General features: G+C 64.0%; 48 protein-coding genes and 1 pseudogene (1 of these 49 running past the window's edge). 23 read left to right on the top strand and 26 right to left on the bottom strand.

The features are described 5' to 3' along the window. The first annotated feature begins 56 nt into the window (after positions 1–56). Genes ISG32_RS13100 through ISG32_RS13085 form a run of 4 tightly spaced genes read left to right on the top strand, consistent with a single transcriptional unit; the run spans position 57 to position 6,971 of the window. Positions 57–1,796 carry a hypothetical protein gene (locus ISG32_RS13100; RefSeq protein WP_194771435.1) on the top strand — a complete coding sequence of 580 codons (1,740 nt, stop codon included), beginning with the start codon at positions 57–59 and terminating at the stop codon, positions 1,794–1,796. A gap of 32 nt (positions 1,797–1,828) precedes the next feature. After that, on the top strand, positions 1,829–3,556 hold the full coding sequence (locus tag ISG32_RS13095; RefSeq protein WP_194771434.1) for a hypothetical protein: 1,728 nt from the start codon (positions 1,829–1,831) through the stop codon (positions 3,554–3,556). A gap of 32 nt (positions 3,557–3,588) precedes the next feature. After that, positions 3,589–5,298, top strand: a complete 1,710-nt coding sequence (locus ISG32_RS13090; RefSeq protein ID WP_194771433.1) for a hypothetical protein — start codon at positions 3,589–3,591, stop codon at positions 5,296–5,298. Between the two features lie 32 nt (positions 5,299–5,330). Beyond that, on the top strand, positions 5,331–6,971 hold the full coding sequence (locus ISG32_RS13085) for a hypothetical protein (protein WP_194771432.1): 1,641 nt from the start codon (positions 5,331–5,333) through the stop codon (positions 6,969–6,971). 78 nt (positions 6,972–7,049) lie between these two features. Here the strand turns inward: ISG32_RS13085 and ISG32_RS13080 are convergent, their stop codons facing one another. From ISG32_RS13080 to ISG32_RS13070, 3 genes are all read right to left on the bottom strand, one after another. Next, the gene (locus ISG32_RS13080; protein ID WP_194771431.1) at positions 7,050–7,796 is read right to left on the bottom strand and encodes an SDR family NAD(P)-dependent oxidoreductase; all 747 of its coding nucleotides are present in this window, start codon (positions 7,794–7,796) and stop codon (positions 7,050–7,052) included. Positions 7,797–8,205: 409 nt separating this feature from the next. After that, entirely contained in the window at positions 8,206–8,730 is a 525-nt protein-coding gene (locus ISG32_RS13075; protein WP_228529781.1) for an acyloxyacyl hydrolase, read from the bottom strand. 254 nt (positions 8,731–8,984) lie between these two features. Continuing rightward, positions 8,985–9,653, bottom strand: a complete 669-nt coding sequence (locus tag ISG32_RS13070; RefSeq protein ID WP_194771429.1) for a Spy/CpxP family protein refolding chaperone — start codon at positions 9,651–9,653, stop codon at positions 8,985–8,987. Positions 9,654–9,999: 346 nt separating this feature from the next. Here ISG32_RS13070 and ISG32_RS13065 point away from each other — a divergent pair, with 346 nt between their 5' ends. After that, on the top strand, positions 10,000–11,016 hold the full coding sequence (locus ISG32_RS13065) for a recombination-associated protein RdgC (RefSeq protein WP_194771428.1): 1,017 nt from the start codon (positions 10,000–10,002) through the stop codon (positions 11,014–11,016). 23 nt (positions 11,017–11,039) lie between these two features. On the opposite strand, the gene ISG32_RS13060 is transcribed toward ISG32_RS13065, so the two are convergent. Then, positions 11,040–12,236, bottom strand: a complete 1,197-nt coding sequence (locus ISG32_RS13060) for a hypothetical protein (protein ID WP_194771427.1) — start codon at positions 12,234–12,236, stop codon at positions 11,040–11,042. Between the two features lie 150 nt (positions 12,237–12,386). Then, on the bottom strand, positions 12,387–13,712 hold the full coding sequence (locus ISG32_RS13055) for a dicarboxylate/amino acid:cation symporter (protein WP_194771426.1): 1,326 nt from the start codon (positions 13,710–13,712) through the stop codon (positions 12,387–12,389). 271 nt (positions 13,713–13,983) lie between these two features. Between ISG32_RS13055 and ISG32_RS13050 the strand changes: the two are divergent. After that, a pseudogene (locus ISG32_RS13050) lies at positions 13,984–16,641 on the top strand (hybrid sensor histidine kinase/response regulator). A 56-nt stretch (positions 16,642–16,697) separates the two neighbouring features. Then, on the top strand, positions 16,698–17,354 hold the full coding sequence (locus ISG32_RS13045) for a suppressor of fused domain protein (protein WP_194771425.1): 657 nt from the start codon (positions 16,698–16,700) through the stop codon (positions 17,352–17,354). A gap of 19 nt (positions 17,355–17,373) precedes the next feature. Here ISG32_RS13045 and ISG32_RS13040 read toward each other — a convergent pair whose 3' ends face one another. Then, positions 17,374–17,772, bottom strand: a complete 399-nt coding sequence (locus ISG32_RS13040) for a tautomerase family protein (RefSeq protein ID WP_194771424.1) — start codon at positions 17,770–17,772, stop codon at positions 17,374–17,376. A gap of 227 nt (positions 17,773–17,999) precedes the next feature. Here ISG32_RS13040 and ISG32_RS13035 point away from each other — a divergent pair, with 227 nt between their 5' ends. Then, a complete protein-coding gene (locus tag ISG32_RS13035; RefSeq protein WP_194771423.1) occupies positions 18,000–18,857 on the top strand; it encodes a LysR family transcriptional regulator in 858 nt (285 codons plus the stop codon). A gap of 30 nt (positions 18,858–18,887) precedes the next feature. On the opposite strand, the gene ISG32_RS13030 is transcribed toward ISG32_RS13035, so the two are convergent. Then, entirely contained in the window at positions 18,888–19,526 is a 639-nt protein-coding gene (locus tag ISG32_RS13030; RefSeq protein ID WP_194771422.1) for a response regulator, read from the bottom strand. 66 nt (positions 19,527–19,592) lie between these two features. Here ISG32_RS13030 and ISG32_RS13025 point away from each other — a divergent pair, with 66 nt between their 5' ends. The 3 genes from ISG32_RS13025 (at position 19,593) to ISG32_RS13015 (ending at position 21,824) form a co-directional block, all read left to right on the top strand. After that, complete coding sequence (locus tag ISG32_RS13025) at positions 19,593–20,846, top strand: nucleoside recognition domain-containing protein (RefSeq protein WP_194771421.1); 1,254 nt, start codon at positions 19,593–19,595, stop codon at positions 20,844–20,846. Positions 20,847–20,891: 45 nt separating this feature from the next. Next, complete coding sequence (locus tag ISG32_RS13020) at positions 20,892–21,149, top strand: hypothetical protein (protein ID WP_194771420.1); 258 nt, start codon at positions 20,892–20,894, stop codon at positions 21,147–21,149. 417 nt (positions 21,150–21,566) lie between these two features. Then, positions 21,567–21,824: a DUF3297 family protein gene (locus tag ISG32_RS13015; RefSeq protein ID WP_194771419.1), complete on the top strand. Its 258-nt coding sequence runs from the start codon at positions 21,567–21,569 to the stop codon at positions 21,822–21,824. A 146-nt stretch (positions 21,825–21,970) separates the two neighbouring features. On the opposite strand, the gene ISG32_RS13010 is transcribed toward ISG32_RS13015, so the two are convergent. Beyond that, the gene (locus tag ISG32_RS13010) at positions 21,971–22,930 is read right to left on the bottom strand and encodes a 2-hydroxyacid dehydrogenase (RefSeq protein WP_323745933.1); all 960 of its coding nucleotides are present in this window, start codon (positions 22,928–22,930) and stop codon (positions 21,971–21,973) included. Positions 22,931–22,952: 22 nt separating this feature from the next. Beyond that, the gene (locus ISG32_RS13005; RefSeq protein WP_323745932.1) at positions 22,953–23,939 is read right to left on the bottom strand and encodes a Bug family tripartite tricarboxylate transporter substrate binding protein; all 987 of its coding nucleotides are present in this window, start codon (positions 23,937–23,939) and stop codon (positions 22,953–22,955) included. 109 nt (positions 23,940–24,048) lie between these two features. Here ISG32_RS13005 and ISG32_RS13000 point away from each other — a divergent pair, with 109 nt between their 5' ends. Then, entirely contained in the window at positions 24,049–24,993 is a 945-nt protein-coding gene (locus tag ISG32_RS13000) for a LysR family transcriptional regulator (protein ID WP_194771418.1), read from the top strand. 39 nt (positions 24,994–25,032) lie between these two features. Here ISG32_RS13000 and cueR read toward each other — a convergent pair whose 3' ends face one another. Both cueR and ISG32_RS12990 read right to left on the bottom strand, forming a co-directional pair. Beyond that, positions 25,033–25,485 carry a Cu(I)-responsive transcriptional regulator gene (gene cueR / locus ISG32_RS12995; RefSeq protein ID WP_194771417.1) on the bottom strand — a complete coding sequence of 151 codons (453 nt, stop codon included), beginning with the start codon at positions 25,483–25,485 and terminating at the stop codon, positions 25,033–25,035. After that, complete coding sequence (locus tag ISG32_RS12990; protein ID WP_194771416.1) at positions 25,482–25,679, bottom strand: heavy-metal-associated domain-containing protein; 198 nt, start codon at positions 25,677–25,679, stop codon at positions 25,482–25,484. Before ISG32_RS12990 ends, cueR begins: the two co-directional genes overlap by 4 nt. Before the next feature lie 203 nt (positions 25,680–25,882). Here ISG32_RS12990 and ISG32_RS12985 point away from each other — a divergent pair, with 203 nt between their 5' ends. The 4 genes from ISG32_RS12985 to ISG32_RS12970 all read left to right on the top strand — a co-directional run bounded on the left by ISG32_RS12985 (position 25,883) and on the right by ISG32_RS12970 (position 28,486). Then, positions 25,883–26,683 carry a quinoprotein dehydrogenase-associated SoxYZ-like carrier gene (locus ISG32_RS12985; RefSeq protein WP_228529780.1) on the top strand — a complete coding sequence of 267 codons (801 nt, stop codon included), beginning with the start codon at positions 25,883–25,885 and terminating at the stop codon, positions 26,681–26,683. After that, positions 26,680–27,672 (top strand): quinoprotein relay system zinc metallohydrolase 1, encoded by a 993-nt coding sequence (locus ISG32_RS12980; protein WP_194771415.1) that lies wholly within the window; start codon positions 26,680–26,682, stop codon positions 27,670–27,672. Before ISG32_RS12985 ends, ISG32_RS12980 begins: the two co-directional genes overlap by 4 nt. 164 nt (positions 27,673–27,836) lie before the next feature. Further along, positions 27,837–28,166 carry a c-type cytochrome gene (locus ISG32_RS12975; RefSeq protein WP_228529779.1) on the top strand — a complete coding sequence of 110 codons (330 nt, stop codon included), beginning with the start codon at positions 27,837–27,839 and terminating at the stop codon, positions 28,164–28,166. Between the two features lie 5 nt (positions 28,167–28,171). Next, positions 28,172–28,486 (top strand): SEL1-like repeat protein, encoded by a 315-nt coding sequence (locus ISG32_RS12970; protein WP_194771414.1) that lies wholly within the window; start codon positions 28,172–28,174, stop codon positions 28,484–28,486. A gap of 7 nt (positions 28,487–28,493) precedes the next feature. Here ISG32_RS12970 and ISG32_RS12965 read toward each other — a convergent pair whose 3' ends face one another. The 8 genes from ISG32_RS12965 to ISG32_RS12930 all read right to left on the bottom strand — a co-directional run bounded on the left by ISG32_RS12965 (position 28,494) and on the right by ISG32_RS12930 (position 36,568). Further along, positions 28,494–29,762 carry an NAD(P)/FAD-dependent oxidoreductase gene (locus ISG32_RS12965; RefSeq protein ID WP_194771413.1) on the bottom strand — a complete coding sequence of 423 codons (1,269 nt, stop codon included), beginning with the start codon at positions 29,760–29,762 and terminating at the stop codon, positions 28,494–28,496. Further along, positions 29,762–30,133 carry a c-type cytochrome gene (locus ISG32_RS12960; protein WP_228529778.1) on the bottom strand — a complete coding sequence of 124 codons (372 nt, stop codon included), beginning with the start codon at positions 30,131–30,133 and terminating at the stop codon, positions 29,762–29,764. Before ISG32_RS12960 ends, ISG32_RS12965 begins: the two co-directional genes overlap by 1 nt. 151 nt (positions 30,134–30,284) lie before the next feature. Continuing rightward, positions 30,285–30,542: a pyrroloquinoline quinone biosynthesis peptide chaperone PqqD gene (gene pqqD / locus ISG32_RS12955; protein ID WP_194771412.1), complete on the bottom strand. Its 258-nt coding sequence runs from the start codon at positions 30,540–30,542 to the stop codon at positions 30,285–30,287. A gap of 70 nt (positions 30,543–30,612) precedes the next feature. After that, positions 30,613–31,116 (bottom strand): c-type cytochrome, encoded by a 504-nt coding sequence (locus ISG32_RS12950; RefSeq protein WP_228529777.1) that lies wholly within the window; start codon positions 31,114–31,116, stop codon positions 30,613–30,615. Beyond that, positions 31,116–31,742 (bottom strand): pentapeptide repeat-containing protein, encoded by a 627-nt coding sequence (locus ISG32_RS12945; RefSeq protein ID WP_194771411.1) that lies wholly within the window; start codon positions 31,740–31,742, stop codon positions 31,116–31,118. The genes ISG32_RS12950 and ISG32_RS12945 overlap by 1 nt, the downstream gene beginning before the upstream one ends. Positions 31,743–31,747: 5 nt before the next feature. After that, complete coding sequence (locus ISG32_RS12940) at positions 31,748–33,631, bottom strand: methanol/ethanol family PQQ-dependent dehydrogenase (RefSeq protein WP_194771410.1); 1,884 nt, start codon at positions 33,629–33,631, stop codon at positions 31,748–31,750. 195 nt (positions 33,632–33,826) lie between these two features. Then, entirely contained in the window at positions 33,827–34,381 is a 555-nt protein-coding gene (locus ISG32_RS12935) for a cytochrome b (RefSeq protein ID WP_194771409.1), read from the bottom strand. Positions 34,382–34,522: 141 nt separating this feature from the next. Then, the gene (locus tag ISG32_RS12930) at positions 34,523–36,568 is read right to left on the bottom strand and encodes a sigma-54-dependent Fis family transcriptional regulator (RefSeq protein WP_194771408.1); all 2,046 of its coding nucleotides are present in this window, start codon (positions 36,566–36,568) and stop codon (positions 34,523–34,525) included. Between the two features lie 374 nt (positions 36,569–36,942). On the opposite strand from ISG32_RS12930, the gene pedF reads away from it, so the two are divergent. Beyond that, positions 36,943–37,461 carry a cytochrome c-550 PedF gene (gene pedF / locus ISG32_RS12925; RefSeq protein WP_194771407.1) on the top strand — a complete coding sequence of 173 codons (519 nt, stop codon included), beginning with the start codon at positions 36,943–36,945 and terminating at the stop codon, positions 37,459–37,461. A 649-nt stretch (positions 37,462–38,110) separates the two neighbouring features. On the opposite strand, the gene ISG32_RS12920 is transcribed toward pedF, so the two are convergent. Further along, positions 38,111–40,240 carry a TonB-dependent receptor family protein gene (locus ISG32_RS12920; RefSeq protein ID WP_194771406.1) on the bottom strand — a complete coding sequence of 710 codons (2,130 nt, stop codon included), beginning with the start codon at positions 40,238–40,240 and terminating at the stop codon, positions 38,111–38,113. Positions 40,241–40,476: 236 nt separating this feature from the next. Here ISG32_RS12920 and ISG32_RS12915 point away from each other — a divergent pair, with 236 nt between their 5' ends. The 6 genes from ISG32_RS12915 (at position 40,477) to ISG32_RS12890 (ending at position 53,048) form a co-directional block, all read left to right on the top strand. Further along, on the top strand, positions 40,477–42,738 hold the full coding sequence (locus ISG32_RS12915) for a heavy metal translocating P-type ATPase (protein WP_194771405.1): 2,262 nt from the start codon (positions 40,477–40,479) through the stop codon (positions 42,736–42,738). Positions 42,739–42,882: 144 nt separating this feature from the next. Further along, positions 42,883–43,527 carry a YjfI family protein gene (locus ISG32_RS12910; RefSeq protein WP_194771404.1) on the top strand — a complete coding sequence of 215 codons (645 nt, stop codon included), beginning with the start codon at positions 42,883–42,885 and terminating at the stop codon, positions 43,525–43,527. A 48-nt stretch (positions 43,528–43,575) separates the two neighbouring features. Beyond that, positions 43,576–44,286 carry a PspA/IM30 family protein gene (locus tag ISG32_RS12905; protein WP_194771403.1) on the top strand — a complete coding sequence of 237 codons (711 nt, stop codon included), beginning with the start codon at positions 43,576–43,578 and terminating at the stop codon, positions 44,284–44,286. Positions 44,287–44,448: 162 nt separating this feature from the next. Beyond that, positions 44,449–45,123 carry a ubiquinone biosynthesis protein UbiH gene (locus ISG32_RS12900; RefSeq protein WP_194771402.1) on the top strand — a complete coding sequence of 225 codons (675 nt, stop codon included), beginning with the start codon at positions 44,449–44,451 and terminating at the stop codon, positions 45,121–45,123. A gap of 59 nt (positions 45,124–45,182) precedes the next feature. Further along, positions 45,183–47,255: a flotillin family protein gene (locus ISG32_RS12895; protein WP_228529776.1), complete on the top strand. Its 2,073-nt coding sequence runs from the start codon at positions 45,183–45,185 to the stop codon at positions 47,253–47,255. Positions 47,256–47,540: 285 nt separating this feature from the next. Further along, positions 47,541–53,048: a DNA repair ATPase gene (locus ISG32_RS12890; RefSeq protein WP_194771401.1), complete on the top strand. Its 5,508-nt coding sequence runs from the start codon at positions 47,541–47,543 to the stop codon at positions 53,046–53,048. Positions 53,049–53,147: 99 nt separating this feature from the next. Here ISG32_RS12890 and ISG32_RS12885 read toward each other — a convergent pair whose 3' ends face one another. From ISG32_RS12885 to fahA, 6 genes are all read right to left on the bottom strand, one after another. Continuing rightward, on the bottom strand, positions 53,148–54,263 hold the full coding sequence (locus tag ISG32_RS12885; RefSeq protein WP_194771400.1) for an alkene reductase: 1,116 nt from the start codon (positions 54,261–54,263) through the stop codon (positions 53,148–53,150). A gap of 157 nt (positions 54,264–54,420) precedes the next feature. After that, positions 54,421–54,987 (bottom strand): NADPH-dependent FMN reductase, encoded by a 567-nt coding sequence (locus tag ISG32_RS12880; RefSeq protein ID WP_194771399.1) that lies wholly within the window; start codon positions 54,985–54,987, stop codon positions 54,421–54,423. Between the two features lie 165 nt (positions 54,988–55,152). Continuing rightward, positions 55,153–56,145, bottom strand: a complete 993-nt coding sequence (locus tag ISG32_RS12875; protein WP_194771398.1) for a tripartite tricarboxylate transporter substrate binding protein — start codon at positions 56,143–56,145, stop codon at positions 55,153–55,155. A 39-nt stretch (positions 56,146–56,184) separates the two neighbouring features. Next, positions 56,185–56,754, bottom strand: coding sequence for a VOC family protein (locus tag ISG32_RS12870; protein WP_194771397.1), 570 nt, complete (start codon positions 56,752–56,754; stop codon positions 56,185–56,187). A 24-nt stretch (positions 56,755–56,778) separates the two neighbouring features. After that, the gene (locus ISG32_RS12865; RefSeq protein ID WP_194771396.1) at positions 56,779–57,111 is read right to left on the bottom strand and encodes an NIPSNAP family protein; all 333 of its coding nucleotides are present in this window, start codon (positions 57,109–57,111) and stop codon (positions 56,779–56,781) included. Further along, a protein-coding gene (fahA, locus tag ISG32_RS12860) for a fumarylacetoacetase (RefSeq protein WP_323745931.1) crosses the window boundary here: on the bottom strand, positions 57,108–57,671 show its final stretch. The gene runs 786 nt beyond the window's last position; only the last 564 of its 1,350 coding nucleotides appear in the window; its start codon lies off the right edge, out of view — the gene reads right to left on this strand; it ends in the stop codon at positions 57,108–57,110. Before fahA ends, ISG32_RS12865 begins: the two co-directional genes overlap by 4 nt.

The following is a 57,671-nucleotide window of genomic DNA, read 5'->3' as shown; positions in this document are numbered from 1 at the left end:
CTCCGGTACACACAGGCTCAGGCACAACCCAAGTTGAAATGTCTGGAGTTCCGGAGATGCGTTTTCTGAAGCAATGTCTCTTGCCCGCCCTCATGGTGGCAGCCTTTTCCACGCCTGCACTCGCCGCACGCGAGTTCACGCCGCAGTCCGGCCTGTGGATGATTCCCTCTGAAAACAACGGCCAGCCGGGACGTGGTTTCTCACTCGACGTGCAGGGGAATACCGCGTTTTTGCAGGTGTTCAACTACGAGAAAAGCGGTGCGGCGACCTTCCACACCGCAGTCGGTCAGCTTGATGCAGCTGCGTCGATGACGGTGCCGTTGCTGCGATTCAAGGACGGGCGCTATCTGGGAGGGCCAACACAAGACGCGGTGGAGGATGGATCGGCGGGCGACGTAACCGTGACGTTCTCCGATGGGTTGAACGGGACGATTCAGTTTCCGGGGGAGGCGGTGCAGCCGATTGCGCGGTTTCTGGTGCCGGAGAAACAGCCATTCTGGTGGACACAAGTTTCTGAGTCTCCGCCCTCCAGCAGAAATGGCACTCGCGAAATGGTCCTTACAGCAACCAGTGCCAACGGAGCACGATATGCGTGGCAGGCATCTCTTCATTTGCATGACACACAGGACAAATTCCAACTGTCCTTCTACCCCACCCAGCCGTACCTGAATACGAGTTCAAGCGAGCCACCCGCCACACTCGAATGTCAAATCGAACAGAGCACGCAAACAGTGGATTGCGTACCAGCCAGGACCAATGTTTCCGGCGAGACATCGGTGGACGCGTTGGCGATTCAACGCATGCGTTTTCAGTTCGTCGGACGGGACGTTGTCGGTTTCATTCAACCTGCCGCAGACCGAACATCAAGACTTGTTGTCAACGGAATGACATTCTCCAGTCGCAGCTCATTGCAAATCAAAGGACTATTGGAATTCACTTCCAAGACGTACGGGGTGTTTGACTTGATGGCTGACGCCTGCATCCTCAGCTGCTTGACCATGGGCGATTCGCACATCACCATTCTGCCCACCAGCGGTGCGTGGATCATCGAGGCCGAAAGCCAAGGAACGCCCGGACGCGGCGTGTTTCTCGATGTGCAGGACGAGACCGTGATTGTGCAGACATCGGACTACCTCCCCAGTGGTGATGCCACCTTCCACATGGGGGCAGGCAAGCTGAAAAGTTCTGCTACGTGGGCTGGCGACACCACTGCGACCATGCCACTGTTTCGTTATGGCGGTGGACGCTACTTTGGCGGACCTCCCCTGACCGGGCGAGAAGAAGCCCGCGCAGGAGACCTGACGCTCGCGTTTTCGCCTCAATACGGAACAGAGTTCACGGACTTTGGAACTGGCGATGTCGGCCTGCCGGGTGAAAGCGTGCAACGCATCCGGCGACTGCAGTTCGAGCCCCACTCCGTTAGCATGGAAAACATGCTTGGTGAATATCTCACCATCTGGGACAAGTGGGAGGGAACTCTTCAGCGTGAGGAACGCTGGGTCAGGCTGACACGAGTGGATGGTGATGTCGCCAAGAATGACGACGGCACCGTCCAATGCAAACGCAACGACTCTGGTCAGAGCGGCAACTACAAGATGCTCTGTCTTTGGAACGAAAGCGCCGATGCGAAGTACGACCCCATGAAATGGTGGCGCCGTGCTGAAATGGAAATTCACCCATTCCTTCGCGAGGTAGCCCATAGCAAACCGGTCCTGCGTACCCGCGACCGCCATGGCAACTGGCTGGGCCTCGGCGCAGTGAGTCTGCCGGGTCTCGCCATTCCTCAAGACCAATAACCCCCACGACCAAAACGAGACAGGAAACCCACATGAAACGCACGCTGATGCATCTCATCCCTGCACTGCTGGCTGTGTTCTGCGCAGTGCCCGCTTTTGCGGCACGCGAGTTCACGCCGCAGTCCGGTCTGTGGATGATTCCTTCTGAAAACAACGGCCAGCCGGGACGTGGTTTCTCGCTCGACGTGCAGGGGAATACTGCGTTTTTGCAGGTGTTCAACTACGAGAAAAGCGGGGCAGCCACCTTCCATACGGCGGTGGGGCAACTTGACGAGTCCGCGTCAATGACCGTGCCCTTGCTGCAATTCAAGGACGGGCGCTATCTGGGAGGGCCAGCACGAGACGCGGTGGAGGATGGATCGGCGGGCGACGTAACCGTGACGTTCTCCGATGGGTTGAACGGGACGATCCGGTTTCCCGGTGAGGAGGCGCAGCCGATCTCCCGTTTTGTCGTACCGGAAAAGTGGCCCCACTGGTGGGCTCAGATCACGCCATCGCCTTCGCTTCAAAACAAGGAGGGGTGGCGCCACATGCAGTGGACGGCAACCAGCCCCGACGGGGTGCGTCATGTCTGGGAAGCATTCCTTTTCAAGGGCGAGAACGACCGGCTCTGGTTGGGATTGGCGCCGCAGATTGACGGAGATACGAGCGGAGGTGCGTTCGAGTGCCGCTTTCTGACCGACACGCAGGTCTTCGACTGCACCACCACACGCCGCATAGAAAGCGGTTTCTACTTTAGTTTTGAATCGAAGGAGCCCCCCGAACTTCAGCGACTGCGTTTTCGCGTCTTCGGCCCCGATGTGGTGGGAGTGATCCAACCCACATCGAACCCGACCCAGCGCATGACTCTCAATGGCTCGCAGTACGGCAGCTTCCACTGCAATGGCGCGCATTGCACCGGTCCAAACGAACGCAGCGCGAGAGTCTATGTGGACTCGGAATTCCTCTACGGAACGTGCATCACGGGCTACTGCGGCGGCTACGACAACGTCACGCTCATTCCAAGCAGTGGCGCATGGATCATTCGGGATGAAAACACGGGCCGCCCCGGAAGAGGTGTGTTTCTGGACGCCCAGGACGACACCATCATCGTGCAGACGTCGGACTATCTCGCCGCCGGGCATCCGACATTCCACATGGGGGCAGGCAACTTGGTTGGCTCCAGAACATTCGGCGAAGACACCACGACATCTCTTCCGTTGGTGCGATACAAGGATGGACGCTATTTCGGAGGTCCGGCACGGTCAGGCACCGAGGCGGCAAACGACGGAGACATGCGGCTCAGCTTCTCACCGCGAAAGGAAGGTAGGGGATCGCTGGACTTCGGAACCGGTGACATCACACTGCCGGGAGAAGGCACAACACGCCTGCACCGCCTGATGCTGGAGCCGACCATGGCGGGCAGCATGGCCCATATGCTGGGCGAGTATCTGCTGATCTGGAATACGGCACAGGGCAAACGTCGGCAATGGGTGCGACTGACCCGTATGGAAGATGTTTTCGCGATGAATGACGATGGCACGGTGCAGTGCTATCAGGGCTTCGTGAACGTTATTCAATATTCGATGACCTGTGCCTTGCTACCCACACCAAACATCAAGCAGGACTGGATCGGCAGCGCATCCGTCACGAACGTGATGCCTTTCCATCGGAACGTACCAAGTCGTGATTTCCTGATGCGCACCCGCGACCGCCATGGCAACTGGCTGGGCCTCGGCGCAGTGAATCTGCCGGGTCTCGCCATTCCTCAAGACCAATGACCCCCACGACCAAAACGAGACAGGAAACCCACATGAAACGCACGCTGACGCATCTCATCCCTGCACTGCTGGCAGTGTTCTGCGCAGTGCCCGCTTTGGCGGCACGCGAGTTCACGCCGCAGTCCGGACTGTGGATGATTCCCTCTGAAAACAACGGCCAGCCGGGACGTGGTTTCTCACTCGACGTGCAGGGGAATACCGCGTTTCTGCAGGTGTTCAACTACGAGAAAAGCGGTGCGGCGACCTTCCACACCGCCGTCGGTCAGCTTGATGATGCGGGATCGATGACGGTGCCTTTGCTGCGATTCAAGAACGGGCGCTATCTGGGCGGGCCGCCTCAGGTTGCGTCCGAAGACGGCACACCAGGCAATGTCAGTGTGCGGTTCACGGATGGGCTCAACGGAACAATTCAGTTTCCTGGCGAATCGCAGCAACCCATCGCTCGCTTTGTGGTTCCCGAGGCCCTTCCCTACTGGTGGAGCAAACCTGCCGCTGCGCCGGAAATAAAGGCAGGAGGCATCCGGGACATGAGCTGGATATCAAGGACCAGCAGTGGCACACAAATTCTGTGGCGCAGCAGTTTGTCCAACCTCGCCGATGGGAGCCTGTCACTGCAGCTATCGCGTGTGAATGAACGGGATTTGTATCCAACGCCGCATACTTTCGATTGCCGACTGGAGGAGGAAACCCAGGTAGTGGACTGCCTTGCGCAGACATCGACGAACGAAGCGACAACTGGCGTGATTGTCGATCGGGTGCGTTTTCGAACGTTGGGACGCGACATCGTTGGTTTCATGCGACCCACTTCGAATCACGGCGAGCGTTGGCTGCTCAATGGCTTCAACGAAGGCAGCACAAGATATACCTGTACCACCGAGCCCTGCAGCTATCTGAACAACATCACAACGTGGGCATACTCGTCAAGCGCATTTCCGGGAGGCGCTTGCATCCCCGAAATGTGCAACTTCACCTATTCCCTGATGGTGCTGCCAAGCAATGGGGCGTGGATCATTGATGACGAAAGCAATGGCCAACCGGGACGTGGCGTGTTTCTCGACGTTCAGGAAAACACGGCCATCATCCAGACCTCCGACTATCTGCAAAGCGGAGAACCCACTTTCCACATGGGAGCCGGCAGTCTGCGGGCTTCTCCAAATGGTATCTCGGAGACCACTGCCGAAATGCCCTTGATCCGATACCAAGGGGGGCGTCATTTTGGTGGACCCGCGCAATCTGGATCAGAAGCTGCGAATGCGGGAACGCTTCAACTCATGATCTCGCCGTTGAAAGACAGTGATTCCACGGACTTCGCGACTGGCAGCATCCGCCTGTCGACTGAAAGCGCCAAACCCATGCATCGTCTGCGCTTTGAAGCCTCCTCAAATCTGCTTGCCGACAAGTTGGGAGAGTACTTCATTCGATGGAAGACTGCCGGAGGCTACATACAACGATGGGAGCGCCTGACACGCCTTGAGGATATCTTCGCGACAAACGACGACGGTACCGTCAAATGCTATGTTTCCACACCCAGCGAACCTGACGGGTTACGCTGCGCTTGGCTGCCTTCGCCCAACATCAGTCAAGCTTGGCTTGGAAGCGCAAGCCTGACCATCAGTCCTTTCCAGCGCAAAACAAATCCCAATGCCCCGGATATGTTGTACCGGACACGTGACCAGCATGGCAACTGGCTTGGCCTCGGAGCGGTAGATCTGCCGGGTCTGGCGATTCCACAAGACCAATGACCCCCACGACCAAAGCGAGACAGGAAGCCCACATGAAACGCACGCTGACGCATCTCGTCCCTGCACTGCTGGCAGTGTTCTGCGCAGTGCCCGCTTTGGCGGCACGCGAGTTCACGCCGCAGTCCGGACTGTGGATGATTCCCTCTGAAAACAACGGCCAGCCGGGGCGTGGTTTCTCACTCGACGTGCAGGGAAACACCGCGTTTTTGCAGGTATTCAATTACGAGAAGAGCGGTGCGGCGACCTTCCACACCGCCGTCGGTCAGCTCGACGCGGCAGCATCGATGACCGTTCCGCTGCTGCGCTTCAAGGGTGGTCGCTATCTGGGCGGGCCTGCGCGGGATGCGGTGGAAGATGGATCAGTGGGCAAAGTCACGGTGACGTTCACAGATGGTCTCAATGGCACGATTCAGTTTCCGGGCGAGTCCGTGCAGCCGATCTCACGGTTTCTCGTTGGCGATCGGTTGCCCTACTGGTGGAGCATGCCGACTGGCAATCCCGAGGGGACGGTCAACAGCGGCGTTTCGATGCAATGGACCTCGGTGGATCGCTCAGGACAACCCAGACTCTGGAACGCCTGGCTCTCGGCTACGGAATCCGGTCAGTTCCAGATCCGTTTCAACGGTGGCAAGTGGGTATCTTGCGCATTGAACAGCGACAACCTCGTCATGGAATGCATCGACAACGACGTCTACCCTGCCACAAACCCAATAGGGATGCTGAATGTGCAGCGCGTGCATTTTCGAATCATTGGCACGGACGTCGTCGGCTTCATGCAAGAAAATGGTGACCTGAATGCCCAATCAGTCATCAACGGTAGAGTTACTGGAAAAGGTCGTGTCCTCACAAACGACCCCGAGGATTGCGTAATCACCTGTCCTCCCGCTGCAGTATCTGTGGACATGCGCAGCACATGGCTGCTTTCGAACGGTGCATGGATCATCGATGAGGAGAACACCGGTCGCGCAGGGCGCGGAGTGTTCATCGACCAGCAGGACGAGACCCTGATCGTGCAGACGTCCGACTATCTTGCCGACGGCCAGCCCACCTTCCGTATGGGAACAGGGCGTCTGCCGACCGTGGAGCCGAGGAAAGACGCCGAGTCCCTGCTGCCCTTGGCGCGCTTTGCAGGGGGACGCAACTTCGGTGGATCGGCCCAAACGGGAACGCAAATCGCATTGGATGGCGACGCAAAGCTGACATTCCGCCGTGCCCAAAGCGGCAACGCTGCAGACTACGCCAGTGGCGATATCACGCTGCCGGGCGAATCAGCCCAGCGAATGCACCGCCTCGAACTGGAGCCCGCCACGCTGGACATGGGCAACATGCTGGGGGAGTATCTGGTGCGCTGGAGAGTCGACGCAACGCAGGGCAGCTTCCAAACGCAATGGATGCGCCTCACGCGCGTTCAGGACGGGTTGGCCATGAACGATGACGGCACCGTGCAGTGCTACCGCAACACATCGCTCAGCCCGTATTTCATGCGTTGCGCGCTGCTGCCCAGTCCCAATATCCATCAAAACTGGATTGGAAGCGCATCCATCACCCAGTCACCATTTCGCTGGGGCGCCGCGGAAGATTCGGACGCCATCGCTCGCACCCGTGACCGCCATGGCAACTGGCTGGGACTCGGTGCGGTGAATCTGCCGGGTCTGGCGATTCCTGCTGATTGAACACCCATCTCACCAGAAACAAGGGCTGCTTGTGGATAACTCGCAGCCCTTGTTCTTTTTCCGAACCAATCGTTCAGTTCAGGTCAGATTCAACCCGCCATCCGACAGTACAACCTCGCCCGTGAGGTAGTCCGAGGACACCAGCATCGCGACGACCTGGGCGATGTCCTCGGGTGTGGCGCCTCGGCGCATGGGCGATTTTTCGCTCCAGAGCGTGCGGGCGGCGGTCCAGGTTTCGGTGAGCGGGGTGTCCACCAGCCCCGGAGCGACGGCGTTGACGCGGATGGCGGGGGCCAGGTTGAGGGCGAGCAGGCGCGTCATGTGGTTCAGGGCCGCCTTGCTGGCGGAATAGGGGATCGACGCGCCCTTGGGGCGCACGCCGGCGTGCGAACTCACGTTGACCACGCAGGCCGGTTTTCCGCGCAGCTCAGCGGACGCGCGCAGAGCGTCCTGCGCATGGGCGATCAGCCGAAAAGGCGCGACGACATTGACTTCGTGCATCTCATGCCAGACCTCGGGCGTGGCCGCAAGCAGGTCGCCATGCGGGATGACCTGACTTATTCCAGCGTTATTCACAAGCACGTCGAGGCGACCGCACTCCAGCAGCGTCTCGCGGATCAGCCGCTGGCGGTCTTCTTCATGGGCCAGGTCGGCCTGTAGATAACAGGTGTGCGGCAGTTCATTGGCCATCGCCTTGCCGATGTCGACGCTGCTGCGCGAATGAAGAACGACGGAAAAACCGTCCTGCAGAAGTCGGCGCGCGATGGCCGATCCGATTCCGCTGGTGGAACCGGTCACGAGAGCGACGGGACGCGTGTTGGTCATGTAGGTGAAACGAGGCGTTTTGCTGAAAAAAGAAGCAGCTCAGTATGGTTTTGACTATTTTTTGGGCAATTGACGTGATTTTTTGCCATGTGAAAAGAAAAAACTGGGTGCGTTTTGGAGTGCGGCTCTGATGACGTTGTTCTTTAATAGTGTTATTTATATATGTTGATAGTAGTAGAGCGCACAACAATTTGTGGATAACTTGCTTTTGCCTCGGAGCGACAATGACTTGGGAAAATCCAAACCATGTGCCTGGAGGTACGGTTTGCACGATGTCGAAATGGGCACAACTTAAAAGTTTTCCACTTTTCTGTGGATAACCTGAATTTGTTCTTGAAAATCTGTACAAGTTTATCCACACCCGCACTGGTATTGGCTTTCATCTGTGGACAACCAGTTGGCAAGCCGTTCAGAAGTGGTACGCGTAGCGCAGCTGTGCAAAGTTTTCGCCGGGATTGGGGTGTTTGATGCCCGCGTTGGATATGTGCTCGACGCGCAATTGCAATTCATGGCGCCGTTGCTCGCCGAAGCTGTAGCCCACGCCCAGGTGGCTCGCGAAGTTGAAGGAGGTACTGAACTCCTTGTGGACGGTGATGTAGCGGTCGGTCATGTAGCTCAGGCCGATGCCTGCCTGCACGAACCAGGGCGAGCTCCCGTTGTACGCGCGCCAGCGCAGCGTGGGGGTGAGGCCAAGCATCCAGGAGCGGTCATGGCCGTGGATGCCGTCGAACGACAGGCGAGTGGCGTAGATATCCCAGAATCCGCGCACCTGGCCGCCCCAGAGGTCGTAGGACCAACCGTTCCACGGAAGGGTCATGCCGACGGTGGCGGCGTGGGTGCCCCCATCGGCCCCGCTGCCCTGCAGGTAGATGGATGGGGCCTGGGACAGATCGGCTGACGTCGATGGCTGCGCTGCCGCTGCGGTGACAAGCAATCCAGAAAAAAAAATCAGCGCAGCGTTTCTGCGCCATGTTCTGAAAATGCTTTTGGATTTGTCGTGTGCGAAGTGGATCGACATGTCAGTACTCCCACGGTCAGCAACCTGTTTGTTGCTGACTTTAGTCTGTGGATGACCGACCGTGTCGTAGGTCTTCACCGCATGACGGATGGCATTTGGTGAGCGGTGCTTTCGACAATGAACACAAAAGCCCGCAAGTTGCGGGCTTTTGAGGTCAAACCAAGGACGGATTACTGCGGCTGAGCAGGCGCTGCCGGTGCGGCGTCCGAAGGTGCGGGACGGCCCTTGCCGTCGTGACGCGGATGGTGCTTGCCGTCATGATCGCCACGGCGATGTTCGTGGCCCTTGCGGGCTCCGTCACGCGGGCCATGCTCGCCGCCGGGACCGAAGCGATGCATCATGCGCTTGCTTTCCTGGTCGAACACCTTCTGCTGCTCGGGCTTGAGCGTGGCGTAGAAGGTCTTCACGGCTTCACCGCGACGATCCATCTCGGCCGAGCGCTGTGCGTGCATGGCACGCATGCGGTCGATGCGTTCGGGCGTGGTCAGCTTGTCCATCTCCTTGGGGTCCAGACGCGCATGGTCAGGCTTGTCCTTGGGGCCCATGGACGCTTGGAAGGCGTTCCAGGCGGGTTCCTGGTCGGCGGTGATCTTGAGCTTCTGCTTGAAGGCTTCGGCATGCTTGGCCATGCGTTCCTGGCGCTGCTCGGGCGACATGCGCTGGCCGCGTTCGTGATGACGATGACCGGGCTTGGCGTCTGCGGGAGCCGATGCGGCGGGTGCCGTGGCTTGGGCAGGCGCTGCGGTCTGGGCCAGGGCCGGGGTGGCTGCGGCGGCGAACATGGCCGCGGCCAGTGCGGTGGCAGCAAAAGTGCGGGTGCTGAGAGCGAATCGGGCCATGATGAGATTTCCTTTCGTGAAATGTCTCGTGTCTGTCGTCGAGAGATTGGGGCGCCGGGGGTGTCCGCCTGGGAGGGAGAGAGCAGGTCGAGAGGGGCGGAGCAAGAACCCCGGCGCTTGTGGACAAGTGTCGGACCGCCATGTATCGCCACCGTGTGCTGAATTTCAATCTGTGTAAAGTTCTACGAATTTCCCCGTGGCCGTGAATGGCCCCTTCGGGTGTTTCGTCCTGTTTCCCCGCGCGCGCCGTCGGGTGGGGCGGCTATGCGGGACAATGAAGGCATGCCGTCGGGCAATCGCTCGAAATGGCTCACGTATTACGCACAGTGAAGGACGGATAGTTATCGTGTTCAAAAACATGATCGTGTATCGCATCGCCGAGTCTTGGCAGGCGGAGTTGACGCAGTTGGAAGAAGCGCTCGCCAAGTCGCTGTTCGAGGAATGCGGCGCGACGCAGGAAAAGTCCGTGGGCTGGGTGCCCCCGCGCGGCGAGGAGCATGGCCTGCTCGCCGAATCCGTGGGCGGGCAATGGATCCTGCGCCTGATGAGCGAATCCAAGGTGCTGCCGGGTTCGGTGCTGGCGCGCAAGGTCAAGGAAAAGGCCGCGCGCATCGAGCAGGAAACCGGCCGCAAGCCCGGCAAGAAGGAAAGCAAGGAGCTCAAGGAAGAGGCCAAGCTCGACCTGCTGCCGATGGCGTTCACCAAGCAGGGATCGACCTGGGTGTGGATCGATCCCGAGGCGCATCTGCTGGTGCTCGACACCGGCAGCCAGGGCCGCGCCGACGAAGTGGTGACCATGCTGGTCGACGCGCTGCCGGGCTTTGCCGTGGCGCTGCTCGACACGGCCGAGTCGCCGCAGGCCTGCATGGCGCACTGGCTCAAGGAACAGGAGCCTCCGGTTGGCTTCAGCATCGATCGCGAATGCGAGCTCAAGAGCGCCGACGAGGCCAAGGCCGTGGTGCGCTATTCGCGCCATCCGCTCGACATCGACGAGGTTCGCGAGCACATCGAGCAGGGCAAGCTGCCCACCAAGCTCGCGATGACGTGGGACGACCGCGTGTCGTTCGTGCTCACCGAGAGCCTGCAGATCAAGAAGGTGTCCTTCCTCGACACGGTTTTCGAAGGCCAGAAGCAGGACGACGGCGATTTTGATGCCGACGTGGCGATCGCCACGGGTGAGCTCACCAAGCTGCTGCCCGATCTGATCGAGGCACTGGGCGGCGAGGGCCGCACCGAACTCGGCGGTGGCACGTCGGTGGCCACGCCCCGCCCGGATGCCGACACCAAGTCGGGGGCTGTGGACAACTCCAGGTCCGCGGTGACGGCGGAAGGTGATGACGAGGAAGAAGATCCGCCGTTCTGAGAGCGTGACCACGCTCTGGTGGCTCAACGCCGCGTGAAACTGCTGGCGATGGCGTCGAAATCCTTGCGCCTGTCGGCCCGAATGAAGGGCCGTACGGTGGAAAAGGAGAGGGCGTAGTCGTCGCGGCAGACGACGTAGGGCCGCGCGTCTTCCATGAACCGGAACTGCGCGCCCCGGGCACTCATCCACAGCCCGAATTGTCCCGTTTCGCGCATGCGGTCGATGCATTCCTGCTCGACGTCCTGCGCGCCGCCGATGGACTGGAGCAACCGCTCCAGCAGCTTCGGAAGAAGCGCTTTGCCGTCCGGCCTCGCGGGCTGCATCAGCCAGCGGTTGAAGTCGATGGGCTCGCCGGTGGTCAGATCAAAGGTCTGAAAGCCCTGTCCCTCGTTGGGATGCGCGCCGCCGCAGTAGGAGCCGGTTGACGTCTCGATGGAGATGACGCGCGCGGATTCGGCGATCAGGTGCATCGCGCCGTCGTATTCCGAGCACTGGCTCCAGTCGCTGTTCATGTCCTCGCGCGTGGCCGTCAATTGGCGGTTGATGGCCTGCAGCGCGGCTGCTGGAACCGCCGGGGCGGGCAGCAGCTCGAGCGCTCTGGCCTTGGACACGGGGTGCATCAGGTATTTGAGCTTCACCCGGCGCGGCTGCACCTTGAGGTCCGCGCGTTGCGCTTTAGTGAGGTGCATCTCCTGCCATGGGCGATCCAGACGCTTGCGCTCAAAGGCCTCGCAGGTGTCCGCCACGCGCCTGAGCAGCAGCGGCGCGCTGTCCCATCTGGCGGCCAACGAGGGATCGCCGCGCAGGCGGAAATGCGTCGTCCCCTGCCAGGACTTGTCGCCGCTCTCCTTGAGCGTCATCCAGTCGACAAGAGGCTCGCCCCGCAATGGCTCCGCAAGCGATGGGGTGCAGCAGCCGCCCTCGAGGCTGGTCTGCCATGTGCCCGTCAGCTCGACGGGCTTTTCGGATGGCGGCCGCGCCATGCGCTGCGTGTTGGGCTTGAAGATATCCACAGCGGGCGTCGGCTCCTTCGTCGCCAGCACGTAGAACAGGCCCTCGTCCTGCTCGATGCAGGCCTGCAGCGCATGGCCCTTGAGCGTGCCTTCATAGAGATGGCCAGGCAGCGTGTCGGAGCTGGACTGGGCCTGGGCCAACGCGCCCATCCACAAGAGCAGCAGGCCACAGCCAAGCCGGTGAAACGGGCGACGGGCGATGTGCATGAAAGGCCTTCTGGAGTGCGGCGGTGCGGTTTTGCGATGCTACGCAGTGCGGCCGCAAGTTGTCCACAGCCGCGCCATGAAAGACAAAGCCCCGTGGCCGACAGACGTCAGCCACGGGGCTTTCCGGATTGCGCGCTTGAATCGGAATGCTCAGGCGTGCTTGGCGCCCACTTCTTCGGGTTCCGGCGGCAGCGTTCCGCCCAGGGCTGCGTCGAGCTTGTCGTGGTCCAGCGCCTTTTCCCACTTGGAGACCACCACGGTCGCCACGGCGTTGCCCATGAAGTTGGTCAGCGAGCGGCATTCGCTCATGAAGCGGTCCACGCCGAGAATCAGCGCCATGCCGGCGACCGGCACTTCGGGCACCACGGCCAGCGTCGCGGCCAGCGTGATGAAGCCCGCGCCGGTCACGCCGGCGGCGCCCTTGGAGCTCAGCATCGCCACCAGCAGCAGCATGATCTGGTGACCGAGCGTGAGGTGGGTGTCGGTGGCCTGCGCGATGAACAGCGCCGCCAGCGTCATGTAGATGTTGGTGCCGTCAAGGTTGAACGAGTAGCCGGTAGGCACGACAAGGCCGACCACCGACTTGCTGCAACCGGCGCGCTCCATCTTCTGCATGAGCGAGGGCAGGGCCGATTCGGACGACGAAGTGCCCAGTACCAGCAGCAGCTCGGCCTTGAGGTACCTGGCCAGCTTGGTCACCGAGAAGCCGCACATGCGCGCCACGGCGCCGAGAATCACCAGCACGAACAGCAGCGAGGTGATGTAGAACGTGCCGACCAGCCACGCGAGGTTCACGAGCGAGCCCAGACCGAACTTGCCGATGGTGAAGGCGATGGCGCCGAAGGCGCCGATGGGAGCGGCCTTCATGAGAATGCCCACGAGCTTGAACACGGGGACGGTGAGCGACTCAAGGAACTTCAGCACGGGCTTGCCGTGGTCGCCGGACATGGCCAGCGAGATGCCGAACAGCACGGCGACGAACAGCACCTGCAGAATGTTGTCACCCACGAACGGGCTCACCAGCGTCTTGGGAATGATGTCCATGAGGAAGCCGGTGAGCGTCATCTCGTGCGACTTGCTCACATAGCCCTGCACTTCCTTCTGGTCCAGATCGGCCACGTTGATGTGCATGCCCGCGCCCGGCTGGATCACGTGCGCGACGATCAGGCCGACGATCAGCGCGAGCGTCGAGAAGAACAGAAAGTAGACCATGGTCTTGGCGAACACACGGCCCACGGTGCGCAGCTGCGTCATGCCGGCGATGCCGGTCACGATGGTGAGAAAGATCACCGGCGCGATGATCATCTTCACCAGCTTCACGAACGCGTCGCCCAGCGGCTTGAACTGCTGCGCGTAGGCCGGCTCGAAGTAGCCGAGCAGCACGCCGACCACGATGGCAAAGATCACCTGAAAATAAAGCTGCCGATAGAACGGCAAGTGCTCGGGCTGCGCAGCCTGCTGCGGAATGGGTTGCATGCGGGTTCTCCAAAGTTTGAATGCGAGACCGCACGCGGGAGCAAGGTGTTTCACGAGCCATGCTGCGAGCGAAACCATCGCCAGCTTGCGGAATGTTTCGGTTTGTACGGCGCATGGCCTCCGCTGGCGATAACACATTGGTATTAGACGGACCGCGCTCCCTCTGGGTGATTCGCGTAATCTACGGGTAATTACCTAGTATCTACACTGTGGTGTTCGGCGGTTCAATCACCTGCCGCCCCTTCCTTTTGACTTCTGATCGACCGAACCCATGCCCTCTTCGCGCCGTCGAATCATGTGGACCGTGCTTGCCGTGCTCGCAGGCATGCTGGTCTGCATGCTGCTGGCCAGCCAGTACGCGCTGCACCGCTTGCTGCAGGACGAGAGCCGCACCGTGGAGCGCCAGCTCTCGCTCTATGCCCAGGAGCTGTCCCAGCGCATCGACCGCTAGCGCACGCTGCCCGAGGTGCTGGCGCTGGATCCGCAGCTGCGCGCGGCGCTCACGCATCCCCTTTCGAGCGCCGAGGTCGACGCGCTCAATCGCAAGCTCGAGGCGGCCAACGGCGCCAGCCACTCGTCCACGCTCACGCTGATCAACGCGCAGGGCCGGGCGCTGGCCGCGAGCAACTGGCGCGACGAGCGCAGCAACGTCGGCGAGGACTACAGCTACCGCCCCTACGTGACGCAGGCCATCGCCGAGGGCCGGGGCCGCTTCTACGGCATCGGCATGACCACCGGCGAGGCGGGCTACTTTCTCTCGCGCGCCATCGTCGATGACGAGAGCAACATCGTCGGGCTCATCGCCATCAAGATCCTGCTGATCGAGCTGGAGCGCGGCTGGCTGCAGACGAGCGACATCGTGTTCGCCTCCGATGCGCACGACGTGGTGTTTCTCGCCAATCACGACGACTGGCGCTACCGACTGCTCGCGCCGCTCTCCCCCAAAGACCGGAACGAGCTCAGCGCGACGCGCCAATACGCCGATCAGGAGCTGCGGCCATTGCAGTTCAGCATCGACAAGGAAGTGGCCGACGGGGGCACGCTCGCGCGCTTCAGTGAGCCCTCGCTGTCGCAGCCGATGCTCTGGCAGACGGTCCAGCTGCCCGACTCGAAATGGCATCTGCACCTGCTGCACAACACGCACAACAGCACCATCGCCAGCCGCTGGGCGGCGGTCGCGGCGGCGGGCATTTGGCTCGCGCTCGCGATGCTGGTGCTGTATGTGCGCCAGCGCCAGCGCCTGTCCAACCTGCGCCAGCGAAGCCGGCAGGAACTGGAGACCGTGCTGCACCAGCACGCGCAGGAGCTGCGCACCGCGCAGGACGGCATTCTGCAGGCCGCCAAGCAGGCCGACACGGGGCTCTCGCGCAGCCTGCAGCACCTGCCCCAGGGCGTGGTGGTGATCGATGCGGATCTGAATCTGGTGGCCTGGAATTCGCGCTATGTGCAGCTGTTCCGCTTCCCGCCCGAGCTCATGCGCGTGGGTGCGCCCGTCGAGGCGCTGATCCGCCACAACGCGCGGCGCGGACTGATCGGCCCCAACCCCAGCGAAGAGGCGATCCAGCGCCGCCTCGACCATCTGCGCGAAGGCACGAGCCACCTGCATGAAAGCGCCAAGAGCGACGGCACGGTGCTCGAGATCCGCGGCAATCCCATGCCCGATGGCGGCTTCGTCACGAGCTACGCCGACATCACCAGCTACAAGAACGCCGCACGCGAATTGCGCTCGCTGGCCGACACGCTCGAGCAGCGCATCGCCGAGCGCACGCGTGACCTCGACCAGGCCCGGCGCGAGGCCGAATCGGCCAACCGCTACAAGACGCGCTTCGTCGCCGCCGCCGTGCATGACCTGCTGCAGCCGCTGAACGCCGCGCGCATGTTCAGCTCGCTCCTGCGCAGCCATCTGCACGACGACACCGCGCGCCATGTGGCCGACAGCATCGACGGCGCGCTCACCGCGCAGGACGGCATTCTCAACAGCCTGCTGGACATCTCGCGCATGGAGTCCGGCCAGCTCGACGTGCACGTGCGCGACTTCGCGCTCGGCCCGCTCCTGCAGGTGATGCAGCACAACTTCGGCATCATCGCGGAAAGCCGCGGCTTGAAGCTCACCGCCGTGGGCTCGCGCTACGTGGTGCACAGCGACGAGGCGCTGCTGCGCCGCATTCTGCAGAACCTGCTGTCCAACGCGATCCGCTACACGCCCAAGGGCCGCGTGCTGATCGGCTGCAGGCGGCGCGGCGACCATCTGCGCATTGAAGTGCGCGACCAGGGCCCAGGCATTCCCAAGAGCCTGCAGCGCGAGATCTTCGAGGAGTTCCGCCGCCTCAACGAAGGCCACGACCAGGACCGAGGTGCGGGGCTGGGGCTCGCCATCGTCGAGCGTCTGGGCAAGCTGCTCGGCCACGAGATCGGCCTCGTCTCCGAACTGGGCCGGGGCAGCACCTTCTGGGTCAGCGTGCCGCTGGCCGCGCAGCAGCCGCATCAGGCCGACGCGACCGCTGCCACCAACCCACCCGAAGCCCGCGCCGACATGCCGCTGCAGGGCCTGCGCGCCTGGTACATCGATGACGACGCCCCCAGCTGCGCGGCCACCGGCGCTTTGTTGGAGCGCTGGGGCTGCGAAGTGCCGTTCGCGGGCGGACCTCAGGCCGCTCTCGATTTCGCGAAGCGGGGCAACGCGCCGCAACTGGTACTGCTTGACGTGCGCATGGGCACCTTCTTCGGCCCGGACCTGTATAGCGAACTGGCCGCAATCTGGCAGCAGCAGCCGCAGGTGATTCTTGTGACCGCCGAACGCGACGTCGCCCTGCGCCGCAACGCGGCGGAACGCGGCTGGGCGATGCTGTTCAAGCCGGTGCGACCCGCCGCGCTGCGGGCGCTGCTGAGCCAGACGCTGCTGCGTCTGCGCGAGACGCACGAAGACTGAGCGCGGCCGCGGTTCGCTATCATGGACGGCTCCATCCCTTCTCTTCGGGTGCCATCATGTTCTCTCGTCTGAATCCGTTCGGCAAAGACGGCAAAGCACAGCCATCCACGCTCGCTGCGCAGCGCGTGTCCACCATGCAGGAGGAGCTGGGCGAGCCGGAATATGTGGATCTCGATCCCGACCGCACCCACCCCATCGACATCTATGCCTTCGGCCGCAATTTCATCGAGGAGTGCGGCGAGGAGGATGAAGACGACGACGAAGGCTATGTGCTCGTGACGTCCGGCATGAGCGACATGCTCATGCCCGTGCCACCAGACAACGAGGACGACTCGCCCGCTGCAGAGCTGGTCTGGTATGTGCGCGAGCTCAATCCCGAGTACTTCCACAATCTGCGCTGGCTCGCGCGCCTGCCGCGCGTGGACGACATGTGGCATGGCTTCGGTCGCAGCATCCCGATGCAGGAGCCGCCGCTGAGCGTCAGCGGATTCCGCACGTTTCTGCTTCTGCCGTCGATCATCGGCACCGACAGCGAACTGTTCTCGCATCTCAGCCACGACGAGCATCCGGTCGCCACGCTGGTCGTGCATCTGCTCTCGGCACAGGAGCATGCACTGATCCAGACGGACGACGGACTCAACGATTTTCTCGATCTGCTCGACGAACACGACTATCCACTGATCTTCGACCCGGACCGCGCGTCCATCGTCTGAACATCGCACGGCAGCCGGATCACACGCCGGCCTGCTGGTGCCGGAATTCCTGCGTGCGCCCGCCATATCCATAGGCCGCCGCGCGCGCGTCAATCACATGCACGTAGCTGACCTCGTGCAGGTCGGGTCGCAGCTCCTTGAACGCCGCATGCAGCTCGCGGATGAACTGCGCCTTCTCGGCCTTGGTGTTGGTCTCGTCGGTCACGCTGATGTCGAGATGGAACGCGCTGCGCCCCGTTTCGGCGAGTGTCTTTCCCGCGATGAACCATTGTTCGGAAGGTGTGAACAACACCTGTATGGAGATGACCTCCGGCTTCTTTCCCAGAACGCGACAGGTGAGATCGATCACCTTGTCCACACTGCGCTGGCCAAGCGCAGCATCCACGGGGCCGGAGAGATGGAGAACGATATGGGGCATGTTGTGTACACCTCTGTTGATAAGCATGTACATGCATTCTGGATATCTTTCATCCATCGGTAAAACGGGAATATCAGTTGGTATCCATCGGAAAACCCAGTGGATAATATGCGCACAAACGGCTGCACAACTTGCGTATGAATGCGTATGACCTGCGTGCAACCATATGGAAAATTCCTGTAGAACTGCGGTATGTCCTTTGGACAGGTCCGTGCAGAAACTGTGCAATGCAAGCCTTCGACATCGATCAGCTCCGAACCTTCGTGCATGTCGTGAACGCCGGCAGCGTGACTGCGGGCGCGGGCGAGGTGTTCCTCTCGCAGTCGGCGGCCAGCGAACAGTTGAAGAAGCTTGAAGACCGCGCGGGCAAGCTGCTGCTGGTGCGCAGCAAGAGCGGCGTGCAGCCCACCGCTGCGGGCAAGCTGCTGCTCGAGCATGCGCTGCGTCTGCTGGCGATGAGCGACGAAGCCTGGCGCGATCTGCATGAGGCGCCGCTTGAAGGCGAGCTGCGTCTTGGCATCACCGACTATTTCCGTCCGTCCGAGGTGACCGGGCTGCTCGCTCGCCTTGCGCAGCAGCATCCCGGCGTGCGTCTGTACGTGACCATGGGGAAAAGCCGCGTGGTGGAAGAGGAACACTCCGCCGGGCTGCTGGACATCGCCATCACCATGCGCGCCGACGGCAGAACCAGTGCACGCGCGCACCTGCTGCGCACCGAGCCGCTGCGCTGGATGGCCGCGCCCGGAAGGTTGCCGACCAGAGGCCAGGCGCTGCCGCTCGTCACGTTGACCGAAGGGTGCTCACTGCGGGTGCTCGCCGAAAAAACACTGGTCCACAGGGGCGTGGCGTTCACCGTCGTGCATGTGGCATCGGGCGTGCGCGGAATGCAGTCGGCTCTGGCGGCCGGTCTCGGGTTTGCGTGCCTGAATGAATCGGCTTTGTGCGAAGGGCTGGAGGTGGTTTCGGCGCGCGCGTCACGCCTTCCAGCGCTTGGCGCGGTGAGCTTTCAGATGCTGCCCGCGCGGCGCGGCGATGCGCCGATCGTGCGCGAGGTGCGAGAGCTGCTGATCGCGCAGTTGGGCTGAAGGCGGGGGCGTCAGAGCGTGTTGACGCTCTCAGACGGTGCTCTCGGGCTCGAGGCTCTTGACGAGCACGGCGGCCTGCGTGCGGCTGTAGCACTCGAGCTTTTTCAGGATCGCCGTGACGTGCACCTTCACGGTGTTTTCCGCGAGCCCAAGCTCGTGCGCGATCTGCTTGTTGAGCAGGCCGTCGGCCAGACACATGAGCACTCGGAACTGCTGCGGCGTAAGCTGCGCGAGCCTGGCGGCCAGATCCGCATCGGCCGGTGAACTCTCCGCGTCGGTGTGCGGAAAGGACAGGTCGCCATCAAGCACGCTCCGGATCGCCGCCACCATGTCGTCGGCCGAGGACGACTTGGGGATGAACCCTGCCGCGCCGAACTGCTGCGCGCGCCGGATCACGCGTGGATGCTCGTTGGACGAAATCACGACGACGGGAATCTGTGGATATTCGCCGCGCACGTGCAGCAGCGACGAGAAGCCCCGCGCTCCGGGCATGGCCAGATCGAGCAGCACCAGCTCGATTTCTGGATGCTCGGCCAATGCCGTGCCCAGCGTCTGGGCGCTGGCGGCTTCGAGAATGGAGAACGGCGCGAAGCGTTCATGCAGCACGTGGATCAGCGCCGCGCGAAACAGCGGATGGTCATCGGCGACAAGCAACGTGGAATCGGGCATGGCGTGCAGTCTGCCATGGGTTGGCCCATGCGGCGAAGACATGCCCCGAAACGCTACCATCGCGGCATGGCACTCAACTGGGTCTGGATCGGGTTTTTCACAACCGCTTTTTTCACCGCCGTCTGGCGGTGGTGTACCGGCGACGACGGGATCTTTCAGGCATTGCTCGGCGCGATGTTCGACGGCGCGCGCTCGGGCTTTGAAATCTCGCTGGGCCTGGCCGGCATCATGTGCCTGTGGCTTGGGCTCATGCGGGTGGGCGAGAAGGCTGGAATGATCGAGCTGCTCGCCCGCATCGCCAGCCCGGTGCTCACGCGGCTCTTTCCCGGTGTGCCCAACGGCCATCCGGCGCAGGGCGCGATGACGATGAACATCTCGGCCAACCTGCTGGGACTGGACAACGCGGCCACGCCGCTCGGACTCAAGGCCATGCGCGAGCTGCAGTCGCTCAACACCGAAAAGCCCGATAGCGCGAGCAACGCGCAGATCATGTTCGTGGTGATGAACACCGCCGGGCTCACGCTGATCCCGACCTCGGTGATCGCGATCCGCCAGAGCGTGGCGCTCAAGCAGGGGCTGGGCGCGAACTTCAACGCGGCCGACATCTTTCTGCCGACGCTGATCGTCACCTTCATCTCGCTGCTGGCCGGCGTGCTGGCCGTGGCGCTCTGCCAGCGCCTGCCGATCTGGAAGGCGCGGCTGCTGGTGCCGGTGCTGCTCATCGGCGGACTGCTGGCAGCGGCGGTCGCGGCGCTGGCGCAACTGCCCGCCGAGCAGGCTGCGAAGATCGCGGGCGCCATCGGCGCGGCCGTGATTCTCGGCGTGGTGATGCTGTTTCTGCTGGTCGGCGCCTGGCGGCGGGTGAACGTCTACGACGCCTTCATCGACGGCGCGAAGGAGGGCTTCGGCGTGGCCGTGCAGATCATTCCCTACCTGATCGCAATTCTCGTGGCCATCGGCGTGTTCCGAGCGGCGGGATGCATGGATGCGCTGCTGGCAGGCATTGGCGCCTTGGTGAGCGCGCTCGGCATGGACACCGAATTTCTGCCGGCCCTGCCCGTGGGGCTCATGAAGGTGCTCTCGGGCGCAGGGGCACGCGGTCTGATGATCGACGTGCTGCAGACCCATGGTGTGGACAGCTTTGTGGGCAGACTCGCCGCGATCGTCCAGGGATCGACCGAGACCACGTTCTACGTGCTTGCCGTGTACTTCGGCAGCGTGGGAGTGCGTCATGCCCGTCACGCGCTCGCCTGCGCGCTGTTTGCGGACGCTGTGGGCTTGATCGCGGCCATCGGCATCGGATACCTCATGCTGCGCTGAAATTCACGCTGCAGGGCCGGAAAACGGGTTTCCCGGGCCTGCGCCATGCCGGGCATCGCTGCACGCACGGCTCTTGGCGAGGCACTTTCCTTTGAACAACTACGCCGCTTTGGCTTTGCCAAAGCGGTTTTTTTGTTTTTCAGGCAAGTTGTTCAACCTTATCCACGGTTATCCACAGGAAATCTCCAGCAAATCGTGGATAACAGGCGGTCTTTGGAGTCTTTCGAATTTTCAAGTCTCACATTTTCAGCGCGGCATCTTTCCAAAGTTCTCCCTTGGTTGTTCTTTAAAGCTGTTATTTAAGAATGTTAGTAGTAATAGGGAAGCGCGGAACCTGTGGATAACTGTCTTTTTGTTTTTTGAATCAAAAACTTGCTGAAAAAACAAGCATGTGGAGCCGACCCGGTTGCCGTTGCATCCGGAATGGGGATAAATTCCGGGAGATTGCCCAGGCTGTGAACAAGTGTTGGGTTGTTCGGACTCCGCCCTCAAAGTTATCCACAGCCACGGTTTTTACCGTTAAAACACGATATAACCATCGTGAATGTTATTGTTGTAGCTCCTGAAACAATAGCTTTTTGCCCTTTGAAAATAGGCTTTGCCACAGTGGGAAAAGAGCCTTGGACAACTGTCGGCGCGTGGGCTCTTGAGGGGAAGCGGGCGGGCGTTCGCGGCGGTTTGCGGGACAATGGCGGCTTTCGAACCATCAGAATTCGCACCGTGACCGATTCAGCAACGCCCCAACTGCCAGACCGCCTCTCCATCGATCCCCGCAGCCCGCATCACAAGCCGGAGTTCTTCGAGCACGACATCGGCATCACCTTCAATGGCAAGGAGCGCTTTGATGTCGAGGAATACTGCGTGAGCGAGGGCTGGGTCAAGGTACCCGCCGGCAAGACCGTGGATCGCAAGGGCCGGCCGCTGCTGATCACCCTCAAGGGCAGGGTCGAGGCCTTCATCAAGCCTGCAGCCCAGTGAGAATTGCCTGTTCTTTGAGCAATCTGCGGGTCGCTCACTGAACGACGGAAACGAAAAAAGGGAGCGCCTCACGACGCTCCCTTTTTGTGTTGCCTTCTTTTTAAGCAGATTTTTCGGGGCTGCTTAAATTTGAGGCAGACCCCGTATCAAATCGGAGTGAGCATGCTGCCGGTGCGCAGAAACTGCTCCACATTGGCGACCACGCAGCGCTGCATATCGAGGCGCGTGTCGGTCGTGGCGCTGGCCATGTGCGGGGTGAAAACCACGTTGGGCAACTGGCGCATGATCTCGGGCGCGCCGGGTTCGCCTTCGAGCACGTCGAGGCCCGCTCCGCCGATGGTCCTGTGGACAAGTGCGTCGATCAGCGCGGCCTGATCGATCACCGTGCCGCGCGCGATGTTCACCACGATGCCCTGGGGGCCGAGTGCCTTGAGCACGTCGGCGTTGACGATGTGGAAGGTGCTCGCGCCGCCGACGCAGGCGAGCACGAGGAAGTCCGCCCAGGCGGCCAGCTCGGTGAGCTCGGGCATGAAGGTGTGCGGCAGGTCGGGCTTGGCCGAGCGGCCGGTGTAGCGCACTTCCATGTCGAAGCCCACGCCGCGCCGCGCGATGGCCTGGCCGATGTTGCCCATGCCGACGATGCCAAGGCGCTTGCCCGACACGCGCAGGCCGACCGGAAACTCGCCGAGGCGTACCCATTTGCCGTCGCGCACGTACTGGTCGCCCTCGGCCACGCGGCGGGCGCTGGCGAGCAGCAGGGCCCAGGCCATGTCGGCCACGCAGCCGTCGAGCACGCCGGGAGTGTTGCTCACCGGAATGCCGCGCGCGCGTGCGGCCGCCACGTCGATGGTGTCAAAGCCCGCGCCCCAGCTGCTGATGCCGCGCAGGCGTGGAAAGCGCGCGATGGTCTCGGCGCTGCAGCCGATGCGGGCGGTGGTGACGAGCAGTTCGACCTCGGCCGCATGCGCATCGATGAAGGCGGCATCCTTGTCCCACAGGGAGATGGCGCCGTGCCGCTCACGCAACTGGGTGTCGGCGTGCTCGCCGATGGAGATCATCTGCGCGACGCGCAGGGGGGGCTGGACTTTGACTGACTGCTGACTCACTCTGAAAAGACTCCGTTGAAGTTCACTCTACTTTGGCACCCGATATTTTCACCGCTTCGGCCCAGCGCTTGGCCTCGGCGTCGATCAGCTTCGAGAAGTCCTGAGGCGCGAGGTTGTTGACTTCCGCGCCCATTTCTTCGAGTTTCTTCGTGAAGTCGGGCGTGGCGACGATGGACTGGATGTCCTTGTAGATGCGGTCGCGCAGCTCCACCGGCAGCTTGGCGGGCGCGAAGGTGCCGAACCAGGTGGCGCCGACGAAGCCCTTCATGCCCTGCTCATTGAAGGTGGGCACATCGGGCACGGCCGCCATGCGCTTGTCGTGGGCGAGGCCGATGGCCTGCAGCTTGCCCGCCTTGATGTAGCTCGTCACCTCGGAGAGCGTGGCGAAGGCCATGTCGACCTGGCCGCCGAGCAGGTCGGTGATCATCGGCGACGCGCCCTTGTAGGGCACATGGACGGTGTTGACGCCCGCGCGGGTCTTGAACAGTTCGCCGGTCAGGTGCTGCACGCTGCCGTTGCCGGGCGATCCCATGCTGGCGCCGCCGGGCTGGGCCTTGATCCACTTGAGCAGTTCCTCGAGGTTCCTGGCGGGGACCTTGGGCGTGGTCACCAGCACCAGCGGGATCGTGGCGGTGAGCGTGATCGGGGTGAAGTCCTTGATCGGGTCGTAGTTCAGCTTGGGATAGAGACTGGCGCTGATGGTGTGCGTGGCGGTGGTCTCGAACAGCGTGTAACCGTCCGGTGCGGACTTGGCGACGTTCTCCGCGCCCACGGTGGTTCCGGCTCCGGCGCGGTTGTCCACGACGACCGCCTGACCCCATTTCGTGGCGAGCTTGTCGGCGATCATGCGGCCGATCACGTCCGTTGCGCCGCCTGGCGGGTAGGGGACGACCATGCGCACGGGTTTGCTGGGGTAGTTTTGGGCGAGGGCCGAAGTGACGGGGGCGAGCGTGGCGGTGCAGGCAAGCACTGTCAGCAGGGTGCGCAGAGTTGAGCGGCGAGTGTTCACGTGAAGTCTCCAGAATGTTCGAGTCGAAGGTTGATGCTCTTTTTTGAATTCGATTGGAGCGGGTTCAACTCATCAACACAAATCGTTATTTGTCTATGATTCATCGCCTATGGCTATGAATATCAAATACCGGGCGGTCAAGGCGTTTCTGCTGGTGGTGGAAAGCCGCTCGTTCACGCATGCGGCGGGAGCGCTGGGGGTGACGCAGCCTTCGCTCTCGGCGCTGATTCAGGATCTGGAGGACACGCTGGGCCTGAAGCTGCTGGAGCGCTCCACCCGCAGCGTGGCGCTGACCGAGGCGGGCGAGGAGTTTCTGCAGCGCATCCAGCGGCCGCTTGCCGACGTGGAGGAGGCCTATCGCAGCGCGCTGGATCTGTCGGCGGCTCGGCGCGGCACGGTGATCGTCGCGGCACTGCCGTCCGCCGCCTTCGGACTGGTGCCGCACGCGCTCGCCCGGCTGCGTTCGGTGCATCCGGCGCTGCAGTCGCGCGTGATTGAGGCGCATACCGATCAACTGCTCGAGATGCTGCGCACCAACCAGGTGGAGTGCGCCATCGGCCCGCTCTCGGAGGCCGCGCCCGATCTGCATTTCGAGCCGCTGCTGACCGATGGCTACTACGCTGTTTTTCCCCACGGTCACGCGCTTGCGCAGCGCTCCAGCATCCGCTGGGAGCAGTTGCTGGCGCACGATCTGGTGCTGCTCGCGCGCGGCTCCAACGCCCGCGAACAGTTTGATCGGGGCCTGCAGGCGGGCACCGACGAATCCGCCGAATCGGCCGAGCCGGTGATGCCGCGCTGCGACGTCACCCACATCATCACCGCCGCCTCGATGGCCAGGCATGGCCTTGGCGTGGCCCTGCTGCCGCGCCTTGCGCTGCCGGAGCTGAATCTGCAGGGTCTCGTTGCCCGCCCGATCCATGCGCCCAACGCGCACCGCGAGATCGGGCTGATGCACCGCCGCGACCGCGTGCTGGGCCCGGCGACGCGCTATTTCATCGAGCAGCTGCGCCGCGTGACGGGAGATGTGGAGCGCAGTCTGCTGCCGCTGGATTGATGCGGTTGCGCGAGGCTGGCACCGCGGGCGGATTGGGAGTCAGCGCGGCGCGTTCGCCAGATCGTCGAGGATGGGGCAGTCGGGACGGTCGTCGCCGTGGCAGCAGTGGACCAGTGACTGCAGGCTGCGCTGGATCGCCTGCATGGCGGCGATGCGTTCCTCGAGGCTTTGAATGTGGGCCTGTGCGACCTTCTTGACCTGGGCGCTGGCGCGCTCCTTGTCTTTCCAGAGGCCGAGCAGGGTGGAGATTTCCTCCATCGAGAAGCCGAGGTCGCGCGATCGGCGGATGAAGCGCAGGGTGTGGACATCGGCCTCGCCGTACTGGCGGTAGCCGCTGTCGGTGCGGGCCACTTCGGGCAGCAGGCCGAGCGATTCATAGTGGCGCACCATGCGTGCCGAGACACCGGCACGCTCGGCGGCCACGCCGATCGCCACCGGCCAGTGGACCGGTTTGACCGGCTTAGACGCGATGGCGTGTTTTGCGCTCGTCATGCGGCGACGGTGTAGCCTTCTTCCTTGATGGCGTTGGCCACGGCGTCGCGCGATTTCTCGCTTTCGACCACGACCTGTCCGGTGGGCAGATCCACCTGGATGATGGCGTCGGCGTCGATTTCACGCACGGCGTGGACGACGGCGCGTTCGCAGTGGCCGCAGGTCATGCCCTTGACTTGGAATGTGTACTTCATGCTGGTTTTCTCCTTCAGTGATGGCTGATGGTTCGATGATGTACCTTGACACGATGTCAGAGTCAAGAAGGTTTTGCCGCTTCCTTCATTGCGAAGTGTTCCAGGCTGGGACAACCCTGCCCGAATCCTGTAGAAAGCGGGGCTGGCATTGGTCTTGCAGCCCGTTGGCGATGCCAACGAAAAATGCGAAGGGGACAACCGTGATGAAGGTGAAGGTGATGATGCGGCGCCGCAAAATCGTGCTGCTGGGCTTGCTCGCCGCGACTCCGGCTTTGGGACAGGAGGATCGCACGGGCGGCGACCCGCTGGGTTCCATGCAATGGCCGACGCTGCGCAAGCAGTACCTGGGCGATGCGCCCGTGCGCTTCACGGACGAGGTGATCGTGCACACGCCGCCGTTTGCCGATGACGCGATGAACGTGCCGCTGCAGATCGACGCGCGCAGGCTCGCGGAGGTGGGCGGTGGCATCCAGCGCATTCTGGTGGTGGTGGACCGCAATCCAGTGCGCGAGGTGCTGGATTTCGAGCCGATGCGCGCGCTGCCGATGCTGTCGTTCCGCATCCGGCTGGAGCAGGCTTCTCCGGTGCGGGCGATGGTGCAGACGCGGGACGGCCAATGGCATGTGGGCGGCGTGATGGCCCAGGCGGCCGGGGGCGGCTGCACGGTGCCGGGCGCGTCGCGCGCCGACGGTTCGTGGAAGACGACGCTCAACCAGGTGCAGGCGCGGATCTTTGGCAACGTCATCGATGGCAGCCGCCGCCTGCGGCTGCGGGTGATGCACCCCATGGACACGGGGCTGGTGGCGGGGATTCCGGCGTTCTACATCGATCGCCTGGAACTGCTGGACGCGGGTGGCGAGCTGTGGTGGCGCGTGGGGCTGCACGAGCCGGTGTCCGAGAACCCGCTGATCACCTTCGAGCTGCCATCGGAGGGACCGCAGGAGTTTCGGCTGCGCGGCCAGGACAACAACGGCAACCGCATCGAGTCGGAGGTGAGGTCATGATCGGCAAACACGTGGCGCTGGCTTTGGTGCTGGCGGGATGGGGGGCTGGAGTGTCGGCGCAGACGCCTCAGACGGCGCCGCCCGCTCCTGCCAAGGTGGACATGCAGACGCTCGACTACCGGCTGGAGCCGCGCCGCATCGCGGAGAACACCTGGGTCATCGAGGGCGCGGTGGAGGATTTCTCGCGCAGCAATGGCTGCAACATCATCAACACGGCGTTCATCGCGACGGATCAGGGTGTCGTGGTGATCAACACCGGCCCTTCGCGCCTGTATGGCGAGCAGCAACGCAAGGCGATTGAAAAGCTCACGCAGCAGCCGGTGCTGCGGGTGTTCAATCTCAATCTGCATCCTGATTATTTTTTGGGCAATGCGGCCTGGAGCGACAAGCCCACGCAGGCGCTTGCCGGCAGCATCGCGGGGATGAAGGCCGAAGGCGCGGCGTATGAGGACAACCTGTATCGGCTTTGCGGCGACTGGATGCGCGGCACGCAGGCCGAGCCGGCGCGCGAGGCGATCGTGCCGCAGACGATTCGCCTCGGCAGCCACGTGCTGGAGCTGCGCCGCCTGCGTGGCCATACGGGGGATGATCTGGTGATCATCGACCAGACGACGGGCGTGCTGTTCGCGGGCGGGCTGGTGTTTGCCGACCGCGTGCCGACCACGCCGCATGCCGATCCGCAGGCATGGCTCGCGAGTCTGCAGATGCTCAGGCAATGGCAGGACGATGGCCTGTTCAAATGGGTGGTGCCGAGCCACGGCCCGGTGCATGAGGGGCCGCGCGGCATGGAGCAGACCAGTGACTGGCTGCAGTGGCTGGTGTCGCTCATGCAGCGCAGCGCGGACAAGGGCGTGGACTTGAGCGAGCTGCTGCGTACGCGCATTCCCGAACGGTTTGCCGGGTGGGGGGCGCAACCGGCGGAATTCCACCGCAGTCTGGCGCAGTGGTATCCGCGCTATGAGGAGCAGGCGCTGAGCAAGTCCAAGTGACGGTGGCTGTGTCTTTGTGTCTCTTGATGTGCGTCATTTTTGAACACTGTCACGGTGTCTTTGTGACAGGACTGAAGCGGTCATAGAGGGAGCGGCAGGCTGGAGCGCATTGGCATGGATGTTGCCACTGGCTTGGGACTTTCAACCCTCACTGCTCCACGACTATGCGCACTGCTTTCATTCTCGGTTTCTTCATGGCTGGCGCGGCGGGTCACGCCGTCGCCAACGATGTGGACGTGGCCGCCGCAACGGAGTTGGCCAAGGCGACCGGCTGCTACAGCTGTCACTCGGCCAAGGAAAAGATCGTGGGCCCGGCCTTCGCGACGATCGCTGAAAAGTACAAGGGCGACAAGGACGCGGTGGCCACGCTCTCGCAATCCATCCAGATGGGGTCCACGGGCAAGTACGGACGCGTTCCCATGCCGGGGCACTCCAGCCTCAAGGCGCCCGATCTCAAGCTGCTCGCCAGCTACGTGCTGTCGACCAAGCCATGACTGCCATGAGCCCGGTCTACGCACAGCACCTGCCGCACCCGCGCACGCTGCTGGGTGCGGCGCGCATGACGTTGGAGCCGCTGGAAGGCCCCAACAGCCTGCACTTCAAGGCCTATGCCGCTCGCCGGATGGGCTATCACGACGAGGCGCGTGACCTGTGGGAGGGCCTCGCCGACGAGGGCGATGCGGATGCGCTGTTCGAGCTGGCCCGCATGGCCGAGCTCGGGCTCGGGGAGCCGTGCGACGCGCGGCGCGCCTGCACGCTGTATCAACGGGCCGCGCAGCTGGGGCATCACGCGGCGAAAACCCGCCTGAGCTGATCGCTGTTCAACGATCCCAGATGTCTTTGCTGATGGCCGCGTACCAGGAGGCGCCGTAGCGCGCCTCTGCCGCGCGGAACGCGTCATCGGCGTCCAGAGGGCTGATGCCGACGGAGTGCGGAATGTCGACCAGCCGGCCATCGCGTGAGTGGTAGATGCCCGCCACCGAGATGCCGTAGTCGGGGCCGACAAGGCTGTAGCAGGTGTTGGCGTACATGGCCGTGGGGCGGGGGTGTCCGAGTAGATCGGCGGCGATGGCGGCGGCGACCAGCTTGCCCTGGTTGTTGGCCGCGAAGCCGGATTTGGGCATCGGCCCGGCGAAGCTCGCGTCACCCACCACGTGGATGTGGGCGACCTTGGCGGATTCGAAATTCTCGCCCTTCACGGGCACCCAGCCGCTGGCGTCGGTCACACCCGCGCGGTCTGCGATGAAGCCGGCTTTCTGTGGCGGAATCACGTTGAGCACGTCGGCCCTGTGGCGCGCGCCGAAGACGGTTTCGACCTCGAGCGCTTTCGCGTCAACACGCACCACCTGGCCATCCTGTGCGATGCCCTGCCACTCGATCATGTCGCCGTACAGTGCCTTCCAGCCCTGCATGAACAGCGCCTTCTTGGAAAAATTCTGCTTGGCGTCGAGCAGCAGGATCTTGCTGCGCGGCTTGTGCCGCTTGAAGTAGTGGGCCACCATCGCCGCGCGCTCGTAGGGGCCGGGCGGGCAGCGGAACGGATTGTCGGGAATCGTCATGACGAAGGTGCCGCCGTCGCGCATGGCCTCCATCTGCTTGCGCAGCAAAAGCGTTTGTGGACCGGCCTTCCAGGCATGCGGCGCGCTGTGCGCTGCGGCCTCGTCGTAGCCCTCGATGGCATTCCAGCGCAGATCGATGCCGGGCGACAGCACAAGCCGGTCCCAGCGCAGCACCTGGCCGCTGGAAAGCGTCAGCGTGCGCTGGTCCGCGTCGACGTCCTCGGCGCGCTCATGGACCACGCGCACGCCCGCTTTGCGCAGGCCGTCGAAGGAATGGCCAATGCTCTCCCAACTGCGCAGGCCGGCGAGATACAGATTGGAAAACGGGCAGGTGTAGAAGCGCTGAGCGGGCTCCACCAGTGTGACCTGAACCCGTGGTGCCAGCTGGCGCAGATAGCGCGCCGCCGAGCCGCCCCCAAAGCCTCCGCCGACCACCACGACATGTGCCGACTCGGCCTGCGCGCGCACGATGGACGGTGCGGCCAGAGCCGCCAGCGCGGAACCCAGAATCCTGCGCCGATCGCTGGGCATCAGCGCACTTCCCGGCGTGAGGAAAACCACTGCGCAAGGGCCTGGATCTGCAGATCGTCGAAGCCTTGCAGCAGCAGGGGCATGATGGTGCTGCCCGCATCGGCCCTGGCCGGATCGATGGCCTTGAAGGCGCGCAGGCGGGTGAGCAGATCGTCAGCGCTGCGACCCTGCAGCGAGGGGATGCCACCGGCTTCCGGCTTGGGCGCGTGGCAGGTCACGCAGGTGGCCGCGAGCACGAAGACGTCCTGCGCGCGCAGCTCGGTCGATGCCGCATTCGCCGCTTCGCTTGCCGATTGGTACACGAACACCAGAACGAGCGCGGCGCACAGCATCGCGAGAATGCCGCGCAGCTGCAGAAGCCCGTCAGCCATCCATTGCGCTTCGCGCCTGCCGCAGCGCTCGGAACTGGCGCGCCCCGGGCGAGAGCAGCCGCGCAAGGGCCGCCCCGCCGCGCTGGCTGCGTCCCCCTCCCGCGAAGCGAGAGAGGGGGAAGGCGCGAAGCGACTCAGGGAGTGTTTCTCGTCAGACGAACCATCCACGACGTGTTCCTTCGTCAATGAGAGACTGCACTTGAGGTGCGATGCCCTCGGTTTCAAACAGTTCTTCGAGCTCGGTCACGATGGCCGCCACGGTGTGCCTGCCATCGCAGCGGCGCATGATTTCCGCCGCGCTGTCGTTGAGCTGCATCGCGCCGTCGGGCAGGTGCAGCATCCAGACGGATTGCGCAGGTTCGTATTGCATGCGCAGCGTGTGTGAGAGAAGAGGCAGGGCGGTATTCATGGCTGACAGACGGGCGGAACTCGGCGGTCTTTGTCGGTTTTTTTCCGGCCGCCTTTTTCCTCTATTTTTTCTACTTGGGCGCGGTTTCCACAAAACTGCGGATCGACCATGCGACCTCCGGCGTCAGTACGCCTTCCCACGGCGGCATGTGGACGATGCCGAATTTCTGCTTGCCCTGGCGCACCGACTTCATGAAGAACGCATCGGCATCGCCCATGCAGCGCTGGCGCAGCGCTTCGTCCTGAATGCGTCTGCAGCCGATGCCCATGCGCCGCAGATCGGGCGCGGGCGAGCGCGAGCCGTTGGCATCCGCGCCATGGCATTGCGCGCAGGCCTGGTTGAAGGCGCTGCGGCCGATGACGGCGGCGTCCTTGTTGCCGCGCAGCGGATTGGGTTCGTCCCAGGTCCTGGCGGAGGCGGGCAGCGCACCGGCATCGACCTGCGGCTTGACGACCTCGAAGGCGTGGGCGGCATGCATCATCAGCAGCGAGGTGGACAGGGTCGCCGCGAGGTCCGTCACAAGCGCCAGCGGCCTGCGTGATTTCATCCTCAACGATGTCATCTTCATCTTCATCACTCCCATTCCTTCTTGCAGCCTTTGCAGCCTTCCATGTTCGATTCATGGAACAGCGTGTAGCGCACGAAGTTGCCCTCGAACACGGCATCCTTGAGGTTGGTGGCCGCGAGCTTGGCCTCCTGCAGGTCGTTGGAGATGAAGCGCGTGCCGACGAACCAGGCGTGATTGAAGCGCGCCATCTCGAGGTTGGAGCCTTCAAAGAGCGCGCCCGAGAAGTCGGACCGCATCAGCCGCGCGCCTTCGAGATCGGCGCCGATGAAGCGCGCGTTCTTGAAGTCGGTGTTGGCGGCCGTGGCCTTGGACAGGCGCGCGCCGGTGAGGTTGGCGCCTTCGAGATTGGCGGCCGCCAGGTTGGCGCCGCGCAGGTCGGCGCGCGTGAGATCGGCACCGCGCAGATCGGAGCCCGCGAGGTTCTTGCCGACCAGATTGGCGTGCCGCAGGTCTGCGCCGGGGCAACGTGTGTACGGCCAGATCGGGCAGCCGTTGATGACCAGCGGCTCATTGGATACCGGGGTGGCCGGATCTGCCGTTTCGCTGGGTGTCTGTGCCTGGGCCGTGACACCGGCAAGGGATGCCAGTGTCACGGCTGCGCACGTTGCGATGAGCGCAGCTGTCTTCTTCATGGGGCTCAGCGGCTGGCGACCTGCTTGGGCAGCTTGAAGACCCACATCGAGCCGCCCTGCGTGACCTGCTTGGTCAGCTCGGCCATGTCGCCGCCCCACAGCGGCACCGCGCCACCGTAGCCCGACTGGATGCCGACGTACTGCTCGCCGTCCATCTGCCAGGTGATCGGCACCGAGACCACGCCGGAGCCGGTCTGGAACTTCCACAGCTCCTTGCCGTTCTTGGCGTCGAAGGCCTTGACGTAGCCATCCGACGTGCCGGTGAACAGCAGATTGCCGGCCGTGGTGAGCGTGCCCGCCCACAGCGGGAACTGCTCCTTGTGCTCCCATGCGATCTTGCCGGTCTGCGGGTTGATGGCGCGCAGGATGCCGACGTGGTCGTCATGCAGCTTCTTGATGCGGAAGCCCTGACCCAGGTAGGCCGCGCCCGGCTTGTAGGTGATCTGCTCGGACCAGTAGTCCATCGCCCAGTGGTTGGCGGGGATGTAGAACAGGCCGGTGTCGGGGCTGTAGCTCATCGGCATCCAGTTGGTGCCGCCGAGGAACGGTGGCGACACGAAGATGCTCTCGCCCTTTTCCTGGCCTTCCTTGGGCTCTGGCGGACGGTTGTTCTTCTCGATCGGCAGGCCGGTCTTGAGGTCGAAGCCCGAGGCCCAGGTGATGCCGTCAACGAACGGCCAGGCATTGATGATGGCGTTCTGCTTCCATGGATGGCCACCGTCGGCCTTGGCCAGCTTTTCGCGGTCGGTCACGAAGAAGAAGCCGTTGCGGTCCGCATGCGCGGAGGCCTTGACGGTCTTGCCGGTGGCCTTGTCCTTGTAGTCGAACAGCAGCACCGAGTTGTTGCCCGAGAAGTCCCATGCGTCGTTCGGCGTGTGCGAGAAGAAGCCCTTGAGTTCGCCGGTCGTGGGATCGATGTAGGCCTGGCCCGAGGTGTAGAGGCTCGGCCAGTTGCGTGGATCGTCGCCCTTGGCGGTGCGCTTCCAGGTGTTCCATGGCGCGGGGTTGCCGGTGCCGACGACGATGGTGTTGGTCTCCACGTCGAACGATGGCGTCTGCCACGGTGCGCCGCCGCCCTGGCTCCAGGCTTCCACCTTGCCGGTGGTCGAGTTGGGGTCGTTGGGCCATGAAGGAGCCTTGGGATCACCGGTGGGCGTGCTGGGTTCGCCATTCAGGCGACCGACATGGCCCTCGACCAGCGGACGTGCCCAGATCTCCTTGCCGGTGTCGGGATCGCGTGCGTAGAGATAGCCGACGACGCCGAATTCGTCGCCCGAGGAACCGTGCACCAGCAGCACCTTGCCGGTCTTCTGGTCCTTGATGATGAAGGGCGCACCGGTCATGGTGTAGCCGACCTTGTGATCACCGAACTTCTCGTTCCACACGACCTTGCCGGTGGCGCGGTCGAGCGCGATCACGCGCGCGTCGAGCGTGCCGAAATAGACCTTGTCGCCATAGATCGCGGGGCCACGGTTGACCACGTCGCAGCACGGACGGATGTCTTCGGGCAGGCGGTGCTCGTAGGTCCACAGGCGCTTGCCGCTGCGCGCGTCGATGGCGACGAAGCGCGAGTACGAGGCGGTCACGTAGACCACGCCGTCATGCACCAGAGCCTGGGCTTCCTGGCCGCGCTGCTTTTCGCCGCCGAACGAGTAGCTCCATGCCGGCACGAGGCCCGCCACGTTCTTGGTGTTGAGCGTCTTGAGCGGGCTGTAGCGCTGCGCCGTGAGGCCGAGGCCGTAGGACAGCACGTCGCCGGGGGTCTTGGCATCGTTGGCGATGTCTTCCCACGCGACGGGCTTGACCGCGAAGGCGGGCAGGCAGGTGGTGGCTGCGATGGCCAGACACACAGTGTTCAGGCGCAGTTGGCGGAAGGCCGGGATGGTCATGGTGATTTGCTCCTCGTATGGTTGTCGATGAATCGCCATGGACCATTTGCAATACACGTGCCATTGGTCCGTGCACCGCGTGCCGCGAGAAATGCGCTGCGCCATGGGGCGCGGGCGTTCAAATGTGGAGCGATGTGTGGCGCGGACACTGTTCACATACGGAGCAGTGCGCGCACGGACAGGTCCACACGCAGATCAGCACATGCGGCGGATGAGGCCGTCCTTGAGGATGAACTGGTGGTGCACGAACGCGAGCACGTGCACGGCGATGAGCAGCATCAGCGCGTAGACCGAGAACTCATGCACGAGGCTCATGAGCGACTTGGCGTCCTCCCAGCGCGCGGCCAGCTGCGGCAGCTTCCAGCCGAAGTAGCGGATCGGATAGCCCGAGAACACAGAGCCGAGAAAGCCCGACAGCGGCACGAGCAGCATGAAGACATACAGCAGCGCGTGACTGGCCTGTGCCATCTTGCGCAGCAGCGGCACCATGGGCACGGCGCTCACGCGTGCGCGCGCCAGCGCCCAGAGCAGTCGCACGAGGATCAGCAGCCCCAGCGTCATGCCGATGGATTTGTGGATGTTGAACCAGTAGGCGCGCGTGCCGCTCGTGTCCTTGGGAAGGCCCGTCATCCAGAGGCCGAGCGAGAGCTCGGCGATCAGCAGCGCGGCCATGAGCCAGTGCAGCAGCACGGAGAAGCGGTCGTAGCGGTCATGGTGGCCGCGGGTGCGGATGGGGGCGAGCTTCGTCATGGTGTTGTCTCCTGAGGGCCTTGGGATGCGCGCAGCGGCGCAGACACGGACACCGGCGCACGACGCGTGACCGCATCCACGGGGGAGGATGGCGGTCGCGCGCTGATGGCCGGTGGCCGCTGTCCGCGAGCGTTGCGCGCGTCAGTTCAGTAGGTCGGGAGGCAGCAGATTCTTCTTGCGGTAGATGGTGTTGCGGGACACGCCGAGCGCCTTTGCCGCCGCCGACACATTGCCCTTGTGCGTGCGCAACATCTGTGCCATCGCGTTGAGCGTGACGTCGTGCAGGCGCGCACTGTCCGGCGCATCGTCCTCGCCGCCGGAGGCCACGGAGGTAGCCGAATGGATGACGGTGGCCTCGATCGCGAGCGGGGCGCTGTCGCCGATGCGCAGCTCTTCGAGAAAATCGTCGGGCAGATGTTCGGCATCGATGGTGCCGTGATCGCCCACCATCACGGAGGCCGTGCGCAGCAGGTTGTGCAGCTGGCGCAGATTGCCGGGCCAGTGGTAGCTCGCGAGCAGCGACATGACCTCGGGCGAGATCTCGATGCGCTGTTCGCTGTCGCACAGCGACTTGAGCACCTTTCTGACCACCACCTCGAAGTCGGTGCGCTCGCGCAGCGCGGGCAGGCGCACGACGAGACCGTTCAGGCGGTAGTACAGGTCTTCGCGGAACTCGCCGCGCGCGATCATGTCCTTGATGTTCTTGTGCGTGGCGCAGATCACGGTGACGTCAACCTCGACCTCCTTGCTCGCGCCGAGCGGGCTGACCTTGCGCTCCTGCAGCACGCGCAGAAGCCGCGCCTGCAGGTGCTTGGGCATGTCGCCGATCTCGTCGAGAAACAGCGTGCCGCCATGGGCCTGCACGATCTTGCCGACCGAGCCTTTTTTGCGCGCACCGGTGAACGCGCCTTCTTCGTAGCCGAAGAGTTCGGCTTCGATCAGCGATTCGGGAATCGACGCGCAGTTGACCGGCACGAACGGCTGGCGCGCGCGGGACGAGTCGTTGTGGATCGCCTGCGCGAGCAGGTCCTTGCCAGTGCCGGTTTCACCGAGCACCATCACCGGAATGTCGCGATCGACGACGCGGCGCAGCTTCTGGATCACCGAGGCGATCTGCGCGTCGCCGGTGTCGAGGTACTGCAGCGACGACAGATGCGGCTTGCAGCGCGATTCGGCGGCGGGACTGGCGGCGCGTGCCGGTGGGGTCGATGCGGCGGGCGATCCATCGCGCAGCACGGGCGCGAGCGACGGCGGTGCCCAGGGGCCCGCGGGCTTGATTTCCGTGCGGCACCAGACCGACACGCCGTTGTGCATGCCGAGCTGACGTGGCGTGGATGCCGAGCCGCTGAACAGCTCGAAGAGCGCCGACATCGGCAGGTTGAAAAGCGATGAGAAGGTGTGCGCCTTGAGCGCGTGGTGCGAGAGTCCCAGCTGGAACTGCGCGCTGCGGTTGGCCGAGATGAAACGTCCATCGGGCGAGAACACCGCAATGCCTTCGACCAGCGTGCCGAGGAACTCGGGGCGCGAGTGGAAATGCAGCCGCACGGCCTTGGGAAAACTGTCGGCGAACATGTGGTTCTCGATCAGCTGTGCGGACATGCGCACCAGCGCGAGTGTGTGCTGGTGGTAGCTGCGGTGGTCGCCCGTCACGTCGAGCGCGCCGATCACCTGGCCATGCGGATCGAAGATCGGCGAGCACGAGCAGGTGAGCGCCTGGTTGGCGCTCATGTAGTGCTGGTTGCCATGCACGGTGATGGCCTCTTCCTCGCTCAACGCGGTGCCGATGGCGTTCGTGCCCTTGGTCTTCTCGGACCAGTCCATGCCCGGCACGAGGGCCACGCGCGAGGCCTTTTCGAGAAAGTCGTTGTCGCCCAGCGAATGCAGCACCATGCCCTGCGCCGAAGTCAGCAGCACCATGCTGTGGGTGTTGGCGATCTGGCCGTAGAGCGTCTCCATGATGGGCGCGGCGTGCTGGAACAGAAAGCGGTTCTCGTCCATCGCGCTGCTCATTTGGCCACGGCTGGGGCTCGAATAGTCGGGCTCGTCGTGCACCGACACGCCATAGGTCTGCGAGCGCCGGTTGGCCTTGTCCAGCACCTGGGCCACGTGGTGATCAAGCGCCACGGGTGCCCCTTGGGCCGATGCATTCCGCTGCGCGGGTACGCGAGTGAAAGATTCCGTGCTCATGTCGTGCTTGTCTCGTGTTGGGCTGATGGGAAGTGCGGATGGTTGGTTGGCGTTCACTTGTGTGTCGGCCGCGGCTCCCGGTTGAAGGCTCCAATGAGGGCCCTGCTCTTGTTATGGCCCGCATTCTCTTTATAGACAAGAGCCCCTACAACTGGGATATCCCCAAGGCCGCAATCTCCTGTAGTCCAAGCGGCGTTCAAGTGTTCCAAATTGGGACAGTTCCGGGTCGCGTTGGTGCAGTTTGCAGCAATCCGGCCATTTCTGCCGAAAAGTGGCACGCGTGGCCTGCAACTTGCTTTTGATGGGGAGAAGCGATTGCTTTCAGCTTTCTTACGACGAACGTACTACGTCCACCAACACCTGGAGACAAAACCATGAAACGATCTTCCACGCTCCTTTTCTCCTCCTCATCGTCGCTGCGCCTGCGTCACCGCCTGCTCGCACTGGCCCTCGCCGCCTGCGGCACGACCGCCGCGATGGCGCACGGCGACATGGTGCCGCAGGCGGTGGACACCAGCTCGCTGCCGCAGCTGGGTGAGAAGTGGCTCGAGTCCAATCCGTACGACAAGGCCAGCCCCGCACGCAAGGAAGCGCTGCGCATCGGCAGCTCGGCGTACAACCAGAACTGCGCACGCTGCCACGGTCTGGAAGCGCTCTCGGGCGGAATCGCGCCGGACCTTCGCAAGTTCGACGAGGACTGCAGCGGACTGGCGGACGCAGCCAAGAAGGCGGCCTGCTACAAGGAAATGGACGACTTCTATCTGGGGACGGTCCGTCGGGGACGTACACGGGATGGGCGGGTGTACATGCCGCCTTTCGAGGGGACTTTGACGCAGGAGGCGATCTGGTCGATCCGCAGTTATCTCGAGGATCGTCGGGACAGTACAAAGTGATTTTTTTTGTACTGTTTTTGTACTGTTTGATTGTTTGTTTTGGCCCTTGCTTTTGGTACTTCGCCCTTGGGGGAGGGCGGAGGCCGGGAGTTCCGCCCGGCGGCGGAGTAACTTTTTGGTCTTGCCCAAAAAGTCACCAAAAAATGCGCTTTTGAATACCCGCGGCAGAACTCGCTTTGCGCTGCGCGCGCCGCTCGGGCAACCGCCGCGAGCTAGATGTTCACTCGGAGGTGTGTTCGGCACATCGCTTCGCTCGTGCCGGGCATCTCGCGACTTCGCGAGATGCTGGGGCGCCAGCACTGCACGATTTTTGATTTGCTCGTTGGATCAACGTCGCTCACAAGAGCAGTGGGCGGTTGCCCCCAACCCAACTCCACCAACGCCCCGGCACGAGCGCAGCGATGTGCCGCAAATTCCTCTTATTGAATAACTAGCTCGCGGCGGTTGTTCGAGCGGCGCGCGTAGCGCAAAGCGAGTTCTGCCGCGTGACCCCGTATCCCAAAGCGCGTTTTTGGTGACTTTTTGCGCGCAAGCAAAAAGTTACTGCCCCGCCGGGGGCAGTCCCGGCCTCAGTAAGCAACGACCCAGCAAGAACAAAAACAGTAGAGAGAAGAGGTGATGCAACAACATCACCCCCCCCCCACCCATCTCAGAACTGGTAATTCGCATTCACCCCCACCATCCACTGCCTCCCAGGCGCACTCTCATACACCCGCCCATTGGACTCATTGACGATCACTGACCCCACGTACTTCCGGTCGGCAAGATTGTCGACCCGTGCAAACGTACTGACCTTCCATCCGGCGGCCCGCACGGTGTAGCCCGCACTGGCCCCGAGCACGCCGTAAGCCGGCGCCATGACGCTGTTGCTGTCGTTGGCCGCGACGGAGCCGGTGCGGCGCCAGTCGATGCCTGCGCGGAAAGCGTTCGTGGGCCGCCAGTCGAGCGCCAGATAGGCCTGAGTGCGTGCAGTGCCCGCGATGCGTTTGCCAGCGGGCACGCAGGTCGAGCCCTTGGCGTCGCAGAAACCTTGGCTGAGGGTCGCGTCGAGCCAGGTGAAGGCGGCGTTCAGGTGCAGTTGATCGGCAAGGCGGGTGCTGTTGCTCAGCTCGATGCCCTGGCGCTTGGTGCGGCCCGCGTTTTGAAAACTGCTGCGGCCACCGACGTTTTCGGCGACGACGATTTCGTTGCGGGTGCGGGTCTGAAAGAGTGCCGCGGTCCATTCGCCGCGCAGGGTGTCGCCTGAGGTGGCGTAGCGCTGTTTCCAGCCGATTTCGGCGCTGGTGGACGTGGCTGGCTCGAGGCCGAAGTTCAGGCCCGGCTGGCTTGCGGGGCGGTAGGAGATTTCGTTGAACGTGGGCGTTTCGAAGCCGCTGCCGATGGAGGCGAATGCGTTGGCGCTCTCGCTCACCCGGTATTGCAGCGAGAGCAGGGGCAGCACGCGGTGGTAACCGGTGCTGCCGCTGTCGTTGCCATTGCCGGCGACGATGTACTTGTCGCGTGACTCGAGCTGCACGTTGCTCCAGCGCAGGCCCGCCTGCGCGGTCCAGTCGCGTGCGAAGTTCCACGACATCTGCGCGTACGGATCGATGTTGGTGAGCGTGTTGCGCTCCTTGCGGCGCAGGGCGCCTTCGACGCCCAGCGTGGTGCCGATGAAGTTGTTGTAGCCACGGCGGTCTTCTTCGACGATGTTGGCGGCGAGGCCCGCGACCACGTTGAAGGGGCGTGACGCGAGTTCGCCGCTGTGCGCCCAGCGCAGGTCGGTGCCGCCGTAGCTGCGCTGCAGGTCGATCACGCCACCGGCGCTGGTGGCGGCGGTCTGCGAGGCGGCGGGGGTGGACTGGTATTGCACGATCTCGCGTTCGCCCGCGTAGACCATCATGCGCAGCGTGTTGGCGCCGTCGAGCCGGTGTTCGTAGGTGAGGCCAGCTTGGGTCTGGCGGGTGGTCTTGCGCGAGTTGTAGTCGATCGGGTTCTTGGCCACGGCGCGGGGATTGGCGGCCCAGTCCGCAGGGGTGAGGCCGCCGGGGTCGAGTGCGTCGACGGCGACGTGGCTGGCGACGAGCGTGAGGTGGCCGTCGCTGCCCACCTGCGTGTCGATGCGCGCGTTCAGCAGGTTCTTGTCGGCGGAGCTCTGCTTGCGCCAGCCGTCGGTGAGGTAGCGGCTTGCGCTGACGACGTAGCCGATGCCGTTGGTCTCGCCCTTGGCCTTGAGGCCGAGGCGCTTTTGGCCATCGCTGCCGAGCGCGAAGGTGCTGTCCACCTGCGGCGCGCCTTCGCCGCGTTCGGTGTAGACGTTCAGCACGCCGCCGGCCGAGTTGCCGTAGAGCGCCGAGTAGGGGCCGCGCAGCACCTCGATGCGCTCGGCGGACGACAGGTCGATGTTGCTGATCTGGCCCTGGCCGTCGGGCATGGTGGAGGGGATGCCGTCCACGAAGATCTGCACACCGCGCACGCCGAAGGTGGAGCGCGCCCCGTGGCCCCGGATCGACAGCTGCAGGTCCTGAGCGTAGTTCTGGCGGTTCTGCAGCAGCAGGCCGGGTACGCCGGGCAGGGCTTCGGAGAGGTTGACCTGCCACTGACGGTCACGCGCCTTGTCGCCATCGACCACGGTGATGGAGGCGGGCGTCTGCTCCAGCGCGGTGGGGGCGAGCGTGCTCTGCACGGTGATGCCGGGCAGGGTCTCGGGTGCCGTCTGGGCGCTGGCCGCGTGGACCAGTGCGATGAGGCCGCAGAGGGTCGCGAGCTTGAACGGTGCGCGGTGGGGTACGGCGTGCATGGAGGGTCCTTGTCTGTCTCTGTCTGATGGTGTGGGCGGTTGCCTGTGAACGAAAGGGTTACAAATACCGTGCCATGACCTCGGGGCATTGGAGCAGACCGCATTGCTCCACTTCGCCGAGCGGGGGTGTTCCAGTCTGGAGCACCCTTGTTGCAGCGCTGTTCCACATCGGATTCGGCGCTCTGTGGGGAAAGATGCTTGACCTTTACATCATGTGAGGCTTTAACGTAGAGCCCATGACTGATACCGCAATCACTTCCTCTCCCCCTTCCGCTGCCGTTTCGTCGCTGGATCTGGGCATTGGCGGCATGACCTGTGCGAGCTGTGTGGGCCGCGTCGAGCGTGCGCTGCGCAAGGTGCCGGGCGTGCAGGATGCCACGGTGAATCTGGCCACCGAGCGCGCCCATGTGACGTTCGGGCCCGATGCCGCGTCTGCCGACATCGACGCGATCCTGCGCCGCGCCGTGCGCAATGCGGGCTACGAGCCGCGTTCGGTGGCCGAGCAGGAGGCCGATGAAGAGTCTGCCTCGCCGTGGGCTGGCTTCATGCCGGTGGCCGTCGGCCTGATCCTCTCCGCGCCGCTCGTGCTGCCGATGATCGGCGACCTGTTCGGCAAGCACTGGATGCTACCGGCCTGGGCGCAGTTTCTGCTGGCCGCGCCGGTGCAGTTCATCCTCGGCGCGCGCTTCTACAAGGCGGGCTGGCATGCGCTCAAGGCGATGACGGGCAACATGGATCTGCTGGTCGCCATCGGCACGACGGCGGGCTTCGGGCTGTCGTTGTGGCTGTGGTTCACCGCGCATCCGGGGCATGTGCCGCATCTGTATTTCGAGGCCTCGGCGGTGGTGATCACGCTGGTGCTGCTCGGCAAGTGGCTGGAAGCACGCGCCAAGCGCCAGACGACCACGGCGATCCGCGCGCTGCACGCGCTGCGCCCGGACGTGGCTCACCTGATGGGTCGTGACGGAGAGGTCGATGTGCCGATCGCCGAGGTCATGACGGGCGACAGGCTGGTCGTGCGTCCCGGCGAGCGCATTCCGGTGGATGGCGTGGTGGTCGAGGGCCATACCCAGGTCGACGAGTCGATGCTGACCGGCGAGCCGCTGCCGGTGGTGCGCGAGGCGGGCGCGCCCATCACGGGCGGCTCGATCAACGGCGACGGCCGCATCATCATGCAGGTCTCGGCCGTGGGCTCGGAGACCGTGCTGGCGCGCATCATCCGCCTCGTGGAAGACGCGCAGGCGGCCAAGGCGCCGATCCAGCGGCTGGTGGACAAGGTGTCGTCGATCTTCGTGCCGGCGGTGCTGGTGATCGCGCTGCTCACCTTCCTCGGCTGGATGTGGGCGGGGGCGGGCGTCGAGGTGGCGCTGATCCACGCGGTCGCTGTGCTGGTGATCGCCTGTCCGTGTGCGCTGGGCCTGGCGACTCCGGCGGCCATCATGGCGGGCACCGGCGTGGCGGCCAAGCACGGCATCCTGATCAAGGACGCCGAGGCGCTGGAGGTGGCGCACAAGGTCGACACCGTGGCGTTCGACAAGACCGGCACGCTGACAGTGGGCCAACCAAGATTGATAGCGTTTCACGTGGAACCATCCTCGCCCGAGGCCGACATTCTGGCGGCCGTGGCGAGCGTGCAAAGCGGCAGCGAACACCCGCTGGCGCGCGCCGTGGTGACGGCGGCCAAGGAGCGCGGCATCGCCGTGCCCGAGCCCGAGGGCGTGCGCGCCGTGCCCGGTCGCGGCACCGAGGGCGAGGTGGCGGGCAGGAGCTTCCTGATCGGCAGCCTGCGCTGGATGCAGGAGCTGAACGTGGACCTGGGCGATCTGCAGGCCGTGGCGAGCGATCTGCAGGAAAAGGGTGCCACGGTATCGGCCGTGACGGAAAGACGCACCAGCGGCCTCGCAGTCGTCGCCTTGCTCGCGTTTGGCGACGAGCCCAAGCCGGGCGCCAAGGAGGCGCTCGCCGAGTTGCGCGCCAAGGGCGTGCGCTGCGTGATGATCTCGGGCGACAACAAGGGCGCAGCCTATGCGATGGCGCGGCGTCTGGGGCTTGATCCGGACGCGGGTGAGGTCATGGCCGAGGTGCTTCCCGGCGACAAGGCCGCGGCGATCACTCAGCTCAAGCAAGGCGGTCATGTGGTCGCCATGGTGGGCGACGGCGTGAACGATGCCCCGGCGCTGGCCGCTGCCGATGTCGGCATGGCGATGGGTAACGGCACCGATGTGGCAATGCATGCGGCGGGCATCACCCTGATGCGCGGCGATCCGAAGCTGGTGGCCGCAGCGCTCGACATCTCGCACCGCACGGTACGCAAGATCCGCCAGAACCTGTTCTGGGCGTTCGCATACAACGTGGCGGGCATTCCGCTGGCGGCGCTGGGCTTCCTGAGCCCGGTGGTGGCGGGCGCGGCCATGGCGCTCAGCTCGGTCAGCGTGATGACGAACGCGCTGCTGCTCAAGCGCTGGAATCCTGAAGGAGGCGATTCGGACCGTTCCTGATCCGGCTCCGCAGACCTTTGCAAGCCCCGGGCATCGGAAGATGTCCGGGGCTTTTTTGTATCAAAATTTGTATTTGATAGAATTTTCTAACACACGCATGTATATTACATGTCATCATCACATGTAATGAATACGGTGACTGACATGGAAGAGAAAACATCGGCCTATTACCAGAGGCTGCATCGCCAGCGATTGCGCGAGTCGGGTCTGGTGAAAAAAGAGGTCTGGATACTTCCCGAGCACGGGGCGGCACTGCATCGGCTGGAAAAGCTCATGCGACTGCCTCAGGCTCAAGCGGGTTCTTTGACGTTGCATGACAAGGAGGAAGACATGGAAACAGGCTCTCACTCGTACTGGAATGTCCGCAGTCTCGCGGCCGAACTCAAGGCCAGCAGCTGGGCGAAGGACGGCAAGCTGCAGGTGGAGGTGCTCGAGGGCGCCGATGCCAGCCTGCTGGTGACGCTGCCCGAGTTCGGCGATCTGCCGGTGCATCTGGCGCTCTCGGGCGAGCAGCTCGTGGTCGAGGCCTTTCTCTGGTCCGCCAGCGACGTGGCCGACCGTGCGGGGCTCAACGACCAGATCCTCAGACTGCAGAAGCTGTTCCCCTTCGCCACCATCGCGCTCGAGCCGCTCGGCGCGGGCGGCGACGGCTACGTGATGTTCGCCGCGCTGCGCTCGTCCGCAAGCGGCGACGACATCATCTGCGAGATCCTCACGCTGGCCGACAACGTCATCCAGGTGACCGAGGCCCTCGTGTCCTTTCTGCCGCGCGTCGCGCAGCCCGCCTGAGCGGCGCAACGCCACCACCGAGTCAACCCACAGCAACAGGAGTTCATCATGGCCGTATGGAACAAGCTGGTGACCGCGCTGCGCGGTGCCGCACACGAAGCGGGCGAGGCCGTCAGCGACAGCCAGGCGCTGCGCATCCTCGATCAGGAAATCCGCGATGCGGACAACGATCTGAACAAGTCCAAGGAAGCGCTGGCCGAGATCATGGCCAAGCAGAAGCTCGCGGCGAGCCGCCTGCAGGCCACGCACCAGAAGATCGGCGAGTACGAGGGCTACGCGCTCAAGGCGCTGGAGACGAATGACGAGGCGCTCGCGCTCGAAGTGGCCGGCAAGGTCTCGCTGCTCGAGGCGCAACGCGACGAGGAAGAGGCCCAGTGCGCCGCCTACACGCAGAGCGTGGACGAGCTGCGCACGGCCATCCAGAACGCGCAGACCAACATCAAGCGCCTGAAGCAGCAGGCTGACACGGTGAAGGCCACCGAAAGCGTGCAGCGCGCGCAGGCCACGGTGGCGGGCCGCTACACCGGCTCGCAGTCGCGCGTGCAGAATGCGCTTGATTCGCTGGAGCGCATCAAGCAGAAGCAGGCCGAGCGCGGCGCGCGTCTGCAGAGCGCCGCCGAGCTCTCGCGCGAAGGCAGCGAGGACGTGCTCGACGCCAAGTTGCGCGCGGCCGGCATCACGCCCACGCAAGGCAATGCGCAATCGGTGCTGGAGCGCCTGAAAGCGCAGAAGGCCGGAGGTTCCGCCAGCGCTGCCTGACACGCCGCGTTGTGCTGATGGCGACGTGCTCCATGTGGGCGTGTCGCCATCAGGAACCCGCCTCGTGCGGCGTTCGATCGAAACAGAAGTACCCCAGGGATCAGAGAGCCGCCCGCTCACGGGCGGCACGACAACAACATCATCCATTGAAGGAGGGCCTGTATGACGGCGTTCTTGCACTACGCGCTGGGATTCCCGACGTTCATCTTCGGCATGCTGCTGCTGGCGATGATGCTGTACTGGGTGATCGCGATTTTTGGTCTGGTCGAGGTGGACTCGATGGACCACTGGGTGCTGTTCGACGGCAGCCATCACGCGCACGGTGCGGATGATTCCATCGGCGCTCTCGGCGGCCTGCTGCTCAAGGTGGGACTGGGCGGCATTCCCCTCACGGTGATTCTGACCGTGCTGTTTCTTCTGTCCTGGATCATCAGCTATTCGCTGGCCCACGTCGTTCCCATGCCGCAAGGCTGGACGCTGGTGAACATCGCCACGGGCGCCGTGCTGTTCGTCGCCTCGCTGGTGCTCGGCTTCATCGCCACAGTGGTCATGCTGCGCCCGCTGCGCAAGGCGATCGCGATGATCGCGCCGCCCGAAGAAGCCAAGATCGTTCTGGGCCGGACCGGCCTCGTGCGCAGCGCCGTCGTCAATGCCACGCAGGGCTATGGCAGCGTCGAAGACGGCGGCGGCGGCCTGAACGTGCAGATGCGAAGCGCCGATCGCGAGCTGCAGCGCGGCACCGAAGTCGTGCTGATCGAACACATGAAGGAACACAACGCGTGGCGCGTGGTGAGCAAGGCCGAGTTCGATGGTCTTGAACTGCCGCAGCACCGTTGACCCAGCCTCTTTTTCCGATTCGTTTATTTCTCCGCTTTTCTCTTTGAGGGATTGAAACCATGAGCTTGAACTTCTCCGAGTGGTACATCGTTCTCGGCGTCTTCGTCGTCGCCACCGTCATCCTGCTCTTTGCCGTGCTCGCCATGGTCAAGGCCTTCTACATCAAGGTGCCGCAGGGCACGGCGCTGATCATCAACGACACGACCTCGCAGCCCAAGGTGAAGTTCACCGGCGGCCTGGTCCTGCCCGTGATCCACAAGAAGGAATTCATGCAGATTTCGCTGATCACGCTGGAGATCGACCGACGCGGCAAGGAAGGCCTGATCTGCAAGGACAACATGCGCGCCGACATCACCGTGGCGTTCTACCTGCGGGTGAACGAGACGGCGGAAGACGTGCTCAAGGTGGCCAAGTCCATCGGCGTGGACCGCGCCTCCGACAAGGTGGCCGTCAACGAACTGTTCAACGCCAAGTTCTCCGAAGCTTTGAAGACCGTGGGCAAGCAGGTGGAGTTCGTCAAGCTGTTCGAGAACCGCCAGGATTTCCGCGACCAGATCATCCACGTGATCGGCAACGATCTGAATGGCTATGTGCTCGAAGACGTGGCGATCGACTATCTGGAGCAGACGTCCAAGTCCTCGCTCGATCCCAACAACATTCTTGACGCCGAAGGCATCCGCAAGATCACCGAACTCACGGCCAACCAGAACATCGTGACCAACGAGCTGGAGCGCAACGCCGAGCTCGCCATCACCAAGAAGAACACCGAGACCAAGGAAGCCATGCTCGCGCTCGAGCGCCAGCAGGCCGACGCGGTGGCGCGCCAGAAGCGCGAGATTGCGACCATCCAGGCGCGCGAGCAGGCCGAAACCCAGAAGGTGCAGGAGGAAGAGCGCCTGAAGGCCGAGCAGGCCCGCATCCAGACGCAGGAACAGCTCGACATCCGCGAAGAAAACCGCCAGCGCGAAGTGGCGGTGGCGCAGCAGAACCGCGAGCGTGCGGTGGTGATCGAAGTGGAAAAGGTCACGCGTGCCAAGGAGCTGGAGATCGTCTCGCGCCAGCGCGAAGTGGAGCTGCAGCGCATCGACAAGGAAAAGGCCATCGAAGTCGAGAAGGCCAACATCGCCAACGTGATCCGCGAGCGCGTGGCGGTTGAAAAGACCGTGGCGCAGGAAGAGGAACGCATCAAGGAAGTGCGCGTGGTCTCCGAAGCCGACCGCATGAAGCAGGTGACCGTGCTGACCGCCGAAGCGACCGCCCAGGAAGAGCTGGTGCGTCAGGTGAAGAAGGCCGAGGCCGACGAGATCGCGTCGCGCCACAAGGCCGTGGAAGTGACCACGCTGGCGCAGGCCGAGCTGGAGTCCGCAGGCAAGACGGCGGAGGCCAAGAAGAAGCTGGCCGAAGCCATCGAAGTCGAGCGTGCGGCGCCGGGTCTGGCCGACGCCAAGGTGCGCGAAGTCACCGCCGCTGCGATTGAAAAGGAAGGCATGGCGCAGGCCAAGGTGGTCGCCGAGCGCCTGATCGCCGAAGCCAAGGGCGAGCAGGAAAAGGGTCTGGCGCATGCCCGCGTGATCGAGGCGACTGCCGACGCCAACGAGAAGCAGGGTCTGGCCGATGCCAAAGTGCTGGAAGAGCGACTGCTCGCACAGGCGCGCGGCGAGGCGCAGGTGGGCAACACCAAGGCCATCGTGACCCGCGACGTGGGCCAATCGGAAGCCGACGTGATGCGCGAGAAGTTCTTCGCCGAGGCCAAGGGTCTGACCGAGAAGTTCACCGCGCTCGGCGGTCTGTCGGATCAGGCGCGCTCGCACGAAGAGTTCCGCATGCAGCTCGAGAAGAACTTCGAGCAGGCCCTGGCCGCCATCGAGGCCAACAAGACGGTCGCGAAGGAGCAGGCCGAGGTGCTGTCCTCCGCGCTCAGCAAGGCCAACATCGACATCGTGGGTGGCGAGGGCGCGTTCTTCGACAACTTCGCGAAGGCGCTGTCGGTGGGCAAGGCCATCGAAGGCGTGTCGGGCAAGAGCCCCATCGTGCAGGAGCTGCTCGGCAAGTTCCTTGGTGCCAAGGGTGATTTGACCTCGCTGCTGGGTCACGGAAAATCCGACGACAGGCAACAGCCGCCAGCGGCCTGATGGCTTCTGGCAAGGGCGGGATGCATGCGTCGACGGTCCATGAAGCGGGCGCGATGCATGAGTCCCGGCCACAACGGCAGGACAGCCCTTGAGACGCGACGCCGCAACCGCAGACACGGACATGGAAAGTAGTTCGACGGCGGCCAGGCTGCGCAACCACGTATCAAGGGCGGTATTGCCGCTTCCGCACGAATAACCAATCGAAGCCGACAGGCTTCGCTGCCAGAAGAGGGCGCGGTGTTCCGACGCGCGACGAACTGGCCAACGCGAAAGTTTGTGAGCTCTATGTCTCAAGCAGAACAACAAACCTCCGTCGTCGATCAGGCGGTTGCCAGCGGTGGCTCGTATGAGGTGCTGGCCAAGCGTCTGGCCGCACAGGGCGAGACGCTCGAATCCCTCGTTCGCCAGCTCAACGAAGACCGCCTCGAGGAGTTCGGCCGCAGCCAGATGGAAGTGATCGGGCGCATGCGCGTGCGCACCGAAAACAACTGCGTGGGCCGCGACATCACGCAGGTCGGCGACCTGCTGGTCTTCGGCTACAACGTGTTCATGGGCCTCAAGCAGGCCACGCGGGTGGAGGACGTGTTCGCGCTCTACCGGCTCGAAGAGACCGAGCATGGCTACGAGGTCATGCCGGTGGAGCTCAAGGACAGCTTCCTCGGCATCCAGAGCTTCGTGCAGGACTTTCAGGAACTCTACGCGTACTACAAGAACACGCGGCTGATGCAGCTGGTGGTGCGCGACGGCAAGCTGCTCGCGAGCTTTCAGATCGGCGAGCGCATCACCGATGTGCGCGTGTTCCGCTGGTCGATCTCGCCTGACGGCAAGACCGTCAAGTACGTCGACAACCGGGGCGAGCGCGACATCGAGCCGCCCGCGGCCTACGATTTCGAATGGCAGCGAGCGGGGCGCGAACAGATCGTGCAGGGCCGCTACGCGCACATGAACATTCTCGACAAGGTGTTCGTCGAGACGCTGGGCGGCACGCTCACGGTGAAGGTCGAGAACAACACCAACGACGGCCTTGGCATCTACAGCGAGCCGGTGCTGGAGGCCAACCAGTCGCTGGACGACGCGGTGTTCGAATACGCCGCCGTGGGCAGCATGATTCTTCTGAAGATCCTGCCGTATCGCGAAGAACAGTGGCGCTATCTGATCTTCAATACGCTGTCGCGCCAGGTGCTGCGCATGGACGCGATCGAGGGCGCCTGCATCCAGCTGCCCGACGACCACGGCATCATCTTCCCGGGCGGCTACTACCTGCAGAACGGCGAGCACCGCTCGTTCGAGCAGAACATGCAGGGCATGCGCTTTCGCCGCAGCATCCGCTCGCCCAACGGCGAGGACGTGCTCTACATCTTCTACGAACCCGAGAGCGGCCGCATGGCGCTCTTCAAGTACAACCTGATCGAGCGCGCGCTGCAGCCGCCCATCGTCTGCCATGGCTACGCGCGGCTCGAGGACGGACGCATCGTGATCTTCGCGGCGGATGGCGACGAGGCCACGCGCGTGCATCCGATGCAGATCTGGCGCACGCCGTTCGCGTCCGAAGACTTCGCCGCGCGCCAGCCGCAGAAGGACAGCTTTCTTGGCCGCATCGGCAATGCCGAGCTGGTCAGTGGCGTGTCCGACATCTACAGCGTGCGCAAGGAAATCGCGGCGCCCGAGGTCTCGCTTGCGCGCTACGAGCGGCTGATCGACACCACGCGCCTGCTGTTTGAGCGCCACCAGTGGATCAACACGCCGCCGCTCGCCGCGATGAACGAGGTGCTGCACGGCATCGTCGCGACCGGTGATGCCGTGATCGACGAGTACGAGAAGGTGGAGAGCATCCGTCAGGCCTCGACGCGTGCGATGAGCGACGTGTCGACGCAGCACACGGCGCTGCTCAAGCGCGTGCGCACCAGCGACTGGGCGACGGTGGATGAACATGTCGGCGCGCTCGAAGAACTGGCGCGTCTGCGCGGACAGCTGATGTCCACGCGCGAGCTGCGCTACGTGGATACCGCCGCCATCGACGCGATGGTGGCGACGGTGAACGAGGCGCAGAACGAGGCCTCGCAGCGCACGGCGGCCTTCATCGCCACCGACGCGGCACTGCAGCCCTATGTGGATGAGCTGCAGAAGCTCGACCAGCAGGCCCAGGCGGCGGCCACGGTCGTGCAGCTGAAAGAGCCGCTCGGCGAGATGACGCGCATTTCCTCGGCACTGGACATGCTCTCCGAGCTGATGGGCGGCCTCAAGATCGACGACGCGACGCAGCGCACGCAGGTGGTGGACCGGATCTCGGTGATCTACTCGCGCCTGAACCAGGTGCGCGCGCGCGCCGAGCAGCGCAGAAGCAGTCTTGGCAGTTCGGAAAACGTCGCGCAGTTCGCGGCGCAGCTTGCGCTGTTCTCGCAGAGCATCGTCAACGCGCTGGGGCTTGCGCAGACGCCCGAGAAATGCGACGAGCAGCTCGCACGGCTGCTGGTGCAGCTGGAGGAAATCGAAGGGCAGTTCGGCGAGCACGAGCAGTTTCTCTCCGACATCGTCGCCAAGCGCGAGGAGCTGCTGGAGACCTTCGAGTCGCAGCGCCAGTCGCTTGCCGACGCGCGCCAGCGCCGCGCGCAGGGCGTGCTCGACGCGGCCCTGCGCATCGTGCAGAGCCTGCCCAAGCGCACCGAGAAGCTGGCGTCGAGCGAGGCGCTGCATGCATTTTTTGCGGGCGATCCGCTGATCACCAAGCTGAAAGAACTGGCGCAGCGGCTGCGCACCGAGCTCTTCGATCCGGTGAAGGCCGACGACATCGACACGCGCGTGAAGACCCTGCGCGACCAGTCCTTCCGTTCGCTGCAGGACCGCGCCGATCTGTTCGAGGGCGGCGGCAACGTCATCAAGCTGGGACGGCACAAGTTCAGCGTGGGCAATCAGGATCTGGAACTCACGCTGCTGCCGCGCAATGGGCAGCAGGGCACCGAGCTGTTTCTGCATCTGGTCGGCACCGAATATTTCGAGGCTGTGGACAGTCCCGAACTCGCTCAATTGCAGGCTTACTGGGACGTGTCCACGCTCGCCGAATCGCCCGAGTTCTATCGCGGTGAATACCTCGCGCTCAGCATCGTGCTGGCGGCGCGCAACCGCAGCGACGGCTGGGATGACGAGCGCCTCAGGCAGCTCGCGATCGACAACGCCGCGCTCACCCAGGCGATCCGCGAATTCGCCGCGCCGCGTTATCGCGAGGGCTACGAGCGCGGCATTCACGACCACGATGCGGCGCTGATCATTCAGGCGTTGCTGCCGCTGCGCGATGCGGCGGGCGTGCTGCGCTACGGGCCTGATGCGCGAGCGCTCGCGGTGCTGTTCTGGAGCGAGCACGAGCGAATTCAGCAGCCTCAGCTCGCCGCCGCGATTGCGCAGTGGCCGCGCCGCGCGCAGCATGCGCAGTCCATGCAGACCCTGTTCGCGAGCGAAGCCGAGATGCAGACGCTGCAGGCTGACGTGGGCACGCAGCTGCGTGCCTTTGCAGAGGACAGTGGCTTGCTCGAGGTGTTTGATGGCCTCTCGGCGCATGGCGACATCGACGGGCTGATCCGCGCGGCGGCGAACTATCTGCAGGCCGAACTCGCGCAGAAGGCGCTGCGCATTCACTTCTCGAGCTACGGACAATCGGCCGTGGCGGCGCTGCAGGCCGCGCTGAAAAGCGATGCGCGCAATCCCACGCAGTGGGACGACATGCAGGCCTACTGGCGCGGCGATGATCGCCAGCACCGCAACCAGGCGGCGCCGCTTTCCGAGCGCTGGCGCAGCGCGCTGCACTGGCTGCAGACAGCCTGCAAGGCACTCAGGACACCCGAGGGCGACGCGCTGCTCGCCTACTGCGGCGAGGCGGCGTCGTGGCTGACCTGCGCGAGCCATGTGCCGAGCGCGGTGAGCAACGTCGATCTGCGCACGCCGGTGACGGGATTGCTGGGCCAGCACCCGCGCATCGCCAACGGGCAGATGACGCTGCAGATCGATGATCTCGGCATGCGCGCGGCGCACCACTTCCGCATCTTCGTGCCGCAGTTCGAGCGCTACCAGCAGCTGCGCCAGCAGGTGCTCAAGTCGTACCGGGACCGCATCCGCGTGGACGAGTTCAAGGCCAAGCCACTGACCTCGTTCGTGCGCAACAAGCTGATCAACGAGAGCTACCTGCCGGTGATCGGCGACAACCTCGCCAAGCAGATCGGCGCGGTGGGCGAGGGCCGTCGCACGGACCAGATGGGCCTGCTCATGATGATCTCGCCGCCGGGCTACGGCAAGACCACGTTGATGGAGTACGTGGCGAGTCGTCTGGGGCTGATCTTCATGAAGATCAACGGCCCGGCGCTCGGTCATTCGGTGCGCTCGCTCGACCCCGCGCAGGCGCCCGACGCGACGGCCGCCAAGGAGCTCGAGAAGCTCAATCTCGCGCTCGAGATGGCGAACAACGTGATGCTGTACATCGACGACATCCAGCACACGCATCCCGAGTTCCTGCAGAAGTTCATCTCGCTGTCGGACGGCACGCGGCGCATCGAGGGCGTGTGGCGCGGACCGACGCGCACGCACGATCTGCGCGGCAAGCGCTTCTGCGTGGTGATGGCGGGCAATCCGTACACCGAGTCGGGCGAGGTCTTCAAGATCCCCGACATGCTGGCCAACCGCGCGGACATCTACAACCTCGGCGACGTGCTCGGCGGCATGGAGGAGGTCTTCAAGCTCAGCTACATCGAGAACAGCATGACGTCGAACGCGGTGCTCGCGCCGATGGCCACGCGCAGCCTGCAGGACCTGTATCTGCTGATCGACAAGGCGCAGGGCAAGGAGGTGTCGAACAACGCGCTGAGCCACGAATACTCGTCGGCCGAGCTGCGCGAGATCGAAGCCACGCTGCAGCGCATGCTCAAGGTGCGCGAGGTGGTGTTCCGCGTGAACCAGCAGTACATCGCGAGCGCCGCGCAGGACGACAGCTACCGTCAGGAGCCGCCGTTCAAGCTGCAGGGCAGCTACCGCAACATGAACAAGCTCTCGGAGAAGATCACGCCGGTGATGAACGACGCCGAGATGCAGCAGATGCTCGACGACCACTACCAGGGCGAAGCGCAGATGCTGACCACGGGTGCCGAGGAAAACCTGCTCAAGCTGCGCGAACTGCGTGGCGCGCTGAATGCGGAGCAGTCCACGCGCTGGAACGATATCAAGGCCGAGTTCCTGCGCCAGAAGGCCATGGGCGGAGCAGGCGCCGACGCGGGCACGCGGGTGGCCTCGCAGCTCGTCGATCTGGTCGCGGCGACGCGCGAGCTGGCGGTGGCGCAGCAAAGCAGCAGCGAACTGAGCCTGACGCAGGTCGACAAGCAGGGGCAGCTGTTCACTCGGCTCGGCCAGATGCAGCAGGCTCAGGCCAAGCAGTCGGCCACCGAGTGGAGCGAGCTGCTGGGTCAGCTGCAGAGCGCACAGCGGGCCTCGGATGCATCCCTGCAGCGCATCAGCGAGGCGCTGGCGCGTTCAACGCAGAGCGGAAGGGGTGAGGGTGGGGTGGATGCCGCCGAGCGCTCTGCGCAGCTTCTGGGTGCCTTGGTGCAGACGGCGATGCAGCCGGTGGCGGATCACCTTGAGCATTCGCGCCGCCAGCAGCTCGGGCTGCACCGCGTGCTCATGCAGGTCGCGACACGCATGCAGGAGCAGATCGACGCGCTGCGCAAGGCGGGCAAGCCGACCTTGCGCGCCGACGAGATCGACAACGCCTTCAACACGATGGCGCGCAGCGAGGTCGACAATCGCGACAAGTAGTCGCGGTCACTGGCGGACTCGTTCTGGGTGACTCAGGGCGTGTTGGCGATCTCGGCCCGACGCCGCGCCTGCAAGACCGTGTGGCGATCGTGAACGCTCTCAGGCCAGCTTCGGGTAGTCGGTGTAGCCGTGCTCGCCACCGCCGTAGAAGGTGTGCTGGTCCCAGGGGTTGAGAGGCGCCTTCTCGCGCAGGCGTTCGACCAGGTCGGGGTTGGCGATGTAGAGCTTGCCGAAGGCCACCATGTCCGCGTGGCCGCTGGAGATGGCCTTGGCGGCCGTCTCGGCGTCGTAGCCGTTGTTGACCATCCACGCGCCCGAGCCGCCAGCCTGGCGGTAGGTGTCCTTGAATTGGGCGTAGTCGAACGGGCGACCTTCGACCTCGCGCGGGCCGCCGGTCGCACCCTCGATCACGTGGATGTAGGCGAGGCCCAGCGGCGCGAGTTTCTTGGCCAGATAGTCGTACACGGGCTGCGGGTCGCTGTCCACGATGTCGTTGGCGGGCGTGACGGGCGAGAGCCGGATGCCGACCTTGCCGCCGCCGATGGCGTCGGCCACGGCACGGGCGACTTCGAGCAGCAGGCGCGCGCGGTTGGGGATCGAGCCGCCGTAGTCGTCGGTGCGCTGGTTGGAGCCGTCCTTGAGGAACTGCTCGAGCAGATAGCCGTTGGCGGCATGGATTTCCACGCCGTCAAAGCCTGCGGTTTCCACCGCGCTGCGTGCGGCCTGCACATACGAATGCACGATGACCGGCAGTTCTTCGGCCGCGAGTGCGCGCGGCGTCGAGGTCGGCAGGAACTCGCCCTTGCCGGTGGTCTGGTTGATCACGTAGGTGCGCGTGTTGGCCGCGACCGCCGAGGGAGCGACCGGTGGCAAGCCTTCGGGCAGCAGGTTCACGTGCGAGACGCGGCCCACATGCCAGAGCTGGGTGACGATCTTGCCGCCGCGTTCGTGCACCGCGTCGGTCACTTTCTTCCAGCCGTCGAGCTGCTCGGTGTCGTAGAGGCCTGGCACGTCGGCGTAGCCCTGCGCGAACGGGTCGATGGCGGTGCCTTCGGTGATCAGCAGGCCGGCGCTGGCGCGCTGCGCGTAGTAGGTGGCGGTGATGTCGCGCGGAATCGCGTTCGGCGAACGGTTGCGCGTGAGCGGCGCCATCGCGACGCGGTTGTGCAGGTGCAGATCACCAGCCTGAAGCGCGGAGAACAAGGTGGAGGACATGGGGCCGGGGCCTTTCTTTCTCGACGAGAACGGAGGAACAACAACGAAGCGGCGCGCCCGGTGAGGCACGCGCCTTGGACTCAAGATTAATCCTCATGCCCATGTGGCGCTGCCGTGCGGCACAAGCCCTTTTTCAAAAAGGCCCATCCGGCGCGCGTCATGCAGGCGTGGCGGAACTGGCCCTTTGCTGGCGTTCGATCCAGGCCTTGAACGCGGTCATCTGTGCGGTGACGAACTGGCGCGTGAGTGCATCGGTGCAGCGGCCGTCGGCATCGAATTTCTGCGCGGCGCTGCCAACGAAGACCTCGGGCTTCATCAGCGTGGCGGCGTTCATGAACATCATGATCTTGCGCAGGTCGTACTGCACGCGCGCGCCGCCGAGCGGGCCGGTGGCGGCCGAGAGAATGGCGAGCGGCTTGTGGGCGAACGGCTGGTCCTCGCCGCGCGAGAGCCAGTCGATCAGGTTCTTGAGCATGCCGGGCACCGAGAAGTTGTACTCGGGCGTGACGATGACCACGCCGTCGGCACGGCGGATGCGCTCGCGCAGCGCCTGCACGCTGTCGGGGAAGCCCTTGGCGAGGAGGTCCGCGTTGAAGGGCGGCACGGCGTCCCAGTCGAGCGTCTCGAGCGTCATCGGCGCGGGCATGCATTCGCCCGCGAGCGCGAGCAGCATGCGGTTGAACGACTGGCCGCGCTGGCTGCCGCAGATTCCGACGATGTCCATGTGGGGTTCCTTTTCTTGAGCGATAAAAATGCCGCAGCGCATGAAACCGGCGCGGCCCAAGCGAGAGCAGCCGCGCAAGGGCCGCCCCGCCGCGCTGGCTATGTCCCCCTCCCGCGAGGCGAGAGAGGGATGGCGCGAAGCGACTCAGGGGGGGCTTTTCTCTTCTCAGTCCTGCAGCGGAATGCCCACCTTGGCGATCACGCTGCGCCAGCGCTTGATCTCGCTTTCCACCATGCGGCGGAACTCGTTGGGCGTGCTGCGCGAGGCCATGCTGCCGGAGTCGAACAGCGTCTTCTGGATGTCGGCGCCGCGCAGAGCCGTGTTCACGTCGCCGGAGAGGCGGTCGATGATGGCCTGGGGCGTGTTTGCGGGTGCGGCGATGCCCAGCCACGAGCGCACCTCGAAGCCGCGCAGCACGGCGGAGACGGGAGGTACGCCGATCATGGTGGGCCATTCGGCCGCGCTGGTCACGCCGAGCGCGCGCAGGCGGCCCGACTTGATGTGCGGGGAGGCCACGGTGAGCGTGTCGGTGAGGATGTCCACATCGCCCGCGATGACGGCCTGCACCGGGGCGCCGCCGCCACGGTAGGGCACGTGCATCAGCTGCACGTTGGCGGTGGAGCCGAGCAGCTCACCGACCATGTGCTGGGTGGAGCCCACGCCGACCGAGGTGAAGGTGATGCGGCCGGGTTCCTTCTTCGCCATTTCGAGCAGCTCGGCCAGATTCTTGGCCGGGTGATCGGCGCGCACGGCCACCACGAACGGAAACGCCGACACCGTGGAGATGAACGCGAAGTCCTTCACCGGGTCGTACGGCAGCTTCTTCTTGAGCGCTGCGGACACCGTATGGGCGCCCGTGAGCATGACGAGGTTGTAGCCGTCCGGCGCGGCCTTGGCGACCGCATTGCTCGCGATCACGCCACCGGCGCCGCTCTTGATGTCGACGACCACGGGCTGCTTGAGTGACTCGGAAAGTTTCTGAGCGACAAGCCGTGCGACCACGTCGGCGTTTCCGCCCGCGCCGAAGCCGTGCGTCAACGTGACCGGGTGGGTGGGGTAGCTGGCCTGCGCCCAGCTGAGGGACGGCGCTGCAAGGGCTGCGGCCCCTGCGGTGAGGACGTGCCGGCGCGAGAACGAGAAGGAATGTGTGCTTGGCAAGTTGGTGTCTCCTGATGCGCCAATTGAAACAATTTGTATTTATACTGATTTTGCCTTGTCTTCGCGTGCGTATCCGGTCTGGGAGCCGTAAAGCAGCGCCCTTTGGGACCAGTCATGCGTCTGATTCCACAGAGCGAGAACTTCGGGGGCTTCTTTTTCAAAGATCCGGTATCTCGACGGCTCGCAGGTGCGCGCCGTGAGCTCAAGGCGGTGGCCCGAAGGGTCGAAAAAGTAGATCGAGGTGATGAAGTCGTCATGGTTGGTGGGGCCGACCACCTTGACGCCCTTGGCCTCGAGGTCCTTCTTGGCATGCAGCACCGCGTCGATGTTCTCCACCTCGAAGGCGAAGTGCTGGATCCAGCCCGGCGTGGCGGCATCGCGACCAGAGGGCTCGCCGTCGTCCTTGGGACATTCGAAGAAGGCGATGTTGCTGCCGTCCTCCATCTCGAAAAAGATGTGGATGTGCGGGCTGTATTTGCCGGTGGACGGCACATGGTCCTCGCCCATCGCGTGCGAGAACTTGAGGCCCAGCACCTCGGTGTAGAACTTGACGGTTTCGGCAGCGTCCTTGCAGCGGAAGGCGGCGTGATGCAGTTTCTTGCACAGCATGTGGTGTCTCCTTGGGGGCTTGAATCAGGCTTGGGGCTCGTTCCACATCGGTGTGAAGAACGGGGCGGGGTTGAGGAATTTCGACTCCTGGCTCTGCAGCAGCGGCAGCATGCGCGCCACGTATTTCTGCCAGTCGGGATTGGCTGCGAGCTGGGCACGCAGCGCTGCGCGCTCATTGAGATCGGTGTAGGCCCAGAGGTGAACGATCTGGTTGAGCGGGCCGCTTTCGGTCGTGTAGTAGCCGACCATGCGCCCCAGGATCCGGTGCTGGATGGCGAGTCCCTCGGCCTCGTAGAGCGCAAGGTAGTCGCGCCACTTGCCGGGCAGGGCCGTGTAGGTGCGTTGTTCGATGATCATGGGGTGGAGGTTTCACGTGAAACGGCGGGCAGCAGCGTGCCGGTGCAGACGCCGAAGCCGATGGGCACAAACCCGTCGCGCTCGCAGCGGCCATGGAATGTCACTTCGTCGCCATCCTCGAGGAAGCTGCGACGCTCGCCGGTGGCCGCCAGCTGCATGCCTTCGGCGCCGCCGCGCGTGATCTCGAGCAGGCTGCCAAGCGCGTCCTGGCCCGCGCCGGAGACCGTTCCCGAGCCCATCAGATCGCCCGTGTCCAAGGCGGTGCCGTTGCTGCTGTGGTGCGTGACCATCTGCGCGAAGCTCCAGTACAGCGTCTCGGTGTTGGAGCGCGAGAGGGCATGCGCGGGTGCATTGGCTTCGCGCATGCGGGCGGTGCGCAGGGTGGCATCGATGCGGATGTTGAGCGCGCCACCGACCTGATCGGCCGCATTGAAGAGATGGGGCAGCGGCGCGGGGTCGCCCTCGGCGCGGGCCGCCACGGCGACGCGGAAGGGGGCCAGTGCCTCGGCCGTCACTACCCAGGGCGAGACGCTGGTCGCGAAGTTCTTGGCGAGAAAGGG

The organism is Diaphorobacter caeni, assembly GCF_015354245.1.
Lineage (GTDB): Bacteria > Pseudomonadota > Gammaproteobacteria > Burkholderiales > Burkholderiaceae_C > Diaphorobacter_A > Diaphorobacter_A caeni.
The sequence above is the reverse complement of the archived record's forward strand: the minus strand, read 5'-3'. Positions and strand labels throughout refer to the sequence as shown.

Coding starts and splice junctions, on each gene's coding strand:
- ISG32_RS13100 (WP_194771435.1), top strand. CDS start 57: ATGCGTTTTCTGAAGCAATGTCTCTTGCCCGCCCTCATGGTGGCAGCC.
- ISG32_RS13095 (WP_194771434.1), top strand. CDS start 1,829: ATGAAACGCACGCTGATGCATCTCATCCCTGCACTGCTGGCTGTGTTC.
- ISG32_RS13090 (WP_194771433.1), top strand. CDS start 3,589: ATGAAACGCACGCTGACGCATCTCATCCCTGCACTGCTGGCAGTGTTC.
- ISG32_RS13085 (WP_194771432.1), top strand. CDS start 5,331: ATGAAACGCACGCTGACGCATCTCGTCCCTGCACTGCTGGCAGTGTTC.
- ISG32_RS13080 (WP_194771431.1), bottom strand. CDS start 7,796: ATGACCAACACGCGTCCCGTCGCTCTCGTGACCGGTTCCACCAGCGGA.
- ISG32_RS13070 (WP_194771429.1), bottom strand. CDS start 9,653: ATGGCCCGATTCGCTCTCAGCACCCGCACTTTTGCTGCCACCGCACTG.
- ISG32_RS13060 (WP_194771427.1), bottom strand. CDS start 12,236: ATGCACATCGCCCGTCGCCCGTTTCACCGGCTTGGCTGTGGCCTGCTG.
- ISG32_RS13055 (WP_194771426.1), bottom strand. CDS start 13,712: ATGCAACCCATTCCGCAGCAGGCTGCGCAGCCCGAGCACTTGCCGTTC.
- ISG32_RS13045 (WP_194771425.1), top strand. CDS start 16,698: ATGTTCTCTCGTCTGAATCCGTTCGGCAAAGACGGCAAAGCACAGCCA.
- ISG32_RS13040 (WP_194771424.1), bottom strand. CDS start 17,772: ATGCCCCATATCGTTCTCCATCTCTCCGGCCCCGTGGATGCTGCGCTT.
- ISG32_RS13035 (WP_194771423.1), top strand. CDS start 18,000: ATGCAAGCCTTCGACATCGATCAGCTCCGAACCTTCGTGCATGTCGTG.
- ISG32_RS13030 (WP_194771422.1), bottom strand. CDS start 19,526: ATGCCCGATTCCACGTTGCTTGTCGCCGATGACCATCCGCTGTTTCGC.
- ISG32_RS13025 (WP_194771421.1), top strand. CDS start 19,593: ATGGCACTCAACTGGGTCTGGATCGGGTTTTTCACAACCGCTTTTTTC.
- ISG32_RS13020 (WP_194771420.1), top strand. CDS start 20,892: ATGCCGGGCATCGCTGCACGCACGGCTCTTGGCGAGGCACTTTCCTTT.
- ISG32_RS13000 (WP_194771418.1), top strand. CDS start 24,049: ATGGCTATGAATATCAAATACCGGGCGGTCAAGGCGTTTCTGCTGGTG.
- cueR (WP_194771417.1), bottom strand. CDS start 25,485: ATGACGAGCGCAAAACACGCCATCGCGTCTAAGCCGGTCAAACCGGTC.
- ISG32_RS12990 (WP_194771416.1), bottom strand. CDS start 25,679: ATGAAGTACACATTCCAAGTCAAGGGCATGACCTGCGGCCACTGCGAA.
- ISG32_RS12985 (WP_228529780.1), top strand. CDS start 25,883: ATGAAGGTGAAGGTGATGATGCGGCGCCGCAAAATCGTGCTGCTGGGC.
- ISG32_RS12980 (WP_194771415.1), top strand. CDS start 26,680: ATGATCGGCAAACACGTGGCGCTGGCTTTGGTGCTGGCGGGATGGGGG.
- ISG32_RS12975 (WP_228529779.1), top strand. CDS start 27,837: ATGCGCACTGCTTTCATTCTCGGTTTCTTCATGGCTGGCGCGGCGGGT.
- ISG32_RS12970 (WP_194771414.1), top strand. CDS start 28,172: ATGAGCCCGGTCTACGCACAGCACCTGCCGCACCCGCGCACGCTGCTG.
- ISG32_RS12965 (WP_194771413.1), bottom strand. CDS start 29,762: ATGCCCAGCGATCGGCGCAGGATTCTGGGTTCCGCGCTGGCGGCTCTG.
- ISG32_RS12960 (WP_228529778.1), bottom strand. CDS start 30,133: ATGGCTGACGGGCTTCTGCAGCTGCGCGGCATTCTCGCGATGCTGTGC.
- pqqD (WP_194771412.1), bottom strand. CDS start 30,542: ATGAATACCGCCCTGCCTCTTCTCTCACACACGCTGCGCATGCAATAC.
- ISG32_RS12950 (WP_228529777.1), bottom strand. CDS start 31,116: ATGAAGATGAAGATGACATCGTTGAGGATGAAATCACGCAGGCCGCTG.
- ISG32_RS12945 (WP_194771411.1), bottom strand. CDS start 31,742: ATGAAGAAGACAGCTGCGCTCATCGCAACGTGCGCAGCCGTGACACTG.
- ISG32_RS12940 (WP_194771410.1), bottom strand. CDS start 33,631: ATGACCATCCCGGCCTTCCGCCAACTGCGCCTGAACACTGTGTGTCTG.
- ISG32_RS12935 (WP_194771409.1), bottom strand. CDS start 34,381: ATGACGAAGCTCGCCCCCATCCGCACCCGCGGCCACCATGACCGCTAC.
- ISG32_RS12930 (WP_194771408.1), bottom strand. CDS start 36,568: ATGAGCACGGAATCTTTCACTCGCGTACCCGCGCAGCGGAATGCATCG.
- pedF (WP_194771407.1), top strand. CDS start 36,943: ATGAAACGATCTTCCACGCTCCTTTTCTCCTCCTCATCGTCGCTGCGC.
- ISG32_RS12920 (WP_194771406.1), bottom strand. CDS start 40,240: ATGCACGCCGTACCCCACCGCGCACCGTTCAAGCTCGCGACCCTCTGC.
- ISG32_RS12915 (WP_194771405.1), top strand. CDS start 40,477: ATGACTGATACCGCAATCACTTCCTCTCCCCCTTCCGCTGCCGTTTCG.
- ISG32_RS12910 (WP_194771404.1), top strand. CDS start 42,883: ATGGAAGAGAAAACATCGGCCTATTACCAGAGGCTGCATCGCCAGCGA.
- ISG32_RS12905 (WP_194771403.1), top strand. CDS start 43,576: ATGGCCGTATGGAACAAGCTGGTGACCGCGCTGCGCGGTGCCGCACAC.
- ISG32_RS12900 (WP_194771402.1), top strand. CDS start 44,449: ATGACGGCGTTCTTGCACTACGCGCTGGGATTCCCGACGTTCATCTTC.
- ISG32_RS12895 (WP_228529776.1), top strand. CDS start 45,183: ATGAGCTTGAACTTCTCCGAGTGGTACATCGTTCTCGGCGTCTTCGTC.
- ISG32_RS12890 (WP_194771401.1), top strand. CDS start 47,541: ATGTCTCAAGCAGAACAACAAACCTCCGTCGTCGATCAGGCGGTTGCC.
- ISG32_RS12885 (WP_194771400.1), bottom strand. CDS start 54,263: ATGTCCTCCACCTTGTTCTCCGCGCTTCAGGCTGGTGATCTGCACCTG.
- ISG32_RS12880 (WP_194771399.1), bottom strand. CDS start 54,987: ATGGACATCGTCGGAATCTGCGGCAGCCAGCGCGGCCAGTCGTTCAAC.
- ISG32_RS12870 (WP_194771397.1), bottom strand. CDS start 56,754: ATGCTGTGCAAGAAACTGCATCACGCCGCCTTCCGCTGCAAGGACGCT.
- ISG32_RS12865 (WP_194771396.1), bottom strand. CDS start 57,111: ATGATCATCGAACAACGCACCTACACGGCCCTGCCCGGCAAGTGGCGC.